Source organism: Calidithermus roseus, from assembly GCF_003574095.1.
GTDB lineage: Bacteria > Deinococcota > Deinococci > Deinococcales > Thermaceae > Calidithermus > Calidithermus roseus.
The window spans coordinates 1-51,841 of the sequence record NZ_QWLA01000016.1 but is presented as its reverse complement, the minus strand read 5'-3'; the positions used below and the strand labels follow the sequence as shown (position 1 = coordinate 51,841).

Sequence of the window (51,841 nt, the reverse complement as noted above, 5' to 3'; positions counted from 1 at the left end):
CCCCCAAGCTGCCCCCTCCCCCCGATTTGGGCAGGGATGTGCGGCTGCCCAGGGGTTTTGAGGTGCCCGCCTACACCTTTGTCCAGGCTGGCTCCGGGGCTCATGCGGCGTTATGGGCGAATATCTGGCACAAAACCTACGGCGGCAGCTACTACTGGCTCACCGACCCCGAGGTGATCTGGGGGGCTTCTGCGCCCTGGGAGGCGGAAAGGTTCACCAAGAAGAAAAACCGGGAAAGCTGAGCGGGAGTTCGTTCGTGTGCATAATAGGCTCTACCGTCGGCCTGAGTTCAAGGGCTTCCAGCCGCCTAAAGAGGCCGACGAGGAGACCCGGAGGAACTACGCTATGCAGCAGCCCCCCAAGTTTATCTACCGCGACTGGTGCATCCACGATCCGGTGTTCGATGTGCGCAAGTACGGCCTCGACCCGGCGGATAACCCTGATCTGTACTACTGGAATGGCTGGCTCTGGCAGCGTGAGAGGGGAGAGTTCAAGCCGGTGGCCCCCATCTCCGAGAGCGAGTTGGATCAGGATGTGCAAAACCGCCTGAAGCGCTGGCGTGAGACCGGCCTGATGCCCCTCGACGAGAATGACCCTGAGCAGGTGCGGCGGGCCAAGGAAGAGTGGAAGCGGCGGGTCTGGTCGGCTCCCAACCCCTGGTGAAGTGCTATGGACGAGAAGATCATTCGCTACAACCCCGACGGCTCGGTGATGGCCGAGGTCGAGTGGAGGGGGCCGGGAGATTACACCGTGGTCAACGGGGCGCTGGATGAAGAGGGGAAGGCCATCCTCGATGCGGTAGGGGACATCTACGGCTACGTGGAGGGCTACACCAACGTGAACGACGCCTACGAGGATCGGCCCTATTTCGGTTGGCCGGAGGAAAAATAGTTGCCATCTTCAGCCAAAACCTTCGACGAACCTCTTCGCGGCCATGCTAAGGCTGCGGGTGAGTTCGCCTGGGTCACCCCTCACCAACCGCAGGCTCGGGGTGTCGAACACCTCCGGTCCTACCGTTGCAGCCTGCTTCCAGTCCTGGAGCAGACGTGGAGCCCATTGACAAGGTCCAGCGCCCACAACGTCTCTGTGTGTCCACCAAAATGTTGTCTCTGTACTGCCCCTCAAAATCAGTATCTTAAGGGCGTTTTTGAGTGAGAACACTAAGAGGCTGTCGGGGTGCCAGTACAGGTATCGAGCTGTTGAAATCCGGGCGCGAAGAGGGAAGCAACACCCACCAGCTTGCTCTTCGAGAGCAGAGCAGTGTTTTCGGGCGCTTGCAGCCCAAGAGCGTGGGCCAGGAGGCCCCAGAAGCTCTCCTCAGATTGCAGGTAGAGATGGGCCTGGCTTTACGACCGGAGGGGTCTGCAGCGATGTAGGTCCCATTTGTCATATCACCAGGGGCATTCCCCACGCGCATCAGGTCTTCAAGCAAAAGACTGGACTTACGCACCAAGGATAAGAGCAGATAAAATGGGCCTTCATGTCACTGAGAAGGCCCGAAGATAGGATACCACGCCCTGTTCTGCGCGCTCTAGCAGCTTTAGCCCAAAGCCCCATCAATACCTCCGCCCTGGCCATGGCTGAGGACCAAGACTTTGCCCACGACACCCTCTACCGGGCCCTGAGCCAGCCCTTGGCCTTGTTCTTTGAGCTCTCCCTAAAGCTCTGCAAAAGGGTGGGCGGGCTGAAGCGAGGTTACCTCATCCTTGATGACGTCCTCATCCAGCGCTACCGCTCAGGCAGGCTGGGCCTGAAGAAGGCCCGGGACACCTCCACGGGGGCCTGGGTGTTTGGCCTGTCCCTGGTGGTGCTGGGGTGGACGGACGGGAAGCGACGGATTCCCCTGGCCTTCCTGCCCTACTTCGGGGAAGAAGAGGAGAGCCAGCTGGATCTGGCCCTGGCCCTGCTGGATTGGGCGGAGGGGCAGGGTTTTCGGCCAGAGGGGGTACTGTTTGACGCATGGTACGCAGCAAGGCAGGTCCTGGAGTGGCTCCATGCCCGCGGCTGGTCTTTTGTCACGAGGCTCAGGTCTAACCGTGTGCTGGACGGTGTTCAGCTCAGGAGGCATGGGGGAACCGGTTGGGTCAAGGCGGGGAGGCTAAGGGGCCTGACCTTTGCTGTGGGGGTGCTCAAGCGTGGGGGGAAGTTTTACGGGACGAATCGGGCGGAGTGGTGGGGCCCGGAGATGAGGGAGGTCTACCAGCGATTGAGGAGATGTTTCGGGGATTGCAGCAGGAGCTGGGGTGGACAGGGCATCGGCACTGGCGCAGGGCCAAGCTGCTGGCCCATCTGGCCTTAGGGCTGGTGGCTTATGGGCTGATTGAGGGTCAGCGAGAGCGGATGGGGTTGAGTTTCTACCAATGCCGACGAAGACTGATCGCAGGTAAGCTGAGCTTGGATTTGAGCCCTCTGTTATCGGTGCAGGGGCAGGCTGCGTAAGTCCAGATTTTTGTTGTCTTGTTCAGGTAAAGCGCCCCTCAGAAGGGCTTCCAGTTTGGTTCGAGGGAGCACGTACCGGCGGCCCAGGCGAAAGCCGTGTTGCTGCATCAACTGCAACCCCTTGTCTCGACCCAGAATGTCTGGCCCGACGATCTTCCGCAGGTGGGCAAGGGTAATTAGGGGGGGCATATTTTCTGTGTTCATCATGTCGTGTTTCTCCAAAAAACCCCGAGTCTATGCTCGGGGGCAGGGTCTTGATGCCGATAGTCGCTTTGTGCTATTAGAGATGACTCTCGGGGGACTTCTAGAACAGAACATGGTGTGATGTAGGTGGATGATTACGTTCAGTGCGTGCCGATTTCAACTCTCGGGGTCTCGCCGCTCCGAGAGTTGTGTTTTCTGATCTTGGGCAGCGCAGTTACCGCTTCGAGGTAGCGGGTTATGATCTCACGCAGCACGTCGCTTCGGAAGATGAACTGCAGCTTTCCTCAGAGGCGAAGAGCAAAGCTTCCGTCGAGCCCGTCTCGTGCGGCTGTGACGCGCTGGAAGTGGCCAAGGGCTAGCGCGTCCATAACTTGACTGCGCCGGGTCTCGGAAGCGGTTGGCTTCTTCGAGAGATTGCGCCACTCGCGGGCCAGATCGTGAAAATGTTCCTCTAGCTCGTCCAATGGCCGCTCGGCTTCGCCTTCAAGTTGCCTGCGGGTAGCCAATGGCGCATCGTGTTCGGCTTGCAGCTGTTCACGCCCCCGCTCGGCTTTGATCTTGGTGAATCGGGCCTGAATGTGGATGGATGTCGCTCTGGACGTGCCGAACGAGCCTTGAGATGGCCTCCACCTTGATGACGGTTGCGGTTCCTCGGTGCTAAAAGCCCGAGAGAGCCGCCCCTGCGCGATCCTCAGACGCTTCTCAAGTTCGCTACTACGCCCTAGAAGGGGTTTTAGGGCCTATTAAGCTGCTCCCATTCGTCAGGAACCGTGCAGGAGGTGTGGCCTCCATGGAAACAAGTTCCCGGAGGGCGTTTCCGACCTCTCCCATGTTGCCTCCTTGTTAGGGGCTTCGCGCACACGCGCGTACATTGCCCATTGTGGGCTATTGATGGTGGAGTGTGTGAGCTATAGCCGGGTTGTGGTGTATGCACATCATGTCCATACTTAGATCAAAAAGTGCATATATAACTATCACTCGCTGACACTTTAATCCCTATCTTCCCCCGTAGTTGCACGAGATTATTCGGATAATGTTGCGCCTGACAGCGTATACAGCCAGTCAAGTCTACGGTAATTCTACGGGGATCGGAGTGTGACAGCTGTTATACTGGAATATATTCAGAGTCAATAAATTCTTGATTTTATCCATGAGGGACGGCAAAAATCGGGGGATGCCGTGGGATGCCGGAGGGTTGATGAAGAATTCCTAAACCTTAGGTCGCAGGTTCGAGTCCTGCCGGGCGCACCAAAAGCCTTAATGTAATCGCAGGAAACCCTGTGGGTAACGCACGCGGCTCGAGGCCTGCTTTTGGCGTATGGGTCTGCTGAACCTGCACTACGCCTACAAAAAGCCAGGGGTTACGATGCAATTGGCTGTTGGATCCACAAAGGAGCCGGAGTGATGATCAAGCGTGGCCTGTTGTGTCTATTGGTGATGTTGAGCACTGCTTTTGCCTACGATCTGCAGCAGATCAACCGCAGCAGGTCGGCGCTGGTGGGGGCAATTAACGGGGTGCTCGAGGGCAGCGAGGGGACCTGGCAGTACGTTCCCGGTATCGGGCTGGTGATCGCCTCGCGCAACCTGAACGATGCCCGCAGGGCCGATGCGCTGATTCCGATTCTGCGGCAGGTGCTCACGGCGCTGGGCAACACCGTGCAGGGCCTGGACCCTGAAGACTGGATCCTGCTGGCTTATCGCAACGACCAGCTCGAGTTGGTGATGCGACTCAAGCCTGGCCGCACCGACAGTCTGGAGGTCTTCGTCAACGGGGTGAAGCAGTAGACGGTTACCTGCCGGGGAAGAAGCGCTGGGTGCGGGCGATGGCGGTTTTGATGGCCTCCTCGAGCGTCACGTCGCCGTGGAAGGCCCGCTCGAGGTCTTCGGAGACCAGGGTCTCGATATCGACCCAGGTTTCCATCACGGGAACTGCCCGGATGTAGGGGATGGTGTCCAAGAAGATCCGGCTGTTGCGCGGCTTGCTGTTGGGGTCGAGGAAGGCGGGCGATTGGGCCACGCTCTTGAGCGAGGGGACCGTGCGCCCGGATTCGGCCAGGATGGTCTGGCCTTCTTTGGAGTTGGCGAACTCGATGAAGGCCCAGGCTGCTGGCTTGTTCCGGCTGGCGGCGGCCATGAAGAAGGCGTCGGCGTGGAGGATACCGGCCTGTTCCTTGCCCCGTGGCAGCGGAGCCACGTCCCAGTCGAATTCCTTGATCTCGCGGTAGGTGGGCACCCCCCGGCGGCTGTTGAGGAACATGGCCAGGGTGCCGTCGAGGAAGCGGTCCTCGCTGGGCCGGGCTTTTTCCAGCAGCTTGTTGGGCACGACCTTGTGCTTCACCTGCAGGTCCATGAACCACTGCAAGGCTTCCTTGGTCGCGGGCGCGTCGAGGGTGAGCTTTGTGGGGTTTTCGGGGTCGTCCACCAGGTCGCCCCGGTTCTGCCAGACGAAGGGGGCCACCCGGAAGATGCTGGCTTCGGTTCCCAGGCCGAACTGGTCGGTGATGCCGTCGCCATCAGTGTCTTTGGTGAGAGCCTTGGCGGTTTGGAGGAAGTCGTTCCAGGTCCAGCCTGCTTTGGGATAGGGCACCCTGGCTTTATCGAAGAGGTTTTTGTTGTAGTAGACCACCAGGCTCGAGAGGTTTTGCGGAATGCCCATCAGACGCTTGTTCCAGCGGAAAGGTTCGACGGCTTCGGGGTAGAAATCGCTCAGCTTGAGCACCTTGCTCTGGGCCACGTAGGCATCGAGGGGCTCGAGCACGCCCCGCGCGGCGAACTGGGCGTAGCGGCGGTAGTTGAGCAGGAACACGTCGGCGGGTGTGCCCGCGGCGAGGTCGGCGGCAAGGCGGGTGCGGTAGGAGTTCTGGCTGGGGATGTAGAGGATCCTGACCTCGACCTGCGGGTAGCGCTGGGAAAAAGCCGCCACCAGCTTGTCGTAGGCCGCTTTCTCAGCGGGGTCTCCGAAAATCATAAAGATGAAGCTCCCCCCGGGAGTGCTCGTCTGAGCGCTGGCCCAGCTCGAGGCTCCCCGTAGCAGCAATCCTCCCGTCAGCAGTGCCAGGCCGATATACAGCACTTTCCGTAGCATTGCGTTCTCCTTTCTCCTATGATTCAAGCGCTACGCCATTGCCAAATTCGGTCCCTACTTTCTACCGCTCGTGTCCAGGCGAGTTGTCCAATCGCGCAAGAGCTGCCCGCCGAAGCCCAGAGAGTGCTGGAGGATCAGAAACAACAGCAGGACAGGTAACAGCATAATCACCGCCGCCGCCATCAACAGCGACGAACTCGTCGAATCCATCTGCTGGAGCACCTGCAAGCCCACCGGAAGGGTGTATTTTTCCTCCGAACGCAGGTAGAGCAGGGGAGAGGTCAGGTCGCTCCAGTAGTAGCTGAAGGCCAGGATGGCCACGGTGATGCCAGTAGGCCGCGCCAGCGGCATGGCGATGCGCGACCAGAGGGTGAACACGCCTGCCCCGTCGAGCCGGGCGGCCTCGAGCGTCTCGCGCGGGATGCGCCGGAAGGTCCAGAAAAACAGCAGCACGTAAAAGGAACTGGTCCCGGCGATGGCGGGTGCGATCAGGGCCCAGGGAGTGTCGATGAGGCCCAGGTTCTTCAGCAGCAGGAAGCGGGTCAGCCACAGCGCGGTACTGGGAACCATCATCAGCAGCAGCGCCAGGATCACCAGCCCCCGCTGGAAGGGGGGCCTCGAGAGGGCCATGGCGAAGCCTGCCCAGGAGGCGGTGAGCACGGTGAGGGGCACGGCGAACAGCTCCACGAACAGCGAGTTGCGCAGCTGGGTAGTCAGGGGGATGAGCTCGAAGAGGCGCAGGTAGTTGCTCCAGCCCTGGGGGTTGGGCAGCCACTCGAGGGTGACCGAGGGCGGCAGGCCCGGCGGGCGCAGCGAGGCCACCAGCACCCACCACAGGGGCAGCAAAAACAGCCCGGCCACTGCCAGCGACAGCAGGTAGTGCAGGGCACGAGCCAGGGCGCGCAGGGCTTTGTGCGGCTCACTGCTCATCGCTATACCCCCAGCCTCGCACCACGAAGTAGACCAGGCTCAGCAGCAACCCCACGCCCAACAGCAACAGCAGCATCATCGCGGCGGCGCTGCCGAAGCGGAAAGCGTCGAAAGCCTCCTGGTACATCAGCAGCGGCAGGAACAAGGTCGCGTAGTAAGGCCCCCCTCCGGTCATCAAGAAAGCGGGGGTAAAGGTGTTTTGCGCGCTCAGGATGATGTCGCGCAGCGTAAGCAGCAGCAGCCAGGGGGCTAAGAGCGGCAGGGTGATGAAGCGAAACTGCTGCCAGCGGTTGCCCCCCTCGAGCGCGGCGCTCTGGTAGTACTCCTCGGGGACGTTTTGCAGCCCCGCCAGCAGCACCACGAAGCCCTCGCCGATCTGAAAGGCGGCCATGATCACGATGGCCAGCAGCGCGGTATTGCCTTCGGCCAGCCACGGCGAGATGGGCAGTCCCAGGGCCCTGAGCGCCAGGTTGAGCGGCCCGTAGATGGGGTTGAAGATCCACAGCCAGATCAGGGCATAGGCCACGTCGGGGATGACGCTGGGGAAGAACACCGCCATGCGGAACAACCCGATCCCGGGCCTTGGTTTGTGCAACAGCAAAGCCAGGGCTAAGGCTCCGAGAACCCGCAGGGGGACTGCCAGCAGCACGAAAACCAGCGAGTTGCGCACCGCCACCGAAAACAGCGGGTTGTCGGCCAGGGCCTCGAAGTTTTCCAGGCCCACCCACTCCGGAGTTCCCAGCGCGTCATAGCGGGTGAAGGCGATGGCCAGCGCCAGCAGGGCGGGCACGGCCACCAGCACGGTGATGCCGATGAGGTAGGGCGCGAGCATCAGCAGCAGCGCGGTGCGGTCTCGAGCCGCCTGATGGGCAAACCAGGTGGCTCTCCGGCTCAGGCGGGTTGGGCTCGAGCGGGTCGAGGTTTCGCGCTCCATGACTCCCTCAAACGTTTGATGTTCTTCATACCGGAATTGTGCGCACTTGAATGGCCGAGTGCACACACTTGGCCGTGAAAGTCGAACGTCGGTAGTTCATGGTCTTATCCCCCAGGGGCCCAGGGGCCTTCGGTTATCGGCGTTTGGCGTCTGTTTGATACACTTGGAAACGCTGGTGGCCCCTGAGCTACCGTCTTTAGGCCCCGGAATCCCTCCGGCAAGCCGCTGAGGTACGAATGAAGACTCACATCATCACCTACGGATGCCAGATGAACGAGTACGACACCCACCTGGTCAGGTCGGAACTCGCTTCTATCGGTGCACAGTTTGTCGATTCTATCCCCGAGGCCGACTTCGTGCTGATCAACACCTGTGCGGTGCGGGGAAAGCCGGTGGAGAAAGTTCGTTCGCTGCTGGGTGAGCTGCGCAAGGAGAAGGAGAAGCGGGGCCTGATGGTGGGCATGATGGGCTGTCTGGCCCAGCTCGAAGAAGGCCAGCAGATGGCCCGCAAGTTCGGCGTGGATGTGCTCCTGGGCCCTGGTGCCCTCACCGAGATCGGCAAGGCCCTCGAGGCCAAAAGCCGCTTCTGGGACCTTTCCTTCCGCGAGGAACTCACCCACCACCTGCCTCCCGCCCCGCAGGGCCAGCTCTCGGCTTTCGTGAGCATCATCCGCGGCTGCAACCACCACTGTACCTATTGCATCGTGCCCACCACCCGCGGGCCCGAGGTTTCCCGCCACCCCGACCTGATCCTGCGCGAACTCGAGCAGCTCAAGGCGGCGGGGGTGCTCGAGGTGACGCTGCTGGGCCAGAACGTCAACTCCTACGGCAACGACCAGCCGGGCTTCCCCAAGTTCGGCCAATTGCTGCGGATGGTGGGCCAGGTCGGCATTCCCCGCATCAAGTTCACTACCTCTCACCCGGTCAACTTCACCGACGAGGTGATTGCGGCCATCGCCGAGACGCCCCAGGTGTGCCGGTACATCCATCTGCCGGTGCAGTCGGGTTCCAACCGGGTCCTGCGCCGCATGGGACGGGAGTACCGCCGCGAGTGGTACTTAGACCGCATCCGCGCCATCAAGGAGGCCATCCCCGACATGGTGCTCTCCACCGACATCATCGTGGGCTTCCCCGGTGAGAGCGAGGAGGACTTCGAGCAGACCCTGTCGCTTTACGACGAGGTCCAGTACGACTCGGCCTACATGTTCATCTACTCCCCGCGCCCCGGCACGCCGAGCTACAAGCACTTCCAGGACTTGCCCCGCGAGGTCAAGGTCGAGCGCCTGCAACGCCTGATCGAGCGCCAGAAGGAGTGGAGCTACAAGAAGAACCAGCAGTGGGTGGGCCGCACTGTCGAGGTGCTCGTGCGCGGCAGCGCCAAGGACGAGGGCTATGCCGAAGGCCACGACCGGGGCAACCACCCGGTCCTGATCCCGGCGGCCCAGGCCCCGGTGCCAGGGCTCTACCAGGTCGAGGTCAAGCAGGCTACGCCGCACATGCTGTTTGGGGAAGTGGTGGGTGCGCAGGAGGCCGCCACCATACCGCTGGTGATGGCGTAGGGCGGTGGGTTGAACGCCGGGCGCGAAACGCCAAACGCAAGGCGCCTTGTTCCCCCCTTAGCAAGGGGGGTTAGGGGGGATAAACCCTCCTGTGCCTGCCCTCCTTCTCACCCCTAGCCTGCGGGGCCTTGCAGCGGTATGTTGAACCCATGCAACCGCGCTTTCTCATCGCCGGGCTCGTGGGGGCGGCGGTCTTTGCCGTGAGTCTGGCCACCTTCCGCTGGAACCTCCCGAGCTTTGCCGTCTCGAGCCTCCTTGCCCTCCTGGCGGGCTGGCTCGCGCTGAACTGGAACCTCCGGCTCGACCTCGGAGGCATCGGGCCTGCCGCACGGGAGCGTGTAGCCATGCAGGTCGCGTGGCGCAAAGGGGGCAGGATCACCGCCGAGCAACTCGCCCAGGCGGTGGGGATGCCGTTGGAGCAGGCCAGGCAGACGCTCGAACTCCTCGCCAGTCGCAACCTGTGCCGCAAGGAAGACGCCGTTTACGTCTTCTACCCCAAACGCGCCTGAGCCGCCCCCGCCGTGAGCCAGCCGGTCGCCGAAGTCATCGTTCTGGGGGCGGGCATCGCGGGCCTGACTGCGGCCCGGCTCCTGCACGAGGCGGGGCACCGGGTGCGGGTGGTCAGCCGGGAGCTAGGCGACGCCAGCCGGGTGCCTGAGCCCCTGCTCAACCCGGTGCGGGGCAAGCGCGGCTCGGTGGCCCCTGAGGCCGAGGAAGCCCTCGAGGCCCTCTGGGGCTTCTATCCCCGCTTCGCCCCCGTGCGCCGCGGCATCCTGCGCCCGGTGCCTCGGCCTGAGCGGGAGGCGTGGCGGGCGCGGCTCGAGGGCCGCAGCATCCCCCACCGGTGGCTCGAGGAAGGCCTGTACCTGCAGAGCGCGGGCTGGCTCGAGTCCACCCCCCTCCTGCACCGCCTGGCCGAGGGCCTGGACATCGTGTGGGCCGGCGTGGAGCGCTTCGAGGGGAACACGCTGTGGCTCGAGGACGGGCGGAGCCTCACGGGCGAGGTGCTGGTCTACGCCGGTGGGGCCAGCGGGGCCCACCTGGCCGGGCTCGGCGGGCGCTTCACGCCGGGCTCGGTGCTCATCACGCGGGAGCACTTCAAGCAGGCCCGCTCCTACGGGGTCTACGTGGCCGGGCATAGCCTGGGAGGGAGCTACCTGCCGCACCGGGAGCGCTATTCGCCTCACCAGATCCAGCCGCAGGAAGTCGAGTGGCTGCTCTCGGGTGCCGAGCAACTGCTGGGGTATCGGCCCGAGTGGCGCTCGAGCTGGAGCAGCGTGCGCTATCGCCTTGACGGGGATTACCTCAAGGAAATCCCCGGTGGCTACGCCATCACCGGCTTTGGCTCGGCGGCTTACTTTTATGCTCCGCTGTATGCCAGGCGCTTGCTGGCACGGCTTTAACCGCCGTAGCGGTGCAGAAGGGCGAACCAGGCGATGAGGAGCAATGCCGTAATAACCACGAAGGCGATAACGCGACCCATGACCCTGATTATGCCTGATGCTCCCCCGTCGAAGGTCAAACGCTAAGGACAAAACGCCGCATACTCGCGAAGGTTTTACGCGCCTGCGCCAGGCTGGGGGCGGTTCTCGCCGGGCTGCACCACAGGCATGACGGGCTCGGGGAGCAGGAGGGTCTTGAGCACCTCGCTCACGTCCTCGGCCAGGGTGATCTCGAGCCCCCGCCGGATTTCCTCGGGGAGGTCCTGGAGCTGGGCCTCGTTCTCCTTGGGCACGATGATCTTGCTGATGCCAGCCTGGTGGGCCGCCAGCAGCTTCTCCTTGACCCCACCGATGGGCAGCACCTTGCCGCGCAGGGTGATCTCGCCGGTCATGGCGATGTCCATGCGGGCGGGGCGGCGGGAGAGGGCCGAAGCGAGAGCGGTGGTCATGGTGATGCCAGCACTGGGGCCGTCCTTGGGGGTTGCCCCCTCGGGCACGTGCACGTGGACGTCGTACTTGTTGTGGAAGTCCTCGGGCAGGCCCCACTCCTGGGCGTGTGCCCGCAGGTAGGTAAAAGCGGCCTGAGCCGACTCCTTCATCACCTCGCCCAGCGAGCCGGTGAGCACGATTTTGCCGGTTCCGGGGACGGCCACGGCCTCGATGGTCAGCAGCGTGCCGCCCACGGGAGTCCAGGCCAGCCCCTGCGCGGTGCCGACGCTGGGCTCCTTCTCGGCCTTCTCGGGGCGGAACTTGGGGATGCCGAGGTAGGCGGGAACCTCGGGGGCGTCTACAAGGCGCTGGCCTTCCCAGGGGGACTCGAGGAAGTTCTTGGCCCCCTTGCGGGCGATTTTGCCCAGCTCACGCTCGAGATTGCGCACCCCAGCCTCGCGGGTGTACTCGTTGATCACCCGGTCAATGGCCGCGTCGCTGACGGAGAGCTTGCCCTCCATCCCGGCTTCCCGGATCTGGCGCGGCAGCAGGAATTGTTTGGCGATGTTGTGCTTTTCGTAATTGGTGTAGCCGGGGATCTCGATGACCTCCATGCGGTCGAGCAGGGGCCGCGGGATGGTCTGGAGGGTGTTGGCGGTGGTGATGAAGAAGACCCTGGAGAGGTCGTACTGCACGTCGAGGTAGTGGTCGGTGAAGGTGTTGTTTTGCTCGGGGTCGAGCACCTCCAGCATGGCACTGGCGGGGTCGCCGCGCCAGTCGGCGCTCATCTTGTCGATCTCGTCGAGGAGGATCACCGGGTTGATCACCCCGACCTGCTTCATGGCCTGGATGATCTTGCCGGGCAGCGCCCCGATGTAGGTGCGGCGGTGGCCGCGGATTTCGGCCTCGTCGCGCACGCCGCCGAGGGAGATGCGGTAGAACTGGCGGTTCATGCTGCGGGCGATGGAGCGGCCCAGGCTGGTCTTGCCCACGCCGGGAGGCCCTACGAGTACGAGGATAGGGGCCTTGTTGCGCACATCGAGGCCCTGGGTCAGCTGGCGCACGGCCAGGTACTCGAGGATGCGCTCCTTCACGTCCTGCAAGCCGTAGTGGTCCTCGTCGAGCACGGCGCGGGTTCTGTTGATGTCGAGTACCTCGTCATCGGCCTTGGTCCAGGGCACCTCGACCAGCCAATCGAGGTAGGTGCGGGCCACGGTGGCCTCGGGGCTGCCCTGCTGCATGCGCTCCAGGCGCTGCAACTCCTTGAGGGCCTTCTGCTTGACGGCCTCGGGCATCCCGGCGGCCTCGATCTTGCCGCGCAGTTCTTCGAGGTCGCCCAGCCCGTCCTCGCCACCGAGCTCCTTCTGGATGGCCTTCATCTGCTCGCGCAGGTAGTACTCGCGCTGGTTCTGGTCCATCTGCTCCTTGACCCGCTGCGAGACGCGCTTATCCATCTCGAAGCGCTCGAGGTCGCGCGTGAGGAACTCCAGCACTTTCTTCAAGCGGGCCTCGAGGTCGGTGGCCTCGAGCACGGCCTGCTTTTCCTCCACGCTCCAGGTGGCGTGGAAGGTGATGGTGTCGGCCAGCACGGCGGGGTCGCTGGTAGCCCGCAGGTTATCGAGCTGGTAGCGGTCCAGCCGCAGCGACTTGTGCCCGGCAACGTAACGGTCGAAGGCATCCTTGATCTCATCGACCAGCACCCGGCCCAGCGTCTCGTCGCGCAGCGGGGTTTCGTTTTGCACCTCGCCACGAGCGCGCAGGTAGGGCCCGGCGATGTAATCGAGCAGTTGTACCCGGCTGCGAACTTCGACCATGACCTGCATCGTGCCATCCGGCAGCCGCATGGCTTGCTTGACCACCCCCAAAGTGCCAATGCTGTAGAGATCGTCAGGGGTCGGATCATCCACCTCGGGGTCGCGCTGCGCCACCAGGAAGATGAGCCGGTCGGCCCCCAGGGCCTCCTCCACTGCTCGCTTGGACTTCGCACGACCCACTTCCACCGGAGCGGTGGCATGGGGCGGGATGACCGTCGAGCGCAAGGGAATGACCGGCAATTCAAGACGCATTCGTTTCCTCCGTAGCCCGCCTGTTCAACCGTCGCTCTGCGGCGGGAAAGAACGACTTATTCGGATTCTACAACCCGCTTCCGTCGCAATAGGGTCAGAAGACACACTTAGAGAACTTGAGTCTTCCTTTATCAGATATGCTGAACCCCTTTTACTCGGGGTCGGTGGTGATTAGGGGTGTTTTGGAATTACATACGCAGCAAGGGGTCTGGCTGGATCTGGCCTCACGGCACGCGCTCGACGCTGCTGACGTTGCCCAGAATCAGCTCCAGGCGCAGCTTTTCCCCTGCTTGCGGAGCAGGGGAGAGGAAGGTGTCCTGGAAGCGCACGCGCCTGGAGCCCTCAGCAGTTTGCAGGAGCAGATCGTAGAACACGGCACCGTGGATGCTCAGCGCCTGGGCTTGTAGGACGGTGCCCTCGAGGGTCTGGCTCAGCACGCCAGTATTTTAACCCTCCGTTTGATTTTCCCTACATCTGGGGCCCCCGCGGGAAGCGTTTGTTGGCGCGGTGACGGTGAAGATCGATAGATATTGAGCCAATCCAAGACGCGAAGCTTCCCGTGGGGTACTTAGAAGATGACGACCTTGGCGACTATGTTGCGAAACAGGAGGCTGCCTCCGGTGAGCAGGCCGCTTTTGAGCCGCACGCCCAGGTAGAGGCTCCCCTTGTTCGTGCCCGCCGTGAGCTCGCTGCCGCTCCACTGGAAGCTTTGTTTAGCTCCGCTGGCAAAGCCGACCTCACCCACGCTCTCGAAGTCGCTGCTGAGGTCGCAGACGTAAACGCCGCTAATGGGTTGGTTGGTGCAGGGAGGTCCGTCGGATGCGAAGAACTCCAGGATGATGTCTTGTTGCTGGTAGGTGACTTCCCCCTCGATGGCGATCGACTTGACGGGGGTGGGCGGTGTCTGGTTCTGCTTGGCCTTCTGGAACACCACCTTGCTGTTGCCGAGCAAGCCTACGTCGGTGTCGTAATCCTCGATGTGGATCACCAGAGGAGCGAAGCTGCACGCAGTCAACAGGCCGCCTAGGGCGATGGAGAGAAGAAAACGCCTCATAGACCGAACTATACCCTTTCTGAGAAAAGTTGAGGTACACGCACCTGCGATAAGTGAACTTTGGCGCAAACTTATGCAGTGAAGCGCCGGGCATACCCTTGACAGTTTCCGTCGGGACATAGAAGCATAGAGCCAGGGTTAAGTCAGCTCCCGTGAGGGCTCGGACCTTCTTGGTGATTATTCACACCGGAGGTTGTGTGCCGCATTTCATGGGAGGAGGGGATAGTCGGTTCCGGGGCCTGGATAAAGGGCGCTGGAGGGTTTGTCGTGTGTTGGAAAAAATTGCGTCTGCGTGCGGCGGGCCATTTCTGCGCCCGCTCACGATTTTTGGACACTTTGTCCATTGCGTCTTCCCTTCGGGAAGCCCTAGCCTTAGCACAAACCAACCCTTAGCTCTGCAGGATCGGGGGGCCGGTGGCCCCGCAGGAGGCCAGACGTGAACAATCGCCAGATCATTCGGCCTGAGGAGGTGTTGGCGGAGTACTACCCGCCGCTCACCGACCACGAGGCAGCCGTGGAAGCCAACCGCTGTCTTTACTGCTACGACGCGCCCTGTACCCATGCCTGCCCCACCCACATCGACATCCCCAAGTTCATCAAGAAAATTGCCAGCGAGAACGTGGTGGGCGCGGCTCGCACCATCCTCGAGGCCAACTTGATGGGGGCTACGTGTGCCAGGGTGTGCCCGGTGCAGGAGCTGTGCGAGGGCGCCTGCGTGCTGAACGCCGAGGAGAGGCCCATCATGATCGGGCGCTTGCAGCGCTACGCCACTGACTACGTCTACGAGCGGGGTATCGACGTCTTTGAGCCCGGCCCTCCTACCGGCAAGAAGGTGGCGGTGATCGGGGCAGGGCCCGCTGGGCTGACCTGCGCGGGCGAGTTGGCCAAGCTGGGCCACAGCGTCACGGTCTTCGAGAAGCGCGAGCTTCCCGGCGGGCTTTCCACCTACGGCATCATCCGGCTGCGCGAGCCGGTGGAGGTTGCGCTGGCTGAGGTGGAGATGGTCAAGCGTCTGGGGGTGGAGGTCCGGACCGGGATGGAGCTGGGGAAGAACCTCTCCTTCGATCAGCTTCGCCGGGAGTACGACGCGGTGTTCCTCAGCGTGGGCCTGGGTGCGGTGCCCGCTATGGGCATTCCCGGTGAGGAGCACATCATCGACGGCCTTGGTTATATCGAGAAGAGCAAACTGGACCCCCATGGCCTCGAGGTGGGCCAGAACGTGGTGGTCATCGGCGCAGGCAATACCGCCATCGACTGCGCCACCATCGCCAAGCGCCTGGGGGCACAGCGCGTGACGATGGTCTACCGCCGCACCGACGCCGAGATGACCGCCTACCTCCACGAGTACGAGTTCGCCAAGAAGGAGGGCATCGAGTTTCGCTTCCTCACCCAGCCGGTGCGGGTCATCGCGGAAGGCGGCAGGGTGAGGGGCCTCGAGTGCGTGCGGATGGAACTCGGCGCACCCGACGCCTCGGGCCGCCCTGCGCCAGTGCCCGTGCCCGGCTCGGAGTTCGTGCTGCCCGCCGACCAGGTGGTCAAAGCCATCGGACAGGAGAAGCCCGTCCTGGCCCAGATGCTGGGGCTGGCGACCGAGCGGGGCTACATCAAGGTGAGCGACGATTTCGAGACCAGCCTCCCCGGCGTGTACGCGGGCGGCGACTGCGTGCGCTCGCGCGGCTCGGCCTCGACGGTGATGGCCGTAGAAGACGGCAAACTGGCGGCCTTTGCCATCCACCGCAAACTGGTGCCGCTACGCGCGGCGGCGGATGATTGAGGTGAAAAGGTCAAAAGGGTAAAGGGTGAAGACCTGGACTTTACTTTTGACCTTTTACCTTTTCCACTTTTCACCTTCCCTAGAAAGGAGCGAGTATGGCTGACCTTCGCATCAATTTCGCGGGTATCAAGTCCCCCAACCCCTTCTGGCTGGCCTCGGCCCCGCCGACCAACTCGGGGGCGCAGATCCACAAGGCCTTCGAGTACGGCTGGGGTGGAGCGGTCTGGAAGACCATTGGGGCACCCGTGCTCAATGTGTCCAACCGTTACGGCGCGTGGCACTACGGCTCTCAGAAGATGCTGGCCATCAACAACGTCGAGCTGATCTCCGACCGCCCTTTGGAGGTCAACCTGCGGGAGATTCGCGACGTCAAGCGTCACTGGCCCGACCGTGCGGTGATCGTCTCGGCCATGGTGGAGTCGACGCCCGAGGCCTGGCGCGACATCGTGCTCAGGATCGAGGACACCGGCGCCGACGGCATCGAACTCAACTACGGCTGCCCCCACGGCATGAGCGAGCGCGGCATGGGCAGTGCGGTGGGCCAGGTGCCCGAGTACTGCGAGCAGATCACGAGCTGGGTGACCTCGGTGGCGAAAATCCCGGTCATCGTCAAGCTCACCCCCAACATCACCAACATCTCCTACCCGGCCAAGGCCGCCGTAGCCGGAGGGGCGCAGGCCATCAGCCTGATCAACACCATCAACTCCATCGTCGCGGTGGATCTGGACACGCTCGAGATCACCCCCAACATCGGTGGCAAGGGCGGGCACGGGGGCTACGCCGGGCCTGCGGTCAAGCCCATCGCCCTGCACCTGCTGTCCCAGGTGGCCACCACGCCCGAAGTAGCCAAGAGCGGCATCCCCATCAGCGGCATGGGCGGCATCTCCACCTGGAAAGACGCGGCGGAGTTTCTACTGTTGGGGGCCAGCAGCCTGCAAGTCTGCACCGCTGTCATGCACTACGGCTACCGCATCATCGAGGACCTGTGCGATGGGCTGTCGAGCTGGATGGATTCCAAGGGCTTCAAGACGGTGGATGAGGTCGTAGGCAAGAGCCTCTGGCGCATCTCCGACTTCAAGGACTTCGACCTCGCCTTCCGCGCCGTCGCCCGCATCGATCTCGAGAAGTGCATCAAGTGCAACCTCTGCTACGTGGCCTGCAACGACACCGCCCACCAGTGCATCGACCTTGTGGACGCGAGCGGGAACGTGGTACAGCCTTACAGCTACGACGTGCGTTCGAACGGCAAGCACGAAGCCGTCTCCACCCGCCCGCAACCCGTGGTGCGCGAGGAGGACTGTGTGGGCTGCCGACTGTGCCACAACGTCTGTCCGGTGGACGGCTGCATCACCATGGTCGAGGTGCCCTCGGGGCGCGCGAGCATCACCTGGGACCAGCTCACCCGCGAGCGGCCCGAGGTGGGCACGGACTGGGAGGCCATGGAGCGCTATCGGAAAGAGGTGGGGATCGAGATCCACTAGACTTTAACCATGCTCAAGCCCGTCCTTAAGCCCATGAGCGTCGCGGAGTACCTCAGCAGCGAGCCGGCCTCCCCCGTGCGTCGGGAGTACGTGGGGGGGCAGGTGTACGCGATGGCGGGTGGGAGCAGCCGCCACAACCGCATCGCGGGGAACATTCACGCCCTGTGCTGGCAGATGGCCCAGGACAGGCCATGCCGGGTTTACCTGGAGGGCATGAAGCTTCGGGTAGGCAAGGAGGGTGGCTACGACACCGAACAGGCCTTCTACTACCCGGACGTGATGGTGGTGTGCGACAAAACCCTGCCCAACGAATACTACGAAACTGAGCCCTGCAACCTGGTCGAGGTGCTTTTCCCTTCGACCCTGAGCATCGACCTGCGGGAGAAACGGCTCGAGTACACTCGCATCCCCAGCCTGCGTACCTACCTGATCGTTGACCAAGACAGCCTCTTCGTCCGGCACTGCTGGCGGGATTCTGAGGGACACTGGCAGGAGCGGGACCTGACCGGAGACGGCGAGATTCCCTTGCCCTGCTTAGGTGGTGGCCTCACGCTGCCGCAGATTTACCGTGGTGTTTTCGAGTAGAGCGAGGTGGATATGGGACTCCTGATCAAAAACGGCGAGATCGTCACCGCGGATTCGCGCTACAAAGCCGATATCTACGTCGAAGATGAAACCATCACCCGCATCGGGCAAAACCTCGAGGCCCCACCCGGCACCGAGGTCATCGACGCGGCGGGGAAGTACGTCTTCCCCGGTTTCATAGACCCCCACGTGCACATCTACCTGCCCTTCATGGCGACTTTTGCCAAGGACACCCACGAGACCGGCAGCATCGCCGCGCTCATCGGGGGTACGACCACCTACATCGAGATGTGCTGCCCCAACCGCAACGACGACGCGCTCGAGGGCTACCACCTGTGGAAGAGCAAGGCCGAGGGGAACAGCGCCTGCGACTACACCTTCCACATGTCGGTGACCAAGTTCGACGACAAGACCGAAGGAGAGCTCCGCGAGATCGTGGCCGACGGGATCAACTCCTTCAAGATCTTCCTGTCGTACAAGAACTTCTTCGGCGTGGACGACGGGGAGATGTACCAGACGATGAGGCTGGCGAAGGAGCTAGGCGTCATCGTCACCGCGCACTGCGAGAACGCCGAACTGGTGGGGCGCTTGCAGCAGAGCCTCCTGGCCGAGGGCAAGACCGGACCCGAGTGGCACGAGCCCAGCCGCCCCGAGTCCGTGGAGGCCGAGGGGACGAACCGCTTCGCCACCTTCCTCGAGACCACCGGGGCCACCGGCTACGTGGTGCACCTCTCTTGTAAGCCCGCGCTCGAGGCGGCCATGGCGGCCAAGGCGAGGGGCGTGCCCATCTACATCGAGTCGGTGATCCCCCACTTCCTGCTCGACAAGACCTACGCCGAGCGGGGCGGGGTGGAGGCCATGAAGTACATCATGTCCCCGCCCCTGCGCGACAAGCGCAACCAGAAGGCGCTGTGGGACGCGCTGGCCCAGGGCTTCATCGACACCGTGGGCACCGACCACTGCCCCTTCGACACCTCACAGAAGCTGCTGGGCAAGGACGCCTTCACCGCCATCCCCAACGGCATCCCCGCCATCGAAGACCGGGTGAACCTGCTCTACACCTACGGGGTGAGCCGGGGCCGCCTCGACCTCCACCGCTTCGTGGACGCCGCCAGCACCAAGGCCGCCAAGCTCTTCGGGCTCTTCCCGCGTAAAGGCACGATTGCTGTGGGTTCCGACGCCGACCTGGTGGTCTACGACCCCAGTTACCAGGGGGTCATCTCGGCCAGGACCCAGCACGTGAACAACGACTACAACGGCTTCGAGGGCTTCGAGATCGACGGGCGGCCCAGCGTGGTGACGGTGCGGGGCAAGGTACAGGTGCGCGAGGGCCAATTCGTGGGCGAGAAGGGGCGCGGCAAGCTCTTGCGGCGCGAGCCGATGTACTTCTGAGGTGCCTGTGACCCAATCCCAGCCCAACCCCCACCCAACCCCCAGCGCCGCCAGCCTGGTGTCGGTGAAGGACGTGTCGATGGTGTTCCCCACCGGCACCGTAGCCCTGCAGAACGCGAGCCTCGAGGTCGCCGCAGGCGAGTTCATCTCGCTCATCGGGCCTTCGGGCTGCGGCAAGACCACCCTGCTGCGCCTGCTCGCCGACCTAATCCGGCCCACCTCGGGCAGTATCCGCATCGGCGGCAAGACCCCGGAGGAGGCGCGCAAGAGCCGGGCCTACGGCTACGTCTTCCAGGCCCCCACCCTCATGGAGTGGCGCACCGTGCTGCAGAACGTGATGCTGCCGCTGGAGGTGATGGGCGTGCCCAAGGCCGAGCACAAACCCCGCGCCGAGCGGATGCTGGCGCTGGTGGGGCTGGAGAAGTTCGCCCGCCACTACCCCTGGCAACTCTCGGGCGGCATGCAGCAGCGGGTGAGCATCGCCCGCGCGCTGGCCTTCGACCCGCAGCTCTTGTTCATGGACGAACCCTTCGGCGCCCTCGACGAGATCACGCGGGAGAACCTCAACCTCGAGCTTTTGCGCTTGTGGCGCGAGACCGGCAAGACCGTTATCTTCGTCACCCACTCCATCCCCGAGGCGGTGTTCCTCTCCACGCGCATCGTGGTCATGACCCCACGCCCCGGCAAGATCGAGACCGTCATCCCCGTGGACCTCCCCCAGCCGCGCAGCTTCGAGACCCGCGAGACCACCCGCTTCTTCGAGATCGCCACGCAGGTGCGCGAGGCCCTGCGCAAGGGGCACGGCTTCGAGGTGCAGGAGTAGGGACGAAATATATGGACCTGGTTATTAAGGACGCACGCCTTACCGGACGCGAGGGCCTGGTGGATATCGGCCTCGAGGGCGGGCGCATCGCCGCCATCGAACCGAGGCTGCACGGGGGCGAGGAGATCTCGGCGGAGGGCAACCTGGTGAGCCCCAGCTTCTACGAGATCCACATCCACCTCGACGCCATCCTCACCGAGGGCGACCCCCGGCCCAACCGCTCGGGCTCGCTGTGGGAGGGCATCGCCATCTGGGCGGAGCGGGTGGGGCGGCTCAGCCGCGAGGACGTGCGCGCGCGGGTGCTCAAGGTGCTGCCGTGGTTCGTGGCCCACGGCGTCACCCACATCCGCACCCACGTCGACGTGTGCGACCCCAGCCTCACCGCGCTCAAGGCCCTGCTCGAGATCAAAGCCGAGGTAAAGGGGCTCATCGACATCCAGATTGTGGCCTTCCCGCAGCTGGGGATGTTCTCCTTCGAGGGTGGCGACGCGCTGGTGCGGCAGGCCCTCGAGCTCGGCGCCGACGTGATCGGGGGGATCCCGCACTACGAGATCACCCGCGAGTACGGCGTGCAGAACGTGAAGTTCGCGCTCTCGCTCGCCCACGAGAGCGGCCTGCCCGTCGACATCCACTGCGACGAGACCGACGACGACCACTCGCGCTTCCTCGAGACCATGGCCGCCGAGACGCTGCGCCTGAGGCTCTCGGGCCGGGTGGCGGCCTCGCACGCCACCGCCATGCACTCCTACAACAACGCCTACGCTGACAAGCTCATCGGCAACGTGAAGCGGGCCGGGCTGCACGTCATCTGCAACCCGCCCGACAACGCGGTGCTGCAGGGGAGATTCGACCACTACCCCATCCGGCGGGGCCTCACGCGGGTCAAGGAGCTGCTGGCCGCCGGGGTCAACGTGGCCGCCGGGCACGACTCGGTGATGGACCCCTGGTATCCCATGGGCAAGGGCGACCCCCTGCACACTGCCTTCGTGCTGCTGCACTACGGGCTAATGTCGGGGCGCGAGGACCGCGAGCAGCTTTTCCCCATGCTCACCTCTCGTCCCGCCGCCATCTGGCACAACCGGTTGGTGCGAGGTAGCGAGGGCCTGGAGGGGCACGCCGTCGCGGTGGGCAACCCCGCCGACCTCATTGTATGGCCGGTCCCCACCGAGGACGACGCGCTGCGCACGCTGCCCATGCGCCGCTACGTGCTCAAGCGCGGCAAAGTGGTGGCCGAGACCCGGCCCGAGGTCTCCTACGTGCAGGGCCAGGAAGTCCGATTCCTGAGGTGAGGCATGGCCAGGGCCGTACATCCCCCCCGCAAAGCCCCCCCGCTGTGGAAGAACGAGGGCGTGCGCTGGCTGGTGTTCGCCGTGGTGGCCCTCGTCTTGTGGGAGTTGGGGGCGCGGCTGTACAACTCGCCCTTCCTGCTGCCCGCTCCCTCGCGCATCCTCGAGGAGTTCCTCAAGACCCCGGCCCTCGTCCTCACCCACGCCTGGATCACCACCCAGGAGATCGTGCTGGGCTTCCTGCTGGGCGCCCTGGTCGCGCACCTGGCCGCGCTGCTTTTGATCGTGCTGCCGGAGTGGCTCGAGGACTTCACCTTCCGCGCCGTATCCACCCTCAACTCCATCCCCTTCGTGGCGTTGGCGAGCTTGGTGGTGGTGTGGCTGGGGGTGAATGGCATCGGCTCGAAGGTGGCGATCGCCGCGCTGTACGCCTTCTTCGCGCTGGTCTACTTCGTGCACAAGGGGATGGTCTCCACCGACGCGACCAAGGAGGAGTTGCTTACCTCCTACAGTGCGAGCTTCGTACAGCGAGTGCGCTACCTGAAGCTGCCCTTCGCGCTGCCCATCATCTTCACCAGCCTCAAGGGGGCGGCGATGGCGGCGGTGAATGGGGCCATCGTGGGCGAGCTGTTCGGGGCCTTCCAGGGCCTGGGGTTCATGATCCTCGACTCGCGCTACGTGGGCAACACCGCGCGGGTCTTTTTGGCGGCGGTGTTCTGCACGCTGGTGGGCTGGATCTTGCTGGGGGTGCTCACGGCGCTCGAGCGGCGCTTCGTGGGCTGGCACCTCGAGATGACCCGGAGGGGTTGAAGCAGCTTATGGGCTTATTCAGGAGGAGGTCGGCATGAGGAAGACAGCAGCATTCGCGGGGCTGGCATCGGGGCTACTGGCGTGGGGGCTGTGGGGTTTAGCCCAGGGCAACCTGACGAAGGCCACCATCATCGAGTCGTGGTTCATCCACGCCGAGTCCATCGGCGACCCCGTGGCCGTGGACAAGGGCTTCTACAAGGAGGTGGGCCTGGACGTGACGGTGGTGCCGGGCGGTCCTGGGCTCTCGCCCATCGACCGGGTGATGGCCGAGGCCAAGGCGGGCAAGCTGGTGCTGGGCATCGACTACCCCTACAACCTGCTCGAGGCCCGCCAGAAGCAGAAGCTGCCGCTGGTGATCGTGGCCGCCGACTTCCAGGAGTCGGCCATGCGCATCCTCTCCTGGCAGCCCATCGCCAAGCCCGCCGACATCAAGGGCACTTTCGCGACCTGGATCGGCTACGACAAGCCCATCAAGGCTGTGGTGGGCAAGGGCTGGGAGAAGCAGATCCAGGTCGTCAACCAGCAGGGCGACCCCGCCACGCTGGGTGGCTGGCTGGCCAAACAGTACCCCTATGCCTCGGCCATGATCTACAACGAGGTCATGGTGGCGCAGAAGCAGGCCAAGGAGAAGTACTACCTCTACAGCTACAAGGAATTCGGCGTGGACTGGCCGGAGAACGTACTCTTCACCACCGAGGACGTGCTGAAGAAGTACCCGGGCGAGGTCCGGAAGTTCGTCCAGGCCCGCTACAAGGGCTTCCGCTACGCGCTGGACAACCCCCAGGAGGCCGGCAGAATTCTCGCCAAGTACAACCCCAACCTCGACATTGCCTTCGAGCTGGCGGGCCTCGAGCAGATCAGGAAGATCATGGTCACGCCCGATACCCAGAAGAACGGGCTCGGCTACGTCAACACTGCCAAGCTGCAGAAGATGGCCCAGCAACTCCAGGCCGCCGGCCTGCTCGACAGCGCCTCGCTCGCCGGCTTCGTCAACGCCATCCCCAGCGGGGTGAAATAAGGCCCTATGCTCGCTCGCCTGCGCTCGCCCAACCTCGTCCCTATGCTCGTGGTGGCCCTGGTCATCGCGCTGCTGTACTACCCGCTGATGCTCTTCGCCAACCTCCCGGTGGCCCAGCGGGCGCTCGACAGCGGCGCGGCGCTGGAGTGCGACTCGGCGCTGGAGTGCGCTACCCAGCTGCGCAGCCCCGTGCTGCCCTCGCCGCAGCAGCTTTGGAAGGGCTTTGCCAACCTGCTCTTTCCCCTCAACTCGCCCAACGCCATCCCACTCAACGCCGCGGTGACCGCGCTCGAGACCCTCGTGGGCCTCTTGCTGGCGACGGTGGTGGGCTTTTTCTTCGCCATCGGGATCGTGGCCTCGAGGGCTTTCGAGCGCTCGCTGCTGCCGTGGATCGTGGCCTCGCAGACCGTGCCTATCATCGCCATCGCGCCCATGCTGGTGGTTCTCTTGGGCCAGTACGGGGTGCAGGGCTGGATCCCCAAGGCCATCATCGCCGCTTACATCGCCTTTTTCCCCATCGCCATCGGCGTGGCCAAGGGCCTGCGCAGCCCCGACCCGCTCTCCCTCGACCTGATGAAGACCTACAACGCCAGCAGTTGGCAGACCTACCTCAAGCTGCGCTTCCCGGCCTCGCTGCCCTACCTCTTCACCGCCTTCAAGGTGGCTATGACCGCTGCCCTGATCGGGGCCATCGTGGCCGAGATCTCCACCATCAGCTTTCAGGGCATCGGCAAGATGCTCGCCGAGAACTCCCGCGCCGCGGACGTGGTGGCGACCTGGGTCATCATGATCGCCTCGGCGGTGCTGGGCATCGTGCTGGTGGCGCTGGTGGGGTGGCTCGAGAGGGTGGTGACGCCATGGAAGCGCTGAAGGTGGGGCGCCCCTCGCCCGCGGCCCGTCCCCTGCCCTGGCTCGGCGTCGCGGCGGTGGGGCTGGGCTTCGCCCTGCTGGCCTTGTTCACCTGGAGCTGGTGGGACCGCAGCGACCTCGCGGGGACGGGCCAGAAACTGCTGATCCTGGCGGGCTTCGCGGCGGCGGCTTACGGGGTGGCGCGGGTGGCGAACTTCGTCGCCGCCGTCCGCACCGGCCCGCTCGTCGGCTTCATCCCGGCCGGGCTCACCCTGGCCCTGCTGCTCCTGACGGTTGAGGCGCTGCTGCGGGCGTACCAGGTGCCCGCGGGCCTGATCCCCACGCCCACGCGGGTCTTCGCCACGCTGTGGGCCGTGCGCGACGTGCTCTTGCAGGACGCCTACCAGACGGTGGTGCTCGAGGCCTTCACCGGCTACCTCATTGGCTGTGGCCTGGGCGTGGTGACCGCGCTGCTGGTAAGCCGCTTCGTGTTTCTCGAGCGCGGCTTCTTGCCCTATGCCACCGCCTTCTCGAGCATCCCCATCGTGGCGCTGGCCCCGGTGCTGGTGAAGATGATGGGGCTGGAGTGGCCCTCCAAGGCCGCCATCGTGGCCATCACGGTGTTCTTTCCGGTGGTGGTGGGCACCTTCCGCGGCCTCACCGAGGTCAGCCCGCTCTCCCTCGACCTCATGCGCTCCTACGCGGCCAGCAATGCCCAGCAGTACTGGTGGCTGCGCATTCCCAACGCTCTGCCCTTCATCTTCAACGCCCTCAAGCTCGGCACCACCTTGGCCATGATCGGCTCCATCGTGGGCGAGTTCTTCGGCGCGGGCGGACAGGGGCTGGGCTTCCGCATCCAGATCGAGGCCGGGCGCTTTGGCTTTGACATCGTGTGGTCGGCCATCATCGTGGCCTCGGTCATCGGCATCGCCTGGTACGGCCTGGTGGCCTGGCTCGAGCGCCGGATGACCGGCTGGCACGTTTCGTTCAGGGAGTAGCCGATAGCCCGTGGCTAATGACAAGGAGACTTTTGGAGGCTATGGGCTATAAGCTATCGACTATCGGCAATCTAGGAGGTGAATCTCGGAGGACTACGTATCTTGGTACCTTTAAAGGCTGCTTTCATCGCACGGCTCATGCAGGAGGTCAGAGAATGAGGAAGTGGACGGTTGTATTGGCAGTTCTGGTCATGGGACTCGCGTCGCTGGGGATGGCCCAGCAGAACCTGGTCAAAGTCAACCTGCAGCTCAAGTGGTTCCCCCAGGCCCAGTTCGCAGGCTTCTTCGTGGCCAAGGAGCGGGGTTTCTTCCGGGCTCAGGGGCTCGACGTGACCCTGCTGCCCGCGGGCGACCAGTCGCCCATCCAGGTCGTGCAGTCGGGCGCCGCCGACTTCGGCACCACCTGGATCGCCGACCTGCTCGTCGCGCGCGAGCGCGGCATCCCGGTGGTGCACCTGGCTCAGATCTTCCAGCGCTCGGGCTTCACGCTGGTGGCGCTGAAGTCCACGGGCGTCAAGGACCTGTGCAAGGATCTCAAGGGCAAGAGCGTGGGCGTGTGGCCCTCGGGCAACGAGTACCCGGCGGTGGCGCTGTTCCGCAAGTGCGGCCTGACCTCCTCGCTCGACCCCCGCGCCGCCAACCCCGACGTCAAGGCGGTGAGCTACCCCTTTGACCCCTCGCTGGTCTTCCCGGACAAGGTGCAACTGGTTTCGGCCATGACCTACAACGAGGTCAACCAGATCGCGGGGCTGGGCTACGACGAGAGCAAGGTGGACGTGTTCAAGCTGGCCGACGAGGGCATCAACCTGCTGGAAGACCTGATCTTCACCACTGAGCGCGTGCTCAACGACCGCAACTTCAAGGGCTCGGGCCTCACCGGGCGGCAGGTCGCGGCCCGCCTGATCAAAGCTTCCTTGCAGGGCTGGGACTGGGCGGTGAAGAACCAGGCCGAGACGGTGGAGAAGTACGTGCTGCCCTTCTGCGGCAACACTTGCAAGGGCTCGGGCACCCGTGCCGACGCCAAGGGCCACCAGACCTGGCAGATGGCCGAAATCGCCAAGCTCTACAACGCCGGGGCCACCACCAAGGGCTGGGCCGGTTTCCTGGTTCCCGCCGACTTCCAGGCCTCGGTCAAGCTGCTGCGCGACCAGGGCATCTTGACCAAGGACCCGCCCCGCCAGGTTGTGGACTACGGCCCCTGGGAGGAAGCCACCGGCAAGAAGGCCACCGACTACAAATAGGCCAGTGGACGACTGCGGCGATCGTCCCTACGCTAAGTCACCCCACGGTGAGCTTGTCAAACGCATACACGCCTAACCCTGTCTGATTGCTCCAGCACGCGCTTGCGCTTGCCGTGGGGCTCCGAAAAGGATAAACATACGCTGGAGGCACTTAGCTGTGGGGGCGAGGCTCGAGCTTCGCCCCCCTTCTTCGGAGGAGTCATGCTCGAGCCCAAACGCACCATTGCCGAACTCAAAGAACTCCGGGCGCTTACCGCCGATGAGAACGGGGCGCAGCGCGTAGCCTGGACCGAGACCTGGCTGAAGGCTCGCGAATGGTTCAGGTCAAAGCTTGAAGGGTTGCCGGTGGAGTTCCATCAGGACGCCGCCGGGAACAACTGGGTCACGCTGCGCGGAGAGAGCGAGAAAGCCCTGCTGATGGGCGGCCACCTCGACAGCGTGCCCAATGGGGGCTGGCTCGACGGTTGCCTCAACGTGATGGCGGGCCTCGAGGTGCTGCGCCGCATCGCCGAGGAGTACGGGGGCAGGCCCCCCGTCACCGTGCGCTTGGTGGACTGGGCCGACGAGGAGGGAGCCCGCTTCGGGCGCAGCCTGCTGGGTTCGTCGGCTTTTTCCGGCACCCTAGATCCCGAAGCCGAGAAAGATCGCACCGACAAGGACGGGATTCGTCTGGAGGAGGCCCTGCGGCGTTGCGGGGTGGAGATGAGCCGGATGCTGGAGGCGAGGTCCGAGCAGAAGAACGCCGCGGCCTACCTCGAGTTGCACATCGAGCAGGGGCCGGTGCTGCTGGACATGGACCTGCCTCTGGGCGTGGTGCTGGGCACCTTCGGGGTCGAGCGCCACGCCATCCGCTTCCTGGGCCAGGCCGCTCACTCCGGCTCCACGCCCATGCACAAGCGCAAGGATGCCTTCTTGGCCGCGGCGAAGATGGCGGAGGAGATCTACCGCATCACCGACCGCAACGGCGGGGTGAGCACCATCGGCTCCTGCGTCACCAAGCCGGGCATCGTGACCAGCGTGGTGGCCGACTGCACCATCACCCTCGACCAGCGCCACCTCGACGCCCAGGCCCTCGCCCGGCTCAAGGCCGAAGCCGTCGAGGCCAGCCAGCGCTTCGCCCGCGAGGGCGGGCTGAGCGAGCCCGAGTGGAGCCTCATCTGGCGCATCCACCCCATCCTCTTCCACCCCGACCTCATCGAGTTCTGTGACCAGGCCATCCAGGAGGTCGCAGGCCGCTCCCACCGTCTGCCCAGCGGTCCCCTGCACGACGCGGCGGAGGTGGCCAGGGCGGGAATCCCCACGGTGATGATGTTCACCCAGTCCCTGCACGGCATCAGCCACAACAAGATCGAAGACACCAAGGAAGAGCACCTCGAGCTTGCCGTGCGGGCTTTCGACAAGCTCGCCAGCAAGACCATGCGCTGGATTCTCGAGCGGGGCTAGTTTTCGAAGCCGCCTCGCTTGCGGGGCTTGCGGCGGGCGAAATACGATGATATCGTAATCCCTGGCACGTTTACTGCGTAAGCGAATGGGGGTTGTCATGGTAAAAGCGCCCGACCTGGGCCTGCTCGAGGCCCTGCTGGACTCGTGGGACCGCAACAACACCATCCTGCTCAACCTGCTGCACGCCCTGCCGGAGGGCGGGATGGACGCTAGGCCGATGGAGGGCAGCCCTTCCGTCGCGTTCACCTTCTCCCACCTCCACCAGACCCGGCTCTTCTGGCTCTCCCACACCGCCCCCGAGTTCGCTCGAAGCCTGTCTTCGCTGTTCCACGAGGAGGGAGCGGAGCGGCTGCCCGAGCGCGACCCCAGGCGCATCGAGGAGGCCCTGAAGCACAGTGCCCGAGCCGTCGGGGAGGCGGTGAAGGACCGCCTGCACAGCGGGCAGCCCATGAAGGGCGGGCACGCTAGCTACGACCATCCCCTCCTGCTCCTCCAGCACATGCTCTGGCACGAGGGTTATCACTTCGGCCAGATCAAGCTGGCGCTCAAGGCGATGGGCTACGTGATGAGCGAGGAGGAGGAGGAAAAGGTGGTCTGGGGCGTATGGCGGCAGGAGACGTGGTGAGGCCAGGGCTAGGGGGTGAGCCGGTGGGCCTCGAGTTCAGCGGCGAAGTCTTCGAGTGGCGCGGCCCCGCCCCCTTCTACTTCGTCACCGTTCCCCAGGAGGAGAGCCGCCTCATCAAGAGCGTGTCGAGCTTGCTGACCTACGGCTGGGGCGTGATCCCGGTGAGGGTGCGCATCGGCAAAACCGAGTGGAAGACCTCGCTGTTCCCGAAAGACGGCCTGTACCTTCTCCCGCTCAAGGACAAGGTTCGCGAGGCGGAGAGCCTGGGGGAGGGCGACACGGTCATGGTGCGACTCGAATTTCCCTGAGCGAAGTAAAATCCCCACGGACACCCCTGCTCGAGGGGCCTGAACTCGGTTTGCCGTAGACTCGGATACGACGGTGGATTTTCGCCCATGAGCCTGCCCACCCTGCGTCAGATCCTCGAGCTGCCCCCCTTCGCTGGGGCAGAACTCCTGTCGGGCCACTCCCGGCTGGACCAGGTCGTCACCTGGGTCCACGTCGCGGAGGTGATGGACGCCTGGCGCTTCCTGTCGGGCGGGGAACTGCTGCTTTCCACGGGGCTGGAGCTGGCTCGAGCCACTCCGGAAGCCCAGGTCGGCTACCTGCGCGCGCTGGCCCAGGCCGGGGCGCACGGGTTGGCGTTGGAACTGGTGCAGTGGATGCGGGAGGTGCCCGCCGAACTGCTGCAGACGGCACGGCTGCTGGAGTTCCCCATCTTGGTCTTCCGCTCGGAGGTCCGCTTCGCCGAACTCACCCGCGCCGCTCACGAGCGCATCCTGCGACCCCACGTGGCGAGGGGAGAGGAACCTTTGCTCGAGTCCCTCCTGGACGCTTTGATCGAAACGGGCCGGAGCCAGGGATTCCTCGAGCGTCAGCTCGGCCCCGTCCTCTCCCTGCCCAGCCGCCCGCGTTCGACGCTGCTCTCGACGCTCGAAGCCCTGCTGGCTTCCCAGTTCAATATCGCCGAAACGGCCCGGCGTCTGGGGGTGCGGCGGCAGAGCATCTACTACCGCCTCGAGCAACTCCAGGGCATGCTGGGCGACTTGGACAACGTCGAGCGCCGCCTGGGGCTGTGGGTGGCGCTCGAGCTGCTCAAGCGCTAGCCCGCCCTTTTACACTCTGTCCATTGCGTGTCCTCGCCTAGCGGGGCTACCATTGGGGGAACAAAGGCACAGGAGGTCTTTAATGGAACGCCCCTCGTCGGAAGTCATCCAGGAGAACCGCGATTACACCCTCTTCTCCTGGTCGGTGCAGAGCGCTGCCAACCCCATCCACATGACCAGGGCTCAGGGGGTGTGGTTTTGGGACGGCGATGGCAACAAGTGGCTCGACTTCAGCTCCCAGCTCATCAACATCAACGTGGGGCACCAGCACCCGAAGGTGCTCGAGGCCATCAAGAAACAAGTCGATGAACTCTGCTTCGCCGGGCCTTCCTTCGCCACCGAGCCGAGGGGCAAGCTGGGCAAGAAGCTGGCCGAGGTCACGGGATTGGCCAAGAGCTTCTTCACGCTGGGCGGGGCCGAGGCCAACGAAAACGCCATGAAGATCGCTCGGCTTTTCACCGGGCGCGACAAGATCATCACCCGCTACCGCTCCTACCACGGGGCCACCATGGGCTCCATGACCGCCTCCGGCGACCCCCGCCGCTGGCCGGTGGAGCCGGGCATCCCCGGCATCGTGCGGGTCTTCGACCCCTACTGCTACCGGTGTCCTTTTGGCAAAACCGTCGATAGCTGCAAGCGCGAGTGCGTGAGCCACATCGAGGAAGTCATCCAGATGGAAGGCCCGCACACCATCGCGGCCATCATGGTGGAGGGCATCACCGGTTCCAACGGCCTTCTGGTCCCGCCGGACGATTACTATCCCAAGCTGCGCGCCCTGTGCGATAAGTACGGCATCCTGCTCATCACCGACGAGGTGATGTCGGGCTTCGGGCGCACGGGAAAGTGGCTCTCCACCCAGCACTACGGCATCAAGCCCGACATCGTCACCTGCGCCAAGGGCCTCACCAGCGGCTACATGCCCTTAGGGGCCGTGATCGTGAGTCAGCCTATCGCCGATTACTTCGAGAACAACATGCTCTGGGGCGGCCTGACCTACTCGGGCCACCCGGTCTCCTGCGCGGCGGCGGTGGCCAACCTTTCGGTCTACGAGGAGGAACACCTCTTCGAGAACACCGAGGTGCAGGGGCGTTACCTCGCCGAGCGGCTCGAGGCCATGAAGCGCAAATACGCCTGCGTGGGCGACGTGCGCTACAAGGGGCTGTTCAGCGTGCTCGAGCTCGTGCGCGACAAGGCCACCAAGGAGCCCCTGGCCCCCTTCAACGGCACTTCCCCCCAGATGCAGAAGCTGGCCGGATACCTCAAATCCAAGTACGTTTACGCCTTCAGCCGCTTCAACATGCTGTGGGTCTGCCCGCCGCTGGTGATCGACCGGGAGGAACTGAAGTACGGCCTGGACATCATCGAGGAGGGTCTGGCGCTGGTAGATGAGATGCTCGCCGCAGCCCCCGTGCTCAGCTCGCCAGCAACATCACCTTGAGGGCCTTTCCCCGCTCTAATGCGGCACGAAATGCCTGCTGCACCTGCGGCAGGGCAAAGCGGTGAGTGATGAGCGCTCTGCCCTGCACCTGTCCACTGGCGAACAGGCGAGTGGCCTCCTGGTAGTCGTGAAAGGTGTACATCAGGCTGCCCTTGAGGCCAATCTCCCAGTCCTGGATCAGCCCGGCGTTGAGGGTGACGGGTTGGCCGTACACCCCTACCACGATGATCATGCCGCCTTTGCGGATGCCCTGGATGGCGGCCTCGAGGGCCTTCTCACTGCCCACGCACTCGAAGATCACGTCGTACTTCGCCGAGTCGGGGGTTTTGGCCTGCAACCCCAGGCTTTCGGCCACGCGACGGCGGGGCTCGAGCAGGTCCACCACCTCCACGCTGGCGGCTCCATAGGCCCTGGCTACCTGGGCGACCAGCAGCCCGATGGTCCCTGCGCCCAGCACGGCCACTCTCCTGCCCTGAACCTGGGTCAGGGCAGCGGCGTGTACGGCCACCGCGAGGGGTTCGATCATCGCACCTAGCTCGATGTCGAAGCCCTCGGGTAGCCGGTGAAGGTTCTGAACGGGACTCACGAAGTGCTCCGCCATCGCACCAGGAGCCTGAAAACCCATCACCTTGAGGTTCTCGCAGATGTTATAGCGCCCGCTGCGGCATGGCTCGCAGCGTCCACAGGTGAGGGAGGGCTCGAGGGCCACGAGGGCCCCTTGCCAGGAGGGGTCAACGCCTGGACCCACCGCGACGACTCTGGCGGCGACCTCGTGACCGGGGTAGACGGGGTAGCTCACGAAGGGGTGCTGACCCTCGAAGACGTGAAGGTCCGAACCACAGATACCCACCGCCAGGGGTTGGAGCAGCGCTTCGCCCGCCTGGGGTGTGCTTGGGGGGGCCTTTACCCAGTCAATTTGATGGGGGCTCGCAATCAGGGTATGCATGGCTCTTCCTACCAGATGGTGTATCCACCGTCTACCACCAGCTCGCTTCCGGTGAGGTAACTCGAGGCTTCTGAGGCTAAAAACACCGCACAGGTGGCGACTTCCGAGGGCTCGCCCAGCCGCCCCATGGGGGTCAGGCCCAGCCAATCCCTGCGCCACTCGGGCGTCTCGAGGCCCCGCCGGGTCATCTCGGTGCCGATGTAACCGGGGGAGATGGCGTTGACCCGCACTCCGAAGGGGGCTAGCTCGGCGGCCAGCGAACGGGTGAGGTGGGCCACGGCGGCCTTGGAAGCGTTGTAGGCCGCCTGGGGCTGGGGTTTGTTGACGATGAGGCCGGACATCGAAGCGATGTTGATGATGCTGCCGCTGCCCTGGGCCACCATTCCCCGGCCAAAGGCCCGGCTGCACCAGAAGACCCCGTTGACGTTGATATCGAAGATCTGTAGCCATTCGGCATCGGGGGTTTCCAGGGCGGGGGTGTTGCGGCAGATTCCGGCGTTGTTGACCAGGATGTCCACCCGCCCATATTCCGCGAAAAGGGCTTTGGCCAGCGCATCGGCCTGGGCCGATTGGGTCACGTCCAGAGGGCGGAACTCGGCTTTTAGCCCTCTGGCTTTGAGTTCGCGCTCACTCCGCTGGCCAATGTCCGGCTCGAGCTCGGCGATCACCACGCTGGCCCCGGCTTCAGCCAGGGCAGTGGCAATGGCCAGGCCGATACCCCGTGCCCCACCGGTGACGACGGCTACCCGTTGGTCTAGTCTGAACTTCTCCAGCACCATGTGAAGTACCTACCCTTCGGGGATGATCATCACCTTGAGCGCCTCGCCCATGCCGGGGTGCTCCTTGTACTTCAGGGCTTTGTGCAAGTCCTCGAGGGGCATGCGGTGGCTGATGAGGGGTTTCACCTGGATTCGCCCGCTCTCGAGCCAGCTCAGGGCCAGGGGGAGGGTTCCGTTGAGCGAGAAACTGCCGATGAGGCTGAGGTCTCGCTGGAAGATGTCGTAGGGGCTCAGGCGCACGGTGGCTTCCTCGGGGGCCACACCGAAGATCAGCAGCCTGCCTCCTACGGCGGCGTACTGGGGCATGGCCTCCACCACACCGGGAAGGCCGGTGGCCTCGGCGACGATGTCGAAACCGTGGGGCTTTAGGTCGCGTAGAGCCTGGGCCATGGGCGGGCCGCTCTGTACGGTGTGGCTTGCCCCCAGGGTCTTCGCCAACGCCAGCCGCTCGACTACCGGGTCAACGACCGTCACCTCCGCCACCCCTGAGACCAGCAGGGCTTGCATCAGCAGCAGGCCGATGGGGCCAGCGCCGAAGAGTAGGGCGTTGCTGCCGGGCTCGGGGCGCAGGCGCAGAATGCCCCAGGCCACGCAGCCCAGCGGCTCGGCGAAAGCCGCCTCGGCGGCGCTGAGGCCCTGTACGGGATAGGCGTTGGTAGCCGGAGCCACGACGTACTGGGTGAAGCCCCCGGCCTGGGTCACCCCCAGAGCCTCGAAACGCAGGCAGTGCTGGCGTTGTCCCCGTCGGCAGGCCCAGCACTGCCCACAGGAGATCACCGGGTCCAGCGCGACGAGCTGGCCTTCTTGCAGATCGCTCACGCCAGGGCCCACCTGGTCGATCACCCCCGCAATCTCGTGGCCGGGGATCAGGGGAAAGCGGGCGTGGAAGTGCCCGTCGAACAGGTGCAAGTCGGTGCCGCACACCCCGGTGGCCCCCACCCGGACGCGCACCTGTCCGGGGCCTGGGGTGGGGGTGGGGACTTCGAGCACCTCGAGGGTTCTGGGTTGGGTAATTACAGCCGCACGCATAGGCATTGAAGTCCTTCCTTACTTGATGGCCCCGAAGGTCAGTCCCCGCACCAGTTGCCGCTGGGCCAGCCAGCCCATGACCATCACCGGCAAGATGGCGATCATGGAGGCCGCCGACATCTTGGCCCAGAAGAGCCCCTCAGCGGTCTTGAACGAGGAAACGTAGACCGAAAGCGGAGAGGCCTGGGCCGAGGTCAGGTTGAGGCTCCAGAAAGCCTCGTTCCAGGCCAGGATGATGCTCAGCAAGGCCGCCGAGGCGATGGCGGGGCCGGAGACGGGCAGCAGCACGCGGGTGAGTTCCTGAGCGGTGCTGGCCCCGTCTACCCTGGCGGCTTCCATGATCTCGTGGGGGATCTCGCGGAAGTAGGCGTAGAGCGTCCAGACCACCACCGGCAGGTTCATCACGGTGTACATCAGCGCCAGAGCCCAGATGTTGTCGAGCCAGCGCAGGTCGCGGAAGATCAGGTACACCGGGATGATCACCCCGACGGGCGGCATCATCTTGGTGCTGATCATCCACAAGAGCGTGCCGTTGGTGCGCTTGGTGGGGTAGAAGGCCATGGAGTAGGCCGCGGGAATGGCCAGGGCCAAAGCCAGCGCGCTCGAGCCCACCGCCGAGATGATCGAGTTGAGGAAGTGCCGGGCATAGTCGCTGCGGGTGAGGGCTTCGTAGATGCTCTCGAGGGTGGGCGTGAAGAGCAGCTTGGGTGGGATGGAAATGGCATCTCCCTCGCTCTTGAAGCCGGTGAGGAAGAGCCAGAAGATGGGAAAGAACATGATAGCTGCAGCCAGGTAGGCCAGCAGGGTCAGCTCCCAGCGAATGCGTCGGGTTTGGCTCACGTGCGGCCTCCTTGCAGGTTGCGTCCGATCATGCGCAGCACGAACATCGCCACGATGTTGGCCAGGATGACCGCGAACACCGCGCCCGAGGCTGCCACCCCGATGCGGTACTCGCCAAAGGCCTTGAGGTAGATCAGGTAGGGCAAGGTGGTGGTGGCCAGGCCCGGCCCGCCCGAGGTCGAGGCGTAAATCTCGGCGAAGATGGTGAGCAGGAAGATGGTTTCCAGCATGACCACCACGCTCAGGGTCTGGGCCAGGTGGGGCACGATGATGTAGCGGAACTCCTGCCAGGCGTTGGCCCCGTCGATCTTGGCGGCCTCGAGCTGCTCTTTAGACAGCGACTGCAGGCCGGTCAGAATCAAGAGCATGGCGAAGGGGATCCACTGCCAGGAAACCATCAGCACGATGGACTGCATGGGATAGGTGGCCAGCCAGTCGACAGGGCGCTGTCCCAGGTTCTCAGCAACCCACGCAAAGAGCCCATACACCGGATGCATCAGCATGTTTTTCCAGATCAGGGCGGTGACTACGGGCATCACGAAAAAAGGAGAGATAACCAGGGTGCGTGCCAAAGCCCTTCCGGGAAAGTCCTGGTAGAACAACACGGCCAGAAAAAGCCCGATCACCACCGTGATGAGCAGTACCGCACCCACCAGCAAGAGGGTGTTCTGGATAGAGGTCCAAAAAATTGGGTCCGTGAGGAGGGAGCTGAAGTTGCTAAAACCGACGAAGCCCTGGCGTTCGGGGTTGAGAAGGTTGAAGCGGCGAAAGGAGTGGTAAATGGTCAGAACGAAGGGGATTTGCGTCCAGACAATGAGCAACAGCATCGCCGGACCAAGCAGCCAGAGGGTATTGGGCCGAATCGGCCTGGATTGCGGCTTGGTAAGAGCGCTTGTATGGGTCATGTCATTGGCCTTGGGGGTGGCCGGGTGATCGGGGAGAGACCACCCGGCCTCGGATGGCTTACTGGCTCACTTGAGGTAGCCGGCTTCCTTCATCAGCTTCTCGACGGCGGCCTGGGCCTGGGCCAGCCCCGCGTCCAGGCTGGTCTTGCCTGCTACGATACCGGCGATGAATTGCCCGACCTGGGTTCCGATGGCCTGGAACTCGGGGATGCCCACGAACTGCACGCCGGTATAGGGGACGGGCTTGAGGGTGGGCTTGGTGGGATCGGCGGTGTTGATGGACTCCAGCACTACCTTGGCGAAGGGGGCAGCCTTGAGGTAGTTGGGGTTGTTGTAGGTGGAGTAACGGGTGCCAGGAGGCGCGGAGACCCAGCCCTGGGTGCTGCCCACCAGCTCGATGTATTCCTTGGAAGTGGCCCAGGTGATGAAGGTCTTGGCCGCCTCGACTTTCTTGCTGGACTTGGGGATGGCCAGCGCCCAGCTCCACAGCCAGTGCGCGCCGTTGGGGGTGACGGCCACCGGGGCTTTGGCGAAGCCGATCTTGTCGGCGACCTTGGAGGTCTTGGGGTTGGCCAGGTAGCCCGCCGCCACGGTGGCGTCAATCCACATGGCGCACTTGCCCTCCGACATCAGGGTCAGGTTCTCGGTGAAGCCGTTGCCGGTCACGCCGGGAGGGCCGTACTTGGTGACCAGCTCCACGTACTGGCCGATGGCCCGCTTCCACTCGGGGCTGGTGAGTTGGGGCTTCCAGCTCTCGTCGAACCAGCGCCCGCCGTAAGTGTTGACCAGGGTGCTGATGAAGGCCATGTTCTCACCCCAACCGGGCAGGCCGCGCAGGCAGATGCCGTAAACGCCGCCACTGGGGTTGTGCAGTTGCCTGGCCCAGCTAATGGCCTGGGTCCAGGTGGGTTGGGCCGGCACGGTGAACTTCTTGGCCGCGAACAGGTCCTTGCGGTAGTAGAGCATCGAACTCTCGGCATAGAAGGGCAGGGCGTAGAGCCTGCCCTGGTACGAGAGCCCGGCCCGCACCGGCTTGAGCACGTCTTCCAGGTCATATGAAGCCGGCAGCCCGCTCATCTCCACCAGCCAGCCGTTCTTGCCCCAAATCGGCGTCTCATAGGTGCCGATGGTCAGCACGTCATAGGAACCGGCGTTGGTGGCGATGTCGGTGGTGACCTTCTGGCGCAGCTCGTTCTCCGGCAGCACCACCCAGTTGAGCTTGATCCCCGGATTGGCTTTCTCGAACTCCGGGGTGAGCTTCTGCATGGTGATCATGTCGGGGTTGTTGACGGTGGCGATGGTGATGGTGGTCTGGGCCAGGGCCGCCGTGGTCAACAGGGCCGCTCCAACGGTCAGAGCCTTCCAAAAGCGCATGGTTTCCTCCTACCCAACTGCTAAACAAAAGGTCTCAGGGCCGATACCGACGGTTGGATGCAATATGCCTACCAGATCACCCCCTTGTGTTTGCCTGAACGCGCCGGTGTGCTCGAGCGGATTCGGATATTAAAAAACAACGACCCAGACGTAATGGCCACGTGACCATATAGACCACAGAGTGACGCGGAAAGGGCATTGGTGAACGGCTTATGGTCTCGTGTCCATAAGCCTAGGTATACCACCGGTGTTTGTCAAGCCCCTTTTTGCTAAAATGGTCACGTGCCCAGTATTCTCGACGTCGCCAAACGTGCAGGAGTAGCCCCCACCACGGCCAAGCGGGCCATCCACGAGCCCCACCTCCTGGCTCAGGAAACCCTGGCCCGCGTGCGCAAGGCCATTGAAGAACTGGGGTATGAGCCCGACCAGGTGGCCGGGGGGTTGAGGCGCGGGCGCACCCAGACCCTGGGCTTGATGGTTGGCAACATCATGGAGCCTTTTTTCGCCAGCCTGGTGCGCACCATCGCCCATGCGGCCCAGAGCCGTGGGTATGCCCTGATCGTGACCGACAGCGAATACGACACCAAGGTTGAGCGGGCCAATTTGCGCGTACTGTACGGCCATAGGGTCAGTGGCTTGATCATTCGTTCGGGCTATGGTCAACCCAACCTCGACTACCTCAAACGCATGCGGGAACGGGGGACGTATATTCTGGAAATAGACTACTTTTACCCCGACAGCCCGTTCGGGCACGTGATGCTCGATAACGAAGGCTGTGTGTTTGAAGGGGTGCGCTATCTGCACTCGCTGGGTCACAGGCGCATCGCCACCCTGGGAAGCTATGACCCGCTTTACCATCCCGAAGAGCGCAGTCGCTCCTTCCCCAAGGCCCTCGAGGCCGTAGGGCTACCCCTGATCGAGGCTTATCAGCGGGTGATCCTGCTAACCGAGCCCGAAGCCTACAAGCTGACCCTGGAGCTTATGCGCCTGCCCGAGCCCCCCACGGCCATCTTTTCGCTCAATGGCACCGAGGCTGCCGGAGCTTTCCGGGCCATCAAGGAACTGGGGTTGCGCATTCCCGAGGACGTTTCCTTGCTGACTTTCGACAATTACTCCTGGACAGCCCTGGTTACCCCCCCACTGGACGTGATCGAGCAGCCGGTGGAGGAAATGGGCTTGGCCGCAGTGGAGATCGTGCTGGACGCAGTGGAGAACCGTACCCTCGACAAGGTCGTACGCAAGCGTTTTCCTGGCCGCCTGATCAAGCGGGGGAGCTGCGCTCCGCCCAAGCACGCCTAGAAGCCGCCTTTTCCTCTCCTATCCTCTGCCGTCAAGCAGCAAACGACGGTACCGAAAAACCCTCCAGGACAGCGTTACCGGGGACATTCCTCCCCGGTTATTTTCGTCACACTCACGTTGTTGGAGCGTGACTATGGCCATCGAGTGGAGCACGAGTTATGAAACCGGCGAACCCCGCATCGACGGGCAGCACCGCAACCTTGTCGGCTACGTCAACCGTCTCGAGCGCCTGCTCGAGTCCACCCCGCCCGGCAGCCCCGCGGACCGCGAAGAGGTGGACAACCTCTTGGTGTTCTTGGAGAGCTACGTCAATACCCACTTCGCCTATGAGGAACTCTGCATGACGCTGCGGGGCTGCCCCATCGCCCGCAAGAACAAGGAAGCGCACGACAGGTTCCTGGCGCTCTACGACGACTTCACCCAGCAGCATAGAGCGCGCGGAGGGGCCAGCATCGAGATGCTGCGCGAACTGCACGAAACGCTGAAGAACTGGCTGGTAGGGCACATCTGCAACATCGACGTGCAGTTGCGGGGCCGTGCCCCCGTGGGCGTCGTCTGAGGGCAGGCAGTCCCGGACGAACGCCCTGCAGCCTGCGGGGCGTTCGTCTAGACACATTGTCCATTGCGCCGCCCCATCCTGGGTTCTACCATGAGGCAACTCGAGCACCGTCAACCCCACCTTCACCCCAAGCCTGAGCACCTAGGAGGTCGAAATGGCAGTCAGAGAACCTGAAGTTGGCATCAAGCGCGTGTCGCATTGGATCGGCGGGAAGCTGGTCGAAGGCAAGTCCGGGCGCAGTGGCGTGGTGTGGAACCCGGCAACAGGGGCCCAGCAGGCCACGGTGGACTTTGCCAGCGTGGAGGAGGTCGATCACGCGGTGGCCGTCGCTAAGGAGGCTTTCAAGAGCTGGCGGCAGACTGCGCTCTCCCGGCGGGCCGAGATCATGTTCAAATTCCGCGAGCTTATCGACGCCAACCGCCGCAAGATCGCTGAGCTCATCACCCTCGAGCACGGCAAGACCCTCCCCGATGCCCTGGGCGAGGTGGCGCGGGGATTGGAGAACGTTGAGTTCGCCTGTGGCATCCCCAACCTGCTCAAAGGCGGCTTCTCCGAGCAGGTCAGCCGTGGGGTGGACGTCTACCAGATCCGCCAGCCTCTGGGCGTGGTGGCGGGCATCACCCCCTTCAACTTCCCCGCCATGGTGCCCATGTGGATGTTTGCCAACGCCATCGCAACAGGCAACACCTTCATCCTCAAGCCTTCGGAGAAAGACCCCTCCGCCAGCCTGTACCTGGCCGAGCTCCTCAAGGAGGCGGGGCTCCCCGACGGCGTGTTCAACGTGGTGCATGGGGACAAGGTGGCCGTAGACCGCATCCTCGAGCACCCCGACATCAAGGCCATCAGTTTTGTGGGCTCGACCCCCATCGCCAAGTACATCTACGAGACCGGCACCAAGAACGGCAAGCGCGTGCAGGCTTTGGGGGGCGCGAAGAACCACATGGTCGTGCTCCCCGACGCCGACATCAACATGGCCGCCGACGCCGCTGTCTCGGCGGCCTATGGTTCGGCGGGCGAGCGCTGTATGGCGATCAGCGTGGTGGTGGCGGTGGGCGACGTGGCCGACCCCCTTATTGAGGCCATCAAGCAGCGCATGCCCAAGATCAAGGTGGGGCCGGGGCTCGAGGAAGGCAACGAGATGGGGCCCCTGATTACCAAGGAGCACCGTGACAAGGTGGCCTCCTACGTGGAGAACGCTCCCAAGGAAGGCGCTACGGTGGTGGTGGATGGCCGCCAGGATCCGGTGAGCGCGCGCGAGGGCTTTTTTCTGGGCACTTCGCTCTTGGACAACGTCAAGCCGGGCATGAAGTGCTACGACGACGAGATCTTCGGCCCCGTGCTGAGCGTGACCCGCGTCAAGACCTACGAGGAAGCGCTCAAGCTCGTCAACGAGCACCCCTATGGCAACGGCGTCGCCATCTTCACCCGCGACGGCGGCGCGGCCCGCCAGTTCCAGTTCGACGTCGAGGCGGGCATGGTGGGCATCAACGTCCCCATCCCCGTGCCGGTGGCTTACTACAGCTTCGGCGGCTGGAAGGCCAGCCTCTTCGGTGATCTGCACATGTACGGCCCCGAGGGCGTGCAGTTCTACACCCGCGCCAAGGTGGTCACCAGCCGCTGGCCCGACCCCAGCACCTCCAAGGTGGACTTGGGTTTCCCGCAGGTGCGCTAATCTTTCAAGGCGCTCCAACCCCAGAATGCTGGCGTGAACCCGCTCGATTACCTCTTCGAGAACAACCGCCGCTGGGCTGCGTCCATGCGGCAGCGAGACCCAGATTTCTTCCTCAAGCTCTCCGCCCAGCAAAGCCCCGAGTATCTCTGGATCGGCTGCTCGGACAGCCGGGTTCCGGCCAACGAGATCGTGGGGCTCCTGCCTGGAGAACTCTTCGTGCACCGCAACGTGGCCAACGTAGTCGTGCACAGCGATCTGAACTGCCTTTCGGTGATGCAATACGCCGTAGATGCGCTCAGGGTCAAGCACATCATCGTGTGCGGACACTACGGCTGCGGTGGCGTGCGAGCAGCATTGCTGGACAGCCGGCTTGGCCTGATCGACAACTGGCTACGCCACGTGCAGGACGTGTTTCAGAAGCACCGGGATCTGGTACTGGCGCTTCAGAGCGAAGCCGAGCGGGTAGACCGTTTGTGCGAGCTCAACGTCATCGAGCAGGTGACCAACGTCTGCCGGACCACGGTGGTGCAGGACGCCTGGGCCAGGGGTCAGGAGCTTACGGTGCATGGCTGGATTTATGGTCTGCAGGATGGGTATCTGCGCACTCTGCACATCGGCGTGAGTCATCCGAAGGAACTCGAGCCCGCTTATCACACCGCCCTCACCAGCCTGAGCGCAGCTTTGCCCAACCCCTGAGCCAGAAGGTATCCTGACCGCGTGTATTCGCTGGTCAAACCTCTTCTCTTCCGGCAGGATCCCGAGGCCATCCACGACCGGGTGATGGGGTGGCTGGCCTGGAGCAGCCAGCACCCTGCTGTCCTGAAGCCGATTTCAGCCCTCTGTGCGCTGCGGGACCGGCGGCTTCAGGTGGAGTGCTTGGGCCTGAAGTTCCCCAATCCCGTCGGCCTGGCGGCGGGCCTGGACAAGAACGGCAGGGCTGTGCCGGCTTGGGGTGCGCTGGGCTTTGGTTTCGTCGAAATCGGCAGCGTGACCGCACTGGCTCAGCCCGGCAACGACAAGCCCCGGCTTTTTCGCCTGCTCGAGGACCGGGCCCTCATCAACCGCATGGGCTTCAACAACGAGGGAGCCGAAGCGGTCGCGCGGCGTCTGGCGGAGCTGCGCCGGCGCGTGGGCGCGCTCCCGGTGCCGCTGGGGATCAACCTGGGCAAGTCGAAGGTGAGGCCGCTCGAGCAAGCCCCCCAGGACTACCTCGAGAGCCTGGGCCGGCTCTGGCCCCATGGCGATTATTTCGTGATCAACGTGAGCTCACCCAACACGCCGGGGCTGCGGGCTTTGCAGGAGGGGGAGCGGCTGGAGGAACTGCTGGCCGCCGTGACCGGCTTCGCCCGCGCCCAGCCCCAATCCCGGCCCATTCTGCTCAAGATCGCCCCCGACCTGTCGTGGAGCCAGATCGACGAGATCGTGGGACTGGTGGAGCGCTACTTGCTGGCCGGGATCATCGCCACCAACACCACCACCAGCCGCGAGGGGCTGAAGTCCCTCGTGAACGAAAGCGGTGGGCTTTCGGGCAGGCCACTGGCGGCGAGGGCGCTCGAGGTGCTCAAGTACTTGACCCAAGAACTCAGGGTGCGCGTCCCCGTGATCTCGGTGGGGGGCATCTTCAGCGTAGAGGACGTGCTCGAGCGGCTACAGGCCGGGGCCAGCCTGGTGCAGGTCTACACCGGCTTCATCTACGAAGGGCCCCTGCTGCCGCGCAGGCTCAACCAGGGGCTGCTGGCGTACCTGGAGCGGCAGGGGCTCGAGCGCGTCCAGGACCTTATCGGCAAGAAGTAGGGCCACCCTGGCCTCCCCAAGGACGAGGGTGCCCCTACAACAGGCGTCTGGCATTTTTGCGTCTTGCGTTCGGCGTACGATATACGACCTCAAGCCCCCACGCCCAGGCGCTCGTGCGTCCAGGCCACGCGCCCTTCCACCAGGGTCATCACCGGCCAGCCCTGGAGCTTCCAGCCCGCCCAGGGACTGAACCTGGCCTTGGAGGCAAACTCGGCAGGGTTGACCGCTCGCTCGCTGGCGGGGTCGAAGAGCATCAGGCTGGCCTCGGCTCCTGTCTCGAGGCGGATAAGAGGAAGCCCCAGCACCCGGCGAGCCCCGTCGGTGAAGCGCTCGAGCAGGGTGGGCAGGGGAAAACCCCGCTTGAGTACGAGCTCGGTGTAGAGCAGCGGCCAGGCCACTTCGATGTTGGCGATGCCGAAGGGGGCCCGCAGCAAATCCTGCTCCTTCTCGGCTTGGGTGTGAGGGGCGTGGTCGGTGCCGATGCAGTCGATGCTGCCCTCAAGCAGCCCCGCTATCAGCGCCTCGATGTCGGCCTGGGTGCGTAGCGGGGGGGCGACTTTGTAGATGGGGTCGAGGCTTTCCAGCGCCTCGTCGGTGAGGGTGAGGTGGTGGGGCGTCACCTCGGCGCCCACCGGCAACCCTTCGGCCCTGGCCTGGCGGATGAGCTCGAGGCCCCGGCGGGTCGAGAGGTGCTGGACGTGGAGGAGGATTGAGGGCTTTTGAGCTTTTGCCCCTGGCATCACGTAGCGCACGATCTCGAGGTCTCGAGCGATTCTCGCCGCCTCCGCCGCTGCCGGGTTGCCCGGCAGGCCCAGCCGGTAGGAGAGGGGGCCCTCGTTCATCACCCCGCCCCGGCGCAGCCCGGCGTCCTCGGCGTGTACCGACACCACCAATCCCCAGCTCGCCGCGTAGGCGAGGCCCAGGGCCAGCACTCCGGCGTCCTCGTTGGTGCGGCCATCGTCGGTGAGCATGATGGCCCCGGCCTCCTTCAGCAGCCGGGCCTCGGTCAAGAGCTTGCCTTCTTGGCCCTGGGTGAGGGCCGCCGAGGGGTACAGCCGGGCGTAGCCCAGGCCGCGGGCCTTCTCGATGAGCGCCATCACGGCCTCGGGCGTGTCCACCGGGGGCGTGGTGTTGGGCATACAGACCACGTCGGTGTAGCCCCCACGCAGCGCGGCCAGCAGGCCCGTGGCCAGTTCCTCCTTGACCTCCTGGCCGGGCTCGCGCAGGTGGGCGTGGGGGTCGCACAGCCCAGGCGTGAGCATCAGCCCCCCGGCATCCAGCACGCTCGCCGCGTCCCCGCCCTCCAGGCTCAGGATTTTCCCCTCACCGATGAGCACGTCGGCTTTACCGTGTTCGCCCCGGCTGTCCAGCAGCCGAACATTCTTGATGAGCAATTCACCCTTCATGAGCGCTCCTTCGTCGCACGCTGATAGCCGATACTAGAGGCTCTTTGGTTCAGCTATCAGCCTTTTCTCCCTACCAGTAGGTGGTAGAGCACCGCCATCCGCACCGCCTGCCCGTTGGCGACCTGCCGCTCGACCAGGCTGCGGGGGGACTCGGCTAGGGTGCCCTCGAGCTCGAGGTCGCGGTTCATGGGGCCGGGGTGCAGCAGGGGGGCCTCGGGTTTGGCCCAGCCCAGGCGTTCGTGGGTGATCTGGTAGCCGGCGATGTACTCGGGCTCGCTGGGCAGAAGGCCCCTATCCATGCGCTCTTTTTGCAGGCGCAGGGCCATCACCGCGTCGGCGTCGTGCAGGGCCTCGCGCAGGTCGGTGGTGAGCCGGACCCTGGGCAACTCGCCCGGCAGCAGGGTCGCGGGGCCACACAGCCAGACCTCCGCGCCCAGCATGGGCAGCAATTCGGCGTTGGAGCGGGCCACGCGGGAGTGCAGAATGTCGCCCACGATAGCGATCTTCCTGCCCTCGAGGCTGCCGAGGCGCTCGAGCAGGCTGAAAGCATCGAGCAGGGCCTGGGTGGGGTGCGCCCGCCAGCCGTCACCCGCGTTGATGATGGGCTTGCCCAGCCACCGAGCGGCCTGGTGCGGCACCCCGGCGGCGTCCACCCGGATCACGTAGGCGTCAATGCCCATCGCGTCGAGGGTCAGCAGGGTGTCCTTGTAGCTCTCACCCTTGGACATCGAGGAGGTCGCGCCGCTGAAGGAGAGTACGTCCGCCGACATGCGCCTTGCGGCCAGCTCGAAGGAGAGCCGGGTCCGGGTGGAGGGCTCGAAGAAGACGGTGGCCACGGTGAAGCCGGTGAGGGCCGGAACCTTCTTCACCGGGCGGGAGAGCACCTCCTGCATCATCTTGGCGGTCTCGAAGAGGCTCTCGATGTGCGCCCGGTTCCAGCCCTGGAAGTCGAGGAGGTGTTTGGGTTGCTCGGCGCTGTGTGTGTGTGTTTCCATTACTCCAGTTCCCATAGCTCCACGGCCTCCTCCCCATCTACTTCCCGCACCTTGACCTTGACCACTTCGCTCTTGGCGGTGGGCAGGTTCTTGCCCACGAAATCGGCCCGGATGGGCAGCTCGCGGTGCCCCCGGTCCACCAGCACCGCCAGGTAGATGCGGCTGGGGCGACCCAGGTCGATCAGGGCGTCCAGGGCGGCTCGAGCGGTGCGCCCGGTGAAGAGCACGTCGTCTACCAGCACCACCGACCGCCCCCCGATGTCGAAGGGGATGCGGGTCTCGCGCACTTTGGGCTGAACGGCGATCTCGGAGAGGTCGTCGCGGTAGAGGGTGATGTCCAGGATGCCCATAGGCACCTCCACCCCCTCGAACTGCCGCACCAACTCGCGCAGGCGCTGGGCCAGGGTAATGCCGCGCGTATGGATCCCCACGAAGCACAGCCTGTCGGTGCCCTTATTCTTCTCCACCACCTCGTGGGCGATACGGGTGAGGGCGCGGCGGATTTCTTCGGCGCTGAGGATGCGGGATTTGAATTTCAAGACGACCTCCAGGGCACGAAAAAAACGCACCCTTGGGGTGCGTGTGGCTTCAGATTGTGGCCTACCAGGCGTTCCACGTTTTCCTCCTTTCCAGCCTCACGGGACTGGCCTTAAAGGTCTGGTTCAGGGTACGCCGGGTTCGCCCCTTCCGTCAAGCGGATCTCGTATCCGCCCCACCAGCTAAGTGCCCTCCGCTTGATTTTCCCTCATCTGGGGAAAAAGCCGTCCCTGACCTCACCCAGCCACTTGAGCCAGTGGGAGGCGCGATCGAAGGCGGTGCGCCTGGCTGCCGGGCCGGTGGAGTTCTCGCCGGGGTCGCTCATGGTCTATTCTGCCGCTAAGCGGGGCTGCTTTCCAGCTCGAGCGCTGCGGTAAAGGAGGCTCTCGAGCCCCAGCACCATCGCCGCCAGCAGTGCTAGCCAGGGGCTCAGCTCCAGCTTCAGCGTTGGGGGCAGGGGCCTGTCGGGCTGAGGGCGGGGCAAGAGGGTTTCCCCGGCGCTGAGCAGGCCCCGCCGCTGTTCGCTTCGCGGAACGATCACGTTGTAGAGCAGCACCGGGAAGGCCGGAAGGTTTTGCAAGGAGGCGGGGTCGGGCAGGTAGAGGCCGTTGGGGTGGAACCAGGCCATGGGCTGCCCGGTTTCGCTACGGACCAGCGGCTGCCAGGTGGCCGGAGGCGCAGGGGGAATGGGAAGGCGAAAGCCCACCAACTCGGCTCCGCGCAAGTAGGGAACGGTGCGCTCCACGTCATCGACAATGGCCTCTGCGCTCCCCCTCCGGGCGAAGTAGACGCTGAAGCTCGGGGGGTTCTCCGGAGGGGGAGCGAAGCTGAAGTGCACCTCGGGGCTGCTGCTGCGGATGGTACCCAGCAGGGCCAGCAGGCGCTCCAGCGCGGGCGAATCTCCCTCGAGTGCCACCCGCACGTTGCGGCGGCTGAACTCGGCGGCGTTGTCCAGGCTCAGGGCGTCGGCAGTGCTTAGGCGGGCCTGGAGCGTGAACGTGGAGGTGGCGGGCACCTCGAGGGTGCTGAAGCCCCCGGCAGGCACCTCGAGGCGGTAGCTCCTGCCTCCTACGATCACTTCGCCTTTCCAGGGGCCGGGACCGCTGTTGCCTACGGCCACGAAGCCCGCTCCAATAGCGGTGATGCCCACGTTCTGCCCATTGCCTGCCGCATTGAGGTAGCCATCGGCGTTCTCGGGCGGGGATGCGTCGCTCGCCACCAGGGCCGGGGCGTTCAGGCGGGACTTGCCCAGCGCGACAGCGGCGGCGAGGTTAGCCTGTTCATCCCCAGCGCGAATCTGCTCCAGTTCGTCGAGCAGTTCCCGCCCTGAGGCTGGGCCGAAGACCTGATTGGTGCGTCCGGCCCGCACCAGCACCGCTCTGGGGCTGCTCGAGAGCCGCCCGCGCACCTGCGCCTTGACCCATTCCAGGCGATTGGGAGCCCGGTCGGTCGCGGCCATCGAGGCCGAGGCATCGAGGACGAGTACCAGCGGTCCGGGGCGGTCGATCTCGAGGCGAGGCAAGGACAGCGCCAGCCCGGCAAACAACCCCGCCAACAGCAGCAGAAACAGCCGCAAATCGAAGCGGCGACGGGCCTGGCCCCGCCGCCGGGCCTGCCGCCACAGCCACAGCCCGGCCACCTTGCGTTCGCGCGGCCTGCGGCGACGGTAGAGCCAGTAGATCAGGCCCAGGATCGGGGGCAAGATTGCGAGCAGGAGCGGATGGGCGAAGGTCACCCGCTTCTCACCTCCAGCGCACCTCACTAAAGCCCCGGCTCACCAGGGTGCTGCCTTCGACTACCGAGTAGGAGATGCCGTTGCCCAGGCGTCCGTAGAGGCGCTCGAGAAAGTTCATCAGCCTGTTGGTGAGTTCCTTGCTCTCACGATCCTTGGCGCCGATGGTCTGGGGGATGCTCTGGCGCAGGGTGGCGAGCGACTCCAGGCCGGGGCCTTTCTGGTCGCCAAAGCTGTAGGCTACGGCGTTCTGCGGCACGGTAACGCGGAAGCGCCGGTACTCGGGGCGCTCCTTCCAGAGCTTGCCGGAGGCGGCCTCGAGCGCGGCCCTGCTGGTGGCGATGACCAGCTTATCGCCGTCGAGGCGGTAGTAGAGGTTGCCCAGCAGCCCCACCTCGAGCGCCTTGAAATTGCCTTCCAGCCCGGCCACTTTGAAGCCCCCTTGCCCCTCGGGGGTGGCGAAGGCCGCGAGGTTTTGCACGGCAGCCAGGAAGTTGGCCTCGGCGGTGGCGGCGTCCTTGACCTCGAGGTAGACGAGCTGGTGGCCCAGGGGGGCCTCGAGGTTGCCCACCCCGCTGCTGCGCGGGCCGGGCACGGTGACCAGGGCGTAGCGGGTGCCAAAAGCCCGCAGGTCGAAGCCCAGCTTCACCTCCAAGTCGGAGAGCAGGCTGCTGAGGTAACGGCCCGTGGCGGGGAGGTCCAGCACGCCCACCCCACCCGAGTAGCCCGCCGGGAAATCGCCCAGCTCCCAGGGCTTTTCGCGGGGAAGGAGCAGGTTGCTGAAGGCGGGATCGGTGGTGCGGTCGATCTCGAGGCGAGCCTCGGTGGTGTAACCCCCGGCGGTGAGCTTCAAGCCCAGGCTGATGCGCTTGAGTGAGGCCAGGGTAAGCCCCAGGCGGGGTGGCAGGCCAAGCTCGAGGTCGAGGTTCTTGGGCGGCTCGCCCCAGAAGAACAGGTCACCCGAGATCGGCGCCCGCAGGCCGCGTTTGTTGCTTAGGAAGAGGTTGGCCTGCTTGGGGGCGGCGATGAAGACCAGTTCCCGGCTCACGCCGCTGACCGTGTCTGCAGTGCGCTCAACCAGCCAGCCGTTCTCGAGCCTGGCCTTTTTGATCTCGCTCCGGACCGCCTGCATCGCCCGAGCGCTGGGCTTGGAGATGAAGAAAAAGCCCCCGTCGGGGTAAAGGGCCGCGAAGGCACCTCCTTGGGCCAGGCCCAGCAGGTCGCTGTTGTGACCGAGTTCTTTCTCGAGGTTGCGACGAACCCAGGCCTCGAGGCCGCTCTGCCTCCAGTCCTCGCCGATGCCTTTGAGGTAGGGGCTGTTGCTCAGCTCCCCCACGTAGAACCCAGCGACAGCCCCCGTAGGGGCCAGGGACACCAAGCTTTGGGCCAGAGCGGGGCTGAGCAGCAGTAGGGTAAACAAGGCCCATCGGGCGAGTGATTTCATGAGTCAATTCTAGCCTACTCCGGCGCCGGTGTATGCGTTTTGGGCACTCGGCGGGGGAGGAGGGTTCGGGGTTAGGGGTGAGACTTTTTCCGAAACCCGAGACCCTACCCTCAGTGCGCTTCCGCCTGCCGCTGGCTCACCACCTTCTGGGCGAGATGGGGAGGCACTTCGGCGTAGTGGGAGAACTCCAGGCTGTAGGCCCCGGTGCCCTGGGTCAGGCCGGAGAGGACGCGGCTGTACTCCAGGAGTTCGGCCAGAGGCACTTCGGCCTGCACCACCGCCAGCGCCCCGTCCTGGTCCATGCCCAGCACCCGGCCCCTGCGGCCCTGAAGGTCGGAGATGATGTCGCCCACGCGGTCTTGGGTGACGAAGACCTTGAGGTTGTAGACCGGCTCCAGCAGCACCGGGCTGGCCTGGGCCATCACGTTCTTGAAGGCCAGCGAGGCTGCGATCTGGAAAGCCATGTCCGAAGAGTCTACGTCGTGGTAAGAGCCGTGGTAGACGATGGCCTTGAAGCCGATCACCGGGAAACCGGCCAGCGTGCCCTGTTTGGCCGCCTCCTGGATGCCCATCTCCACCGCTTCCATGTACTTGGTGGGGATCACCCCGCCGGTGATGCGCCACTCGAACTGGTACTCCGGAGCGGGTTCCAGCCGCAGCCATACGTCGCCGTACTGGCCGTGGCCGCCGGTCTGCTTCTTGTGCTTGCCCTGGCCCTCGGCTACCTTGCGGATGGTCTCGCGGTAGGGGATCTTGGGCAGGCGGTACTGCACCTTGACGCCGTAGTCGCCCAGGCGTTCGCGTGCGGTCTCGAGGTGCAACTCGCCGTGCCCCCACAAGAGCATGTCGCCGGTGTCGGGCTGGCGCTCGAACTTTAGGCTGGGGTCTTCCTCCAGCAGTTTGCGCATGGCCTCACCTAGCTTGGCCTCGTCGCCCTTGTTCTCCAACACCACCGCCACCATCACGTTGGGGTCGGGCAGGCGGGCGAAGGGCACCTCGTCCGACTCGGGCTTAGTGCCGTTCCACAGGAGCATGCCCCGGTGCAGGTTCTCGGCCTTGGGCAAAGCCAGGATGGTTCCGGCCTCGGCGACTTCGAGCTCGAGGAGGTCCTTGCCCCGGATGGTGTTGAGGTGTTGCAGGCGTACAACCCCTGCTTCCGATTGCAGGCTGTCACCGGGTTTGAGCGTGCCCCGGTACAGCCGCACGAAGGCCACGTGCCCGATGAAGGGGTCTACCTGCACCTTGAACACCTTAGCCAGCGGGCTGCCTTCCCCAAAGCGCTCGGTGGGGGAGGGCAGGGCCTCGAGGAACAGCTCTAGCAGCAGGTCCAGGCCGATCATCGCCCCCGAGGAACCGATGGCCACGGGGTACACCAGCCCCCGGCGCACGGCCTCGTGGAAAGCTTTGGAGAGTGCTGCCTCCTCGATCTCGCCGCCCTCGAGGTACTTCTCCAACAGCCCTTCGTCAGTCTCGATGATGGCCTCACGGGCTTCGCCCAGGTACTTCTCGACCTGGGCCCGCATGTCCTGGGGCACCTCCATGGGCGTGGCCTTGCCGCCGGTGTAGCGCAGGGCGCGGTTGTGCAGCACGTCCACGATACCCACCCACTGGCCGTTCTCGTACAGTGGCAGGTGGGCCGGGACGATGTGGCCCAGTGTCGAGCGCAAGTCCTCCAGCAGCGCAAAAAAATCGCCACCTTTTTCCAGCTTGGTGACGACCAGCATCCGCGCGAGCCCAAGCCGCTCGGCCACCGTCCAGGCCCTCTCGGTGCCGATCTGCACCCCGCTTTCGGCGGAGACCGCCACCACCGCCGCATCGGCGGCCTCGAGCGCCCCGCGAATCTCGCCCACGAAGTCGGCATAGCCGGGCGCGTCGAGCAGGTAGATCCTGTGCTCTTTGTACTGCAGGGGCAGCACCCCGGTGCGCACCGAGAGGCGGTGGTTCTTCTCCTCCGGGGTGTAATCGCTGGTGGTAGTGCCGTCCTCCACGCGACCCATGCGCTCCTTGGCCCCCGTCGCCACCAGCAATGCCTCGCCGAGGGTGGTTTTACCGCTGCCGCTGTGCCCTACGAGGGCTACGGTCCGGATCATCCTGGCCTCCTTTGTTAGAAGAAAGTATACGCTTTGTGGGTCGAAGGTCGAACGCCAGGATGGGTCTTACGCAAGACGCAAGACGCCTGATGTAGGGGCTGGGGGCGAGCCGGGGGGCTCTCCTTTCCACCACCCTTCACCCGAAGTTGTCACCCCTCCTGTGTTCCCGCTCGCGATCTGCTAGCGGCCCATCGCAGTAGGATTACGTCATGGCAAGAAAGGCCCCGGCCCGTTCCGCATATACGCACGACACCCCCTATTTCACCCCTGAGTTATTCAAGTTCCTGCTCGAGCTGCGCTACAACAACGACCGCGCTTGGTTCCAGGCCAACAAGTCGCGCTACGAGCAGCACGTCAGGGCTCCCTTCCTGCGCTTTATCACCGACTTGGCCCCGCACCTCCAGGCCCTCAACCCCGCCTATACCGCCAGCGAGCGCAGCCTCTTCCGCATCTACCGCGACACCCGCTTCTCCGCCGACAAGAGCCCCTACAAGACCCACGCTGCGGCCCAGTTTCGCCACCTCCTGGCTTCGGGTGACGTGCACGCGCCGGGGTTTTACCTGCACCTCGAGCCCGGTGAGTCGGGCGTGGGTGGGGGGCTGTGGCAGCCCGATCCCGAAAACCTAGCCCGCGTGCGCGCGGCCATCGCCCGGCAGGACTTCCGCTGGCTCGAGGTCCGGCGGGCCGTGCCCCTCTCCGAGGAGGACAAGCTCAAGCGCCCGCCCAAGGGCTTCGAACCCAATCACCCCCTGATCGAAGACCTCAAGCTCAAGAGCTTCGTCACCTGGTTTCCCCTCAGCGACGAGGAGGTGTGCTCGGGCGGCTTCTTAGGGCTGGTGCTCGAGCACCTGACCCAAACCAACCAGCTGGTGAGCTACCTCTGTGAGGTGCTCCAGCTGCCCACGGGACAGGTAGTGAGGGGGTAAGCTGCTGTACGTGCTGCGCGTGGGCCAAGCCGAACTGGAGCGCACCCTGCAACACCTGCGATCCGAGCTGCCCAGGGAGGGCGTGGGGCTGTGGGCGGGCCGAGGGGGGCGGGTAGAGCGGGTTTTGCCCCTCCCCAACGTCCATGAAACACCACAGGCGGCCTACACCGCCGATCCTGGTGCGCTGGTTAGAGGGATTCGCGATCTCGAGCGCGAGGGGCTCGAGCTGCTGGCGATCTACCACTCGCACCCCCACGGACCGGCCAGCCCCAGCTCCAGCGACAGAATGCAGGCTTACTGGCGGGTGCCGTACGTGATCTTCGCCCTAGAATCGGGCGAGGTGCGGGCGTATAACCTCCCTGATGGTGAGGAAGTGAGGCTACATGTGGAGTCGTGAGGAACTCGATCGCTACGCCCGGCACATCGTGCTGCCGGGCGTGGGCGGGGCAGGCCAGGCCAGGCTCAAGCAAAGCTCGGTGCTGGTGGTGGGGGCGGGCGGGCTG

49 protein-coding genes and 2 pseudogenes are annotated in these 51,841 nt (G+C 64.5%); 32 read left to right on the top strand and 19 right to left on the bottom strand.

Annotated features, from left to right (window positions below; translation table 11 throughout):
• The 4 genes and pseudogenes from Mrose_RS18790 to Mrose_RS05960 all read left to right on the top strand — a co-directional run.
• The coding region (locus Mrose_RS18790; protein ID WP_182482692.1) for a hypothetical protein at positions 1 to 242 on the top strand (242 nt) is incomplete at its 5' end.
• A gap of 16 nt (positions 243 to 258) precedes the next feature.
• Positions 259 to 663: a hypothetical protein gene (locus tag Mrose_RS05970; RefSeq protein ID WP_245969595.1), complete on the top strand. Its 405-nt coding sequence runs from the start codon at positions 259 to 261 to the stop codon at positions 661 to 663.
• 6 nt (positions 664 to 669) lie between these two features.
• The gene (locus Mrose_RS05965) at positions 670 to 891 is read left to right on the top strand and encodes a hypothetical protein (RefSeq protein WP_119276511.1); all 222 of its coding nucleotides are present in this window, start codon (positions 670 to 672) and stop codon (positions 889 to 891) included.
• Between the two features lie 589 nt (positions 892 to 1,480).
• Positions 1,481 to 2,439 (top strand): annotated as a pseudogene (locus tag Mrose_RS05960) (transposase).
• Here Mrose_RS05960 and Mrose_RS18785 read toward each other — a convergent pair.
• On the bottom strand, positions 2,413 to 2,661 hold the full coding sequence (locus tag Mrose_RS18785; RefSeq protein ID WP_182482695.1) for a hypothetical protein: 249 nt from the start codon (positions 2,659 to 2,661) through the stop codon (positions 2,413 to 2,415). The pseudogene Mrose_RS05960 and the gene Mrose_RS18785 overlap by 27 nt on opposite strands.
• A gap of 1,386 nt (positions 2,662 to 4,047) precedes the next feature.
• Here Mrose_RS18785 and Mrose_RS05945 point away from each other — a divergent pair.
• Positions 4,048 to 4,428 (top strand): hypothetical protein, encoded by a 381-nt coding sequence (locus tag Mrose_RS05945; protein ID WP_147371580.1) that lies wholly within the window; start codon positions 4,048 to 4,050, stop codon positions 4,426 to 4,428.
• Positions 4,429 to 4,432: 4 nt separating this feature from the next.
• Here Mrose_RS05945 and Mrose_RS05940 read toward each other — a convergent pair whose 3' ends face one another.
• The 3 genes from Mrose_RS05940 to Mrose_RS05930 are packed head-to-tail and all read right to left on the bottom strand — an operon-like array spanning position 4,433 to position 7,592.
• Complete coding sequence (locus tag Mrose_RS05940; RefSeq protein WP_119276507.1) at positions 4,433 to 5,728, bottom strand: ABC transporter substrate-binding protein; 1,296 nt, start codon at positions 5,726 to 5,728, stop codon at positions 4,433 to 4,435.
• Positions 5,729 to 5,782: 54 nt separating this feature from the next.
• Positions 5,783 to 6,658, bottom strand: a complete 876-nt coding sequence (locus Mrose_RS05935) for a carbohydrate ABC transporter permease (RefSeq protein ID WP_119276506.1) — start codon at positions 6,656 to 6,658, stop codon at positions 5,783 to 5,785.
• Complete coding sequence (locus Mrose_RS05930) at positions 6,648 to 7,592, bottom strand: carbohydrate ABC transporter permease (protein ID WP_119276505.1); 945 nt, start codon at positions 7,590 to 7,592, stop codon at positions 6,648 to 6,650. Before Mrose_RS05930 ends, Mrose_RS05935 begins: the two co-directional genes overlap by 11 nt.
• Positions 7,593 to 7,828: 236 nt before the next feature.
• Here Mrose_RS05930 and miaB point away from each other — a divergent pair, with 236 nt between their 5' ends.
• The 3 genes from miaB (at position 7,829) to Mrose_RS05915 (ending at position 10,554) form a co-directional block, all read left to right on the top strand.
• Entirely contained in the window at positions 7,829 to 9,151 is a 1,323-nt protein-coding gene (gene miaB, locus Mrose_RS05925) for a tRNA (N6-isopentenyl adenosine(37)-C2)-methylthiotransferase MiaB (protein ID WP_119276504.1), read from the top strand.
• A 149-nt stretch (positions 9,152 to 9,300) separates the two neighbouring features.
• Complete coding sequence (locus tag Mrose_RS05920; protein ID WP_119276503.1) at positions 9,301 to 9,660, top strand: hypothetical protein; 360 nt, start codon at positions 9,301 to 9,303, stop codon at positions 9,658 to 9,660.
• A gap of 12 nt (positions 9,661 to 9,672) precedes the next feature.
• Positions 9,673 to 10,554 carry an FAD-dependent oxidoreductase gene (locus tag Mrose_RS05915; RefSeq protein WP_119276502.1) on the top strand — a complete coding sequence of 294 codons (882 nt, stop codon included), beginning with the start codon at positions 9,673 to 9,675 and terminating at the stop codon, positions 10,552 to 10,554.
• 155 nt (positions 10,555 to 10,709) lie between these two features.
• Here Mrose_RS05915 and lon read toward each other — a convergent pair whose 3' ends face one another.
• The 3 genes from lon to Mrose_RS05900 form a co-directional block, all read right to left on the bottom strand.
• Entirely contained in the window at positions 10,710 to 13,088 is a 2,379-nt protein-coding gene (gene lon, locus Mrose_RS05910) for an endopeptidase La (RefSeq protein WP_119276501.1), read from the bottom strand.
• 224 nt (positions 13,089 to 13,312) lie between these two features.
• Complete coding sequence (locus tag Mrose_RS05905; protein WP_245969593.1) at positions 13,313 to 13,525, bottom strand: hypothetical protein; 213 nt, start codon at positions 13,523 to 13,525, stop codon at positions 13,313 to 13,315.
• Between the two features lie 131 nt (positions 13,526 to 13,656).
• Positions 13,657 to 14,142 (bottom strand): hypothetical protein, encoded by a 486-nt coding sequence (locus Mrose_RS05900; protein ID WP_119276500.1) that lies wholly within the window; start codon positions 14,140 to 14,142, stop codon positions 13,657 to 13,659.
• Positions 14,143 to 14,578: 436 nt separating this feature from the next.
• Between Mrose_RS05900 and Mrose_RS05895 the strand changes: the two genes are divergently transcribed.
• The 16 genes from Mrose_RS05895 to Mrose_RS05820 all read left to right on the top strand — a co-directional run bounded on the left by Mrose_RS05895 (position 14,579) and on the right by Mrose_RS05820 (position 31,011).
• Positions 14,579 to 15,916, top strand: a complete 1,338-nt coding sequence (locus Mrose_RS05895) for an NAD(P)-dependent oxidoreductase (protein WP_182482691.1) — start codon at positions 14,579 to 14,581, stop codon at positions 15,914 to 15,916.
• A gap of 95 nt (positions 15,917 to 16,011) precedes the next feature.
• Positions 16,012 to 17,397 carry an NAD-dependent dihydropyrimidine dehydrogenase subunit PreA gene (gene preA / locus Mrose_RS05890; RefSeq protein ID WP_119276499.1) on the top strand — a complete coding sequence of 462 codons (1,386 nt, stop codon included), beginning with the start codon at positions 16,012 to 16,014 and terminating at the stop codon, positions 17,395 to 17,397.
• A gap of 9 nt (positions 17,398 to 17,406) precedes the next feature.
• Entirely contained in the window at positions 17,407 to 17,982 is a 576-nt protein-coding gene (locus Mrose_RS05885; RefSeq protein WP_119276498.1) for a Uma2 family endonuclease, read from the top strand.
• A gap of 12 nt (positions 17,983 to 17,994) precedes the next feature.
• Positions 17,995 to 19,374, top strand: a complete 1,380-nt coding sequence (hydA, locus tag Mrose_RS05880) for a dihydropyrimidinase (protein ID WP_119276497.1) — start codon at positions 17,995 to 17,997, stop codon at positions 19,372 to 19,374.
• 7 nt (positions 19,375 to 19,381) lie between these two features.
• Positions 19,382 to 20,197 carry an ABC transporter ATP-binding protein gene (locus tag Mrose_RS05875; protein WP_245969587.1) on the top strand — a complete coding sequence of 272 codons (816 nt, stop codon included), beginning with the start codon at positions 19,382 to 19,384 and terminating at the stop codon, positions 20,195 to 20,197.
• A gap of 11 nt (positions 20,198 to 20,208) precedes the next feature.
• Entirely contained in the window at positions 20,209 to 21,486 is a 1,278-nt protein-coding gene (locus Mrose_RS05870; protein WP_119276495.1) for a cytosine deaminase, read from the top strand.
• Between the two features lie 3 nt (positions 21,487 to 21,489).
• Positions 21,490 to 22,293, top strand: coding sequence for an ABC transporter permease (locus tag Mrose_RS05865; RefSeq protein ID WP_119276494.1), 804 nt, complete (start codon positions 21,490 to 21,492; stop codon positions 22,291 to 22,293).
• A gap of 34 nt (positions 22,294 to 22,327) precedes the next feature.
• On the top strand, positions 22,328 to 23,311 hold the full coding sequence (locus Mrose_RS05860) for an ABC transporter substrate-binding protein (protein WP_119276493.1): 984 nt from the start codon (positions 22,328 to 22,330) through the stop codon (positions 23,309 to 23,311).
• A gap of 6 nt (positions 23,312 to 23,317) precedes the next feature.
• Entirely contained in the window at positions 23,318 to 24,181 is an 864-nt protein-coding gene (locus tag Mrose_RS05855; RefSeq protein WP_119276492.1) for an ABC transporter permease, read from the top strand.
• Complete coding sequence (locus tag Mrose_RS05850; RefSeq protein ID WP_119276491.1) at positions 24,169 to 25,158, top strand: ABC transporter permease; 990 nt, start codon at positions 24,169 to 24,171, stop codon at positions 25,156 to 25,158. Before Mrose_RS05855 ends, Mrose_RS05850 begins: the two co-directional genes overlap by 13 nt.
• Positions 25,159 to 25,313: 155 nt before the next feature.
• On the top strand, positions 25,314 to 26,399 hold the full coding sequence (locus Mrose_RS05845; protein ID WP_119276490.1) for an ABC transporter substrate-binding protein: 1,086 nt from the start codon (positions 25,314 to 25,316) through the stop codon (positions 26,397 to 26,399).
• A 201-nt stretch (positions 26,400 to 26,600) separates the two neighbouring features.
• Entirely contained in the window at positions 26,601 to 27,842 is a 1,242-nt protein-coding gene (locus Mrose_RS05840; RefSeq protein ID WP_119276489.1) for a Zn-dependent hydrolase, read from the top strand.
• A gap of 97 nt (positions 27,843 to 27,939) precedes the next feature.
• Positions 27,940 to 28,467, top strand: coding sequence for a DinB family protein (locus tag Mrose_RS05835; RefSeq protein ID WP_119276488.1), 528 nt, complete (start codon positions 27,940 to 27,942; stop codon positions 28,465 to 28,467).
• Positions 28,464 to 28,775, top strand: a complete 312-nt coding sequence (locus tag Mrose_RS05830; RefSeq protein ID WP_245969584.1) for a DUF1905 domain-containing protein — start codon at positions 28,464 to 28,466, stop codon at positions 28,773 to 28,775. The genes Mrose_RS05835 and Mrose_RS05830 overlap by 4 nt, the downstream gene beginning before the upstream one ends.
• Before the next feature lie 87 nt (positions 28,776 to 28,862).
• On the top strand, positions 28,863 to 29,573 hold the full coding sequence (locus tag Mrose_RS05825; RefSeq protein ID WP_119276486.1) for a PucR family transcriptional regulator: 711 nt from the start codon (positions 28,863 to 28,865) through the stop codon (positions 29,571 to 29,573).
• A gap of 82 nt (positions 29,574 to 29,655) precedes the next feature.
• Positions 29,656 to 31,011, top strand: coding sequence for an aminotransferase class III-fold pyridoxal phosphate-dependent enzyme (locus Mrose_RS05820; RefSeq protein ID WP_119276485.1), 1,356 nt, complete (start codon positions 29,656 to 29,658; stop codon positions 31,009 to 31,011).
• On the opposite strand, the gene Mrose_RS05815 is transcribed toward Mrose_RS05820, so the two are convergent.
• The 6 genes from Mrose_RS05815 to Mrose_RS05790 form a co-directional block, all read right to left on the bottom strand.
• Positions 30,986 to 31,957, bottom strand: coding sequence for a zinc-dependent alcohol dehydrogenase (locus tag Mrose_RS05815; RefSeq protein WP_119276484.1), 972 nt, complete (start codon positions 31,955 to 31,957; stop codon positions 30,986 to 30,988). The genes Mrose_RS05820 and Mrose_RS05815 overlap by 26 nt on opposite strands.
• Positions 31,958 to 31,965: 8 nt before the next feature.
• Positions 31,966 to 32,736: an SDR family NAD(P)-dependent oxidoreductase gene (locus Mrose_RS05810; protein ID WP_119276483.1), complete on the bottom strand. Its 771-nt coding sequence runs from the start codon at positions 32,734 to 32,736 to the stop codon at positions 31,966 to 31,968.
• A 9-nt stretch (positions 32,737 to 32,745) separates the two neighbouring features.
• On the bottom strand, positions 32,746 to 33,765 hold the full coding sequence (locus Mrose_RS05805) for a zinc-dependent alcohol dehydrogenase family protein (RefSeq protein WP_119276482.1): 1,020 nt from the start codon (positions 33,763 to 33,765) through the stop codon (positions 32,746 to 32,748).
• Between the two features lie 18 nt (positions 33,766 to 33,783).
• Positions 33,784 to 34,605, bottom strand: a complete 822-nt coding sequence (locus Mrose_RS05800; protein ID WP_119276481.1) for a carbohydrate ABC transporter permease — start codon at positions 34,603 to 34,605, stop codon at positions 33,784 to 33,786.
• Positions 34,602 to 35,432: a carbohydrate ABC transporter permease gene (locus Mrose_RS05795; protein WP_245969582.1), complete on the bottom strand. Its 831-nt coding sequence runs from the start codon at positions 35,430 to 35,432 to the stop codon at positions 34,602 to 34,604. The genes Mrose_RS05800 and Mrose_RS05795 overlap by 4 nt, the downstream gene beginning before the upstream one ends.
• A gap of 144 nt (positions 35,433 to 35,576) precedes the next feature.
• On the bottom strand, positions 35,577 to 36,884 hold the full coding sequence (locus Mrose_RS05790) for an ABC transporter substrate-binding protein (protein WP_119276479.1): 1,308 nt from the start codon (positions 36,882 to 36,884) through the stop codon (positions 35,577 to 35,579).
• 282 nt (positions 36,885 to 37,166) lie between these two features.
• On the opposite strand from Mrose_RS05790, the gene Mrose_RS05785 reads away from it, so the two are divergent.
• The 5 genes from Mrose_RS05785 to Mrose_RS05765 all read left to right on the top strand — a co-directional run bounded on the left by Mrose_RS05785 (position 37,167) and on the right by Mrose_RS05765 (position 42,208).
• The gene (locus tag Mrose_RS05785; protein WP_119276478.1) at positions 37,167 to 38,183 is read left to right on the top strand and encodes a LacI family DNA-binding transcriptional regulator; all 1,017 of its coding nucleotides are present in this window, start codon (positions 37,167 to 37,169) and stop codon (positions 38,181 to 38,183) included.
• Positions 38,184 to 38,316: 133 nt separating this feature from the next.
• A complete protein-coding gene (locus Mrose_RS05780; RefSeq protein WP_119276477.1) occupies positions 38,317 to 38,742 on the top strand; it encodes a bacteriohemerythrin in 426 nt (141 codons plus the stop codon).
• A 154-nt stretch (positions 38,743 to 38,896) separates the two neighbouring features.
• Complete coding sequence (locus tag Mrose_RS05775) at positions 38,897 to 40,414, top strand: CoA-acylating methylmalonate-semialdehyde dehydrogenase (RefSeq protein WP_119276476.1); 1,518 nt, start codon at positions 38,897 to 38,899, stop codon at positions 40,412 to 40,414.
• A gap of 33 nt (positions 40,415 to 40,447) precedes the next feature.
• Positions 40,448 to 41,110 carry a carbonate dehydratase gene (gene can, locus Mrose_RS05770; RefSeq protein WP_119276475.1) on the top strand — a complete coding sequence of 221 codons (663 nt, stop codon included), beginning with the start codon at positions 40,448 to 40,450 and terminating at the stop codon, positions 41,108 to 41,110.
• A 21-nt stretch (positions 41,111 to 41,131) separates the two neighbouring features.
• Positions 41,132 to 42,208, top strand: coding sequence for a quinone-dependent dihydroorotate dehydrogenase (locus Mrose_RS05765; protein ID WP_119276474.1), 1,077 nt, complete (start codon positions 41,132 to 41,134; stop codon positions 42,206 to 42,208).
• Positions 42,209 to 42,297: 89 nt separating this feature from the next.
• Here the strand turns inward: Mrose_RS05765 and Mrose_RS05760 are convergent, their stop codons facing one another.
• The 6 genes from Mrose_RS05760 to Mrose_RS05735 form a co-directional block, all read right to left on the bottom strand.
• Entirely contained in the window at positions 42,298 to 43,614 is a 1,317-nt protein-coding gene (locus Mrose_RS05760; protein WP_119276473.1) for a dihydroorotase, read from the bottom strand.
• A 56-nt stretch (positions 43,615 to 43,670) separates the two neighbouring features.
• A complete protein-coding gene (locus Mrose_RS05755; RefSeq protein ID WP_119276472.1) occupies positions 43,671 to 44,609 on the bottom strand; it encodes an aspartate carbamoyltransferase catalytic subunit in 939 nt (312 codons plus the stop codon).
• On the bottom strand, positions 44,609 to 45,148 hold the full coding sequence (gene pyrR / locus Mrose_RS05750) for a bifunctional pyr operon transcriptional regulator/uracil phosphoribosyltransferase PyrR (RefSeq protein WP_119276513.1): 540 nt from the start codon (positions 45,146 to 45,148) through the stop codon (positions 44,609 to 44,611). The genes Mrose_RS05755 and pyrR overlap by 1 nt, the downstream gene beginning before the upstream one ends.
• A 326-nt stretch (positions 45,149 to 45,474) precedes the next feature.
• On the bottom strand, positions 45,475 to 46,881 hold the full coding sequence (locus Mrose_RS05745) for a vWA domain-containing protein (RefSeq protein WP_119276471.1): 1,407 nt from the start codon (positions 46,879 to 46,881) through the stop codon (positions 45,475 to 45,477).
• A gap of 7 nt (positions 46,882 to 46,888) precedes the next feature.
• Positions 46,889 to 48,322: a hypothetical protein gene (locus Mrose_RS05740; protein ID WP_119276470.1), complete on the bottom strand. Its 1,434-nt coding sequence runs from the start codon at positions 48,320 to 48,322 to the stop codon at positions 46,889 to 46,891.
• Between the two features lie 110 nt (positions 48,323 to 48,432).
• Complete coding sequence (locus Mrose_RS05735; RefSeq protein ID WP_119276469.1) at positions 48,433 to 50,412, bottom strand: elongation factor G; 1,980 nt, start codon at positions 50,410 to 50,412, stop codon at positions 48,433 to 48,435.
• Positions 50,413 to 50,621: 209 nt separating this feature from the next.
• Between Mrose_RS05735 and Mrose_RS05730 the strand changes: the two genes are divergently transcribed.
• From Mrose_RS05730 to Mrose_RS19345, 3 genes and pseudogenes are all read left to right on the top strand, one after another.
• Positions 50,622 to 51,338 (top strand): DUF2461 domain-containing protein, encoded by a 717-nt coding sequence (locus tag Mrose_RS05730; protein WP_119276468.1) that lies wholly within the window; start codon positions 50,622 to 50,624, stop codon positions 51,336 to 51,338.
• Between the two features lie 10 nt (positions 51,339 to 51,348).
• On the top strand, positions 51,349 to 51,735 hold the full coding sequence (locus tag Mrose_RS05725) for a M67 family metallopeptidase (RefSeq protein ID WP_119276467.1): 387 nt from the start codon (positions 51,349 to 51,351) through the stop codon (positions 51,733 to 51,735).
• A pseudogene (locus tag Mrose_RS19345) lies at positions 51,722 to 51,841 on the top strand (adenylyltransferase); the annotation flags it as partial. The gene Mrose_RS05725 and the pseudogene Mrose_RS19345, both read left to right, overlap by 14 nt.

Excerpts from the sequence above, each read along its gene's own strand:
- miaB (WP_119276504.1), top strand. The coding sequence starts at position 7,829 with ATGAAGACTCACATCATCACCTACGGATGCCAGATGAACGAGTACGAC.
- Mrose_RS05945 (WP_147371580.1), top strand. The coding sequence starts at position 4,048 with ATGATCAAGCGTGGCCTGTTGTGTCTATTGGTGATGTTGAGCACTGCT.
- Mrose_RS05730 (WP_119276468.1), top strand. The coding sequence starts at position 50,622 with ATGGCAAGAAAGGCCCCGGCCCGTTCCGCATATACGCACGACACCCCC.
- Mrose_RS05860 (WP_119276493.1), top strand. The coding sequence starts at position 22,328 with ATGAGGAAGACAGCAGCATTCGCGGGGCTGGCATCGGGGCTACTGGCG.
- Mrose_RS05825 (WP_119276486.1), top strand. The coding sequence starts at position 28,863 with ATGAGCCTGCCCACCCTGCGTCAGATCCTCGAGCTGCCCCCCTTCGCT.
- Mrose_RS05795 (WP_245969582.1), bottom strand. The coding sequence starts at position 35,432 with ATGCTGTTGCTCATTGTCTGGACGCAAATCCCCTTCGTTCTGACCATT.
- Mrose_RS05865 (WP_119276494.1), top strand. The coding sequence starts at position 21,490 with ATGGCCAGGGCCGTACATCCCCCCCGCAAAGCCCCCCCGCTGTGGAAG.
- Mrose_RS05775 (WP_119276476.1), top strand. The coding sequence starts at position 38,897 with ATGGCAGTCAGAGAACCTGAAGTTGGCATCAAGCGCGTGTCGCATTGG.
- Mrose_RS05885 (WP_119276498.1), top strand. The coding sequence starts at position 17,407 with ATGCTCAAGCCCGTCCTTAAGCCCATGAGCGTCGCGGAGTACCTCAGC.
- Mrose_RS05940 (WP_119276507.1), bottom strand. The coding sequence starts at position 5,728 with ATGCTACGGAAAGTGCTGTATATCGGCCTGGCACTGCTGACGGGAGGA.
- Mrose_RS05805 (WP_119276482.1), bottom strand. The coding sequence starts at position 33,765 with ATGCGTGCGGCTGTAATTACCCAACCCAGAACCCTCGAGGTGCTCGAA.
- Mrose_RS05935 (WP_119276506.1), bottom strand. The coding sequence starts at position 6,658 with ATGAGCAGTGAGCCGCACAAAGCCCTGCGCGCCCTGGCTCGTGCCCTG.
- Mrose_RS05835 (WP_119276488.1), top strand. The coding sequence starts at position 27,940 with ATGGTAAAAGCGCCCGACCTGGGCCTGCTCGAGGCCCTGCTGGACTCG.
- Mrose_RS05855 (WP_119276492.1), top strand. The coding sequence starts at position 23,318 with ATGCTCGCTCGCCTGCGCTCGCCCAACCTCGTCCCTATGCTCGTGGTG.
- Mrose_RS05965 (WP_119276511.1), top strand. The coding sequence starts at position 670 with ATGGACGAGAAGATCATTCGCTACAACCCCGACGGCTCGGTGATGGCC.
- Mrose_RS05840 (WP_119276489.1), top strand. The coding sequence starts at position 26,601 with ATGCTCGAGCCCAAACGCACCATTGCCGAACTCAAAGAACTCCGGGCG.
- Mrose_RS05815 (WP_119276484.1), bottom strand. The coding sequence starts at position 31,957 with ATGCATACCCTGATTGCGAGCCCCCATCAAATTGACTGGGTAAAGGCC.
- lon (WP_119276501.1), bottom strand. The coding sequence starts at position 13,088 with ATGCGTCTTGAATTGCCGGTCATTCCCTTGCGCTCGACGGTCATCCCG.
- Mrose_RS05845 (WP_119276490.1), top strand. The coding sequence starts at position 25,314 with ATGAGGAAGTGGACGGTTGTATTGGCAGTTCTGGTCATGGGACTCGCG.
- Mrose_RS05780 (WP_119276477.1), top strand. The coding sequence starts at position 38,317 with ATGGCCATCGAGTGGAGCACGAGTTATGAAACCGGCGAACCCCGCATC.
- preA (WP_119276499.1), top strand. The coding sequence starts at position 16,012 with ATGGCTGACCTTCGCATCAATTTCGCGGGTATCAAGTCCCCCAACCCC.
- Mrose_RS05850 (WP_119276491.1), top strand. The coding sequence starts at position 24,169 with ATGGAAGCGCTGAAGGTGGGGCGCCCCTCGCCCGCGGCCCGTCCCCTG.
- Mrose_RS05820 (WP_119276485.1), top strand. The coding sequence starts at position 29,656 with ATGGAACGCCCCTCGTCGGAAGTCATCCAGGAGAACCGCGATTACACC.
- Mrose_RS05810 (WP_119276483.1), bottom strand. The coding sequence starts at position 32,736 with ATGGTGCTGGAGAAGTTCAGACTAGACCAACGGGTAGCCGTCGTCACC.
- Mrose_RS05900 (WP_119276500.1), bottom strand. The coding sequence starts at position 14,142 with ATGAGGCGTTTTCTTCTCTCCATCGCCCTAGGCGGCCTGTTGACTGCG.
- Mrose_RS05740 (WP_119276470.1), bottom strand. The coding sequence starts at position 48,322 with ATGAAATCACTCGCCCGATGGGCCTTGTTTACCCTACTGCTGCTCAGC.
- Mrose_RS05760 (WP_119276473.1), bottom strand. The coding sequence starts at position 43,614 with ATGAAGGGTGAATTGCTCATCAAGAATGTTCGGCTGCTGGACAGCCGG.
- Mrose_RS05755 (WP_119276472.1), bottom strand. The coding sequence starts at position 44,609 with ATGGAAACACACACACACAGCGCCGAGCAACCCAAACACCTCCTCGAC.
- Mrose_RS05735 (WP_119276469.1), bottom strand. The coding sequence starts at position 50,412 with ATGATCCGGACCGTAGCCCTCGTAGGGCACAGCGGCAGCGGTAAAACC.
- Mrose_RS05790 (WP_119276479.1), bottom strand. The coding sequence starts at position 36,884 with ATGCGCTTTTGGAAGGCTCTGACCGTTGGAGCGGCCCTGTTGACCACG.
- Mrose_RS05920 (WP_119276503.1), top strand. The coding sequence starts at position 9,301 with ATGCAACCGCGCTTTCTCATCGCCGGGCTCGTGGGGGCGGCGGTCTTT.
- Mrose_RS05870 (WP_119276495.1), top strand. The coding sequence starts at position 20,209 with ATGGACCTGGTTATTAAGGACGCACGCCTTACCGGACGCGAGGGCCTG.
- hydA (WP_119276497.1), top strand. The coding sequence starts at position 17,995 with ATGGGACTCCTGATCAAAAACGGCGAGATCGTCACCGCGGATTCGCGC.
- Mrose_RS05930 (WP_119276505.1), bottom strand. The coding sequence starts at position 7,592 with ATGGAGCGCGAAACCTCGACCCGCTCGAGCCCAACCCGCCTGAGCCGG.